The 56392-nt window shown below is 68.4% G+C and carries 56 protein-coding genes and 1 pseudogene (1 of these 57 cut by a window edge); 39 read left to right on the forward strand and 18 right to left on the reverse strand.

Translation table 11 applies throughout. From position 1 onward, the window contains the following. Positions 1–479: 479 nt before the first annotated feature. Positions 480–869: a heavy metal-responsive transcriptional regulator gene (locus BC102111_RS14645; RefSeq protein WP_009378277.1), complete on the reverse strand. Its 390-nt coding sequence runs from the start codon at positions 867–869 to the stop codon at positions 480–482. Between the two features lie 103 nt (positions 870–972). Between BC102111_RS14645 and merA the strand changes: the two genes are divergently transcribed. The 6 genes from merA (at position 973) to BC102111_RS18065 (ending at position 5598) form a co-directional block, all read left to right on the forward strand. Further along, positions 973–2394 (forward strand): mercury(II) reductase, encoded by a 1422-nt coding sequence (gene merA / locus BC102111_RS14650; RefSeq protein ID WP_009378282.1) that lies wholly within the window; start codon positions 973–975, stop codon positions 2392–2394. A 50-nt stretch (positions 2395–2444) separates the two neighbouring features. After that, the gene (merB, locus tag BC102111_RS14655; protein ID WP_009378283.1) at positions 2445–3113 is read left to right on the forward strand and encodes an organomercurial lyase MerB; all 669 of its coding nucleotides are present in this window, start codon (positions 2445–2447) and stop codon (positions 3111–3113) included. Between the two features lie 28 nt (positions 3114–3141). After that, positions 3142–3435, forward strand: a complete 294-nt coding sequence (merT, locus tag BC102111_RS14660) for a mercuric ion transporter MerT (protein WP_009378284.1) — start codon at positions 3142–3144, stop codon at positions 3433–3435. A gap of 45 nt (positions 3436–3480) precedes the next feature. Beyond that, entirely contained in the window at positions 3481–3960 is a 480-nt protein-coding gene (locus BC102111_RS14665; RefSeq protein WP_009378285.1) for a TlpA family protein disulfide reductase, read from the forward strand. A gap of 3 nt (positions 3961–3963) precedes the next feature. Continuing rightward, positions 3964–4881, forward strand: a complete 918-nt coding sequence (locus BC102111_RS14670) for a cytochrome c biogenesis CcdA family protein (protein ID WP_009378292.1) — start codon at positions 3964–3966, stop codon at positions 4879–4881. Between the two features lie 591 nt (positions 4882–5472). Next, positions 5473–5598, forward strand: a complete 126-nt coding sequence (locus tag BC102111_RS18065) for a zinc finger domain-containing protein (protein ID WP_223289965.1) — start codon at positions 5473–5475, stop codon at positions 5596–5598. Between the two features lie 195 nt (positions 5599–5793). Here the strand turns inward: BC102111_RS18065 and lspA are convergent, their stop codons facing one another. From lspA to BC102111_RS14700, 4 genes are read right to left on the reverse strand one after another with little or no spacing between them, the layout of a single operon-like run. After that, on the reverse strand, positions 5794–6357 hold the full coding sequence (gene lspA / locus BC102111_RS14685; protein ID WP_009378298.1) for a signal peptidase II: 564 nt from the start codon (positions 6355–6357) through the stop codon (positions 5794–5796). Beyond that, a complete protein-coding gene (locus BC102111_RS14690; RefSeq protein ID WP_180960663.1) occupies positions 6354–8264 on the reverse strand; it encodes a heavy metal translocating P-type ATPase in 1911 nt (636 codons plus the stop codon). The genes lspA and BC102111_RS14690 overlap by 4 nt, the downstream gene beginning before the upstream one ends. Further along, positions 8261–8620 (reverse strand): Cd(II)/Pb(II)-sensing metalloregulatory transcriptional regulator CmtR, encoded by a 360-nt coding sequence (gene cmtR / locus BC102111_RS14695; RefSeq protein ID WP_007633539.1) that lies wholly within the window; start codon positions 8618–8620, stop codon positions 8261–8263. Before cmtR ends, BC102111_RS14690 begins: the two co-directional genes overlap by 4 nt. Positions 8621–8657: 37 nt before the next feature. Further along, complete coding sequence (locus tag BC102111_RS14700) at positions 8658–9083, reverse strand: MerR family transcriptional regulator (RefSeq protein WP_009378303.1); 426 nt, start codon at positions 9081–9083, stop codon at positions 8658–8660. Between the two features lie 105 nt (positions 9084–9188). Here BC102111_RS14700 and BC102111_RS14705 point away from each other — a divergent pair, with 105 nt between their 5' ends. Both BC102111_RS14705 and mutM read left to right on the forward strand, forming a co-directional pair. Continuing rightward, the gene (locus tag BC102111_RS14705) at positions 9189–10187 is read left to right on the forward strand and encodes an arsenic resistance protein (protein ID WP_009378305.1); all 999 of its coding nucleotides are present in this window, start codon (positions 9189–9191) and stop codon (positions 10185–10187) included. Positions 10188–10766: 579 nt separating this feature from the next. Further along, the gene (gene mutM / locus BC102111_RS14710) at positions 10767–11621 is read left to right on the forward strand and encodes a bifunctional DNA-formamidopyrimidine glycosylase/DNA-(apurinic or apyrimidinic site) lyase (protein WP_040341758.1); all 855 of its coding nucleotides are present in this window, start codon (positions 10767–10769) and stop codon (positions 11619–11621) included. Between the two features lie 95 nt (positions 11622–11716). Here the strand turns inward: mutM and chrA are convergent, their stop codons facing one another. From chrA to trxB, 8 genes and pseudogenes are all read right to left on the reverse strand, one after another. Next, entirely contained in the window at positions 11717–12937 is a 1221-nt protein-coding gene (chrA, locus tag BC102111_RS14715; RefSeq protein WP_009378308.1) for a chromate efflux transporter, read from the reverse strand. Beyond that, a complete protein-coding gene (locus BC102111_RS14720) occupies positions 12930–13280 on the reverse strand; it encodes a PadR family transcriptional regulator (protein ID WP_009378310.1) in 351 nt (116 codons plus the stop codon). The genes chrA and BC102111_RS14720 overlap by 8 nt, the downstream gene beginning before the upstream one ends. A 163-nt stretch (positions 13281–13443) precedes the next feature. Continuing rightward, a complete protein-coding gene (locus tag BC102111_RS18070) occupies positions 13444–13848 on the reverse strand; it encodes an arsenate-mycothiol transferase ArsC (RefSeq protein ID WP_223289987.1) in 405 nt (134 codons plus the stop codon). A gap of 42 nt (positions 13849–13890) precedes the next feature. Beyond that, positions 13891–14289 (reverse strand): annotated as a pseudogene (locus BC102111_RS18075) (arsenate reductase ArsC); the annotation flags it as partial. Between the two features lie 15 nt (positions 14290–14304). After that, positions 14305–15297, reverse strand: coding sequence for a metalloregulator ArsR/SmtB family transcription factor (locus BC102111_RS14730; RefSeq protein WP_101624748.1), 993 nt, complete (start codon positions 15295–15297; stop codon positions 14305–14307). Beyond that, positions 15297–16403, reverse strand: coding sequence for an ACR3 family arsenite efflux transporter (gene arsB, locus BC102111_RS14735; protein ID WP_009378318.1), 1107 nt, complete (start codon positions 16401–16403; stop codon positions 15297–15299). Before arsB ends, BC102111_RS14730 begins: the two co-directional genes overlap by 1 nt. Further along, positions 16400–16726 (reverse strand): thioredoxin, encoded by a 327-nt coding sequence (gene trxA / locus BC102111_RS14740; RefSeq protein WP_063249033.1) that lies wholly within the window; start codon positions 16724–16726, stop codon positions 16400–16402. Before trxA ends, arsB begins: the two co-directional genes overlap by 4 nt. Continuing rightward, on the reverse strand, positions 16723–17697 hold the full coding sequence (trxB, locus tag BC102111_RS14745) for a thioredoxin-disulfide reductase (RefSeq protein WP_040341762.1): 975 nt from the start codon (positions 17695–17697) through the stop codon (positions 16723–16725). Before trxB ends, trxA begins: the two co-directional genes overlap by 4 nt. Positions 17698–18298: 601 nt before the next feature. Here trxB and BC102111_RS14750 point away from each other — a divergent pair. After that, positions 18299–18445 (forward strand): zinc finger domain-containing protein, encoded by a 147-nt coding sequence (locus BC102111_RS14750; RefSeq protein WP_009378324.1) that lies wholly within the window; start codon positions 18299–18301, stop codon positions 18443–18445. Between the two features lie 34 nt (positions 18446–18479). Here the strand turns inward: BC102111_RS14750 and BC102111_RS14755 are convergent, their stop codons facing one another. Beyond that, positions 18480–20414 carry a BCCT family transporter gene (locus tag BC102111_RS14755; protein WP_009378326.1) on the reverse strand — a complete coding sequence of 645 codons (1935 nt, stop codon included), beginning with the start codon at positions 20412–20414 and terminating at the stop codon, positions 18480–18482. 177 nt (positions 20415–20591) lie between these two features. Between BC102111_RS14755 and smc the strand changes: the two genes are divergently transcribed. From smc to BC102111_RS18080, 18 genes are all read left to right on the forward strand, one after another. After that, positions 20592–24185, forward strand: coding sequence for a chromosome segregation protein SMC (gene smc, locus BC102111_RS14760; RefSeq protein WP_009378328.1), 3594 nt, complete (start codon positions 20592–20594; stop codon positions 24183–24185). Between the two features lie 192 nt (positions 24186–24377). After that, entirely contained in the window at positions 24378–24779 is a 402-nt protein-coding gene (locus tag BC102111_RS14765; protein ID WP_009378330.1) for a hypothetical protein, read from the forward strand. Positions 24780–24904: 125 nt separating this feature from the next. Then, positions 24905–26047, forward strand: a complete 1143-nt coding sequence (gene ftsY, locus BC102111_RS14770; protein WP_009378332.1) for a signal recognition particle-docking protein FtsY — start codon at positions 24905–24907, stop codon at positions 26045–26047. A gap of 233 nt (positions 26048–26280) precedes the next feature. Further along, complete coding sequence (locus BC102111_RS14775) at positions 26281–27501, forward strand: ammonium transporter (RefSeq protein ID WP_009378335.1); 1221 nt, start codon at positions 26281–26283, stop codon at positions 27499–27501. 212 nt (positions 27502–27713) lie between these two features. Continuing rightward, positions 27714–29318, forward strand: coding sequence for a signal recognition particle protein (gene ffh / locus BC102111_RS14780; protein WP_009378336.1), 1605 nt, complete (start codon positions 27714–27716; stop codon positions 29316–29318). 155 nt (positions 29319–29473) lie between these two features. Continuing rightward, positions 29474–29947 carry a 30S ribosomal protein S16 gene (gene rpsP, locus BC102111_RS14785; protein ID WP_009378337.1) on the forward strand — a complete coding sequence of 158 codons (474 nt, stop codon included), beginning with the start codon at positions 29474–29476 and terminating at the stop codon, positions 29945–29947. A 1-nt stretch (position 29948) separates the two neighbouring features. Beyond that, positions 29949–30179 carry an RNA-binding protein gene (locus BC102111_RS14790; RefSeq protein ID WP_009378338.1) on the forward strand — a complete coding sequence of 77 codons (231 nt, stop codon included), beginning with the start codon at positions 29949–29951 and terminating at the stop codon, positions 30177–30179. A gap of 230 nt (positions 30180–30409) precedes the next feature. Continuing rightward, a complete protein-coding gene (gene rimM / locus BC102111_RS14795) occupies positions 30410–30910 on the forward strand; it encodes a ribosome maturation factor RimM (protein WP_009378339.1) in 501 nt (166 codons plus the stop codon). An 8-nt stretch (positions 30911–30918) separates the two neighbouring features. Continuing rightward, positions 30919–31689, forward strand: a complete 771-nt coding sequence (gene trmD / locus BC102111_RS14800) for a tRNA (guanosine(37)-N1)-methyltransferase TrmD (protein WP_009378340.1) — start codon at positions 30919–30921, stop codon at positions 31687–31689. Between the two features lie 171 nt (positions 31690–31860). Beyond that, a complete protein-coding gene (gene rplS / locus BC102111_RS14805; protein WP_009378341.1) occupies positions 31861–32202 on the forward strand; it encodes a 50S ribosomal protein L19 in 342 nt (113 codons plus the stop codon). An 87-nt stretch (positions 32203–32289) separates the two neighbouring features. Continuing rightward, a complete protein-coding gene (gene lepB / locus BC102111_RS14810) occupies positions 32290–32916 on the forward strand; it encodes a signal peptidase I (protein ID WP_040341818.1) in 627 nt (208 codons plus the stop codon). Positions 32917–32970: 54 nt separating this feature from the next. Continuing rightward, positions 32971–33672: a signal peptidase I gene (lepB, locus tag BC102111_RS14815; protein ID WP_009378343.1), complete on the forward strand. Its 702-nt coding sequence runs from the start codon at positions 32971–32973 to the stop codon at positions 33670–33672. Beyond that, positions 33672–34412, forward strand: a complete 741-nt coding sequence (rnhB, locus tag BC102111_RS14820) for a ribonuclease HII (RefSeq protein WP_009378344.1) — start codon at positions 33672–33674, stop codon at positions 34410–34412. The genes lepB (BC102111_RS14815) and rnhB overlap by 1 nt, the downstream gene beginning before the upstream one ends. Next, the gene (locus BC102111_RS14825; RefSeq protein WP_009378345.1) at positions 34409–34726 is read left to right on the forward strand and encodes a DUF2469 domain-containing protein; all 318 of its coding nucleotides are present in this window, start codon (positions 34409–34411) and stop codon (positions 34724–34726) included. Before rnhB ends, BC102111_RS14825 begins: the two co-directional genes overlap by 4 nt. A gap of 174 nt (positions 34727–34900) precedes the next feature. Then, positions 34901–35317 (forward strand): YraN family protein, encoded by a 417-nt coding sequence (locus tag BC102111_RS14830; protein ID WP_009378346.1) that lies wholly within the window; start codon positions 34901–34903, stop codon positions 35315–35317. Beyond that, positions 35314–36978, forward strand: coding sequence for a YifB family Mg chelatase-like AAA ATPase (locus tag BC102111_RS14835; protein ID WP_009378347.1), 1665 nt, complete (start codon positions 35314–35316; stop codon positions 36976–36978). Before BC102111_RS14830 ends, BC102111_RS14835 begins: the two co-directional genes overlap by 4 nt. Continuing rightward, positions 36978–38204: a DNA-processing protein DprA gene (gene dprA, locus BC102111_RS14840; protein ID WP_009378348.1), complete on the forward strand. Its 1227-nt coding sequence runs from the start codon at positions 36978–36980 to the stop codon at positions 38202–38204. Before BC102111_RS14835 ends, dprA begins: the two co-directional genes overlap by 1 nt. Positions 38205–38221: 17 nt before the next feature. Continuing rightward, positions 38222–39346: a tyrosine recombinase XerC gene (locus BC102111_RS18080; RefSeq protein ID WP_009378349.1), complete on the forward strand. Its 1125-nt coding sequence runs from the start codon at positions 38222–38224 to the stop codon at positions 39344–39346. Positions 39347–39372: 26 nt separating this feature from the next. Here BC102111_RS18080 and BC102111_RS14855 read toward each other — a convergent pair whose 3' ends face one another. Continuing rightward, positions 39373–40473, reverse strand: a complete 1101-nt coding sequence (locus BC102111_RS14855; RefSeq protein ID WP_232252601.1) for a peptidoglycan DD-metalloendopeptidase family protein — start codon at positions 40471–40473, stop codon at positions 39373–39375. 602 nt (positions 40474–41075) lie between these two features. Between BC102111_RS14855 and rpsB the strand changes: the two genes are divergently transcribed. From rpsB to BC102111_RS14895, 8 genes are all read left to right on the forward strand, one after another. Beyond that, complete coding sequence (gene rpsB / locus BC102111_RS14860) at positions 41076–42059, forward strand: 30S ribosomal protein S2 (RefSeq protein ID WP_101624749.1); 984 nt, start codon at positions 41076–41078, stop codon at positions 42057–42059. A 33-nt stretch (positions 42060–42092) separates the two neighbouring features. Next, positions 42093–42920, forward strand: coding sequence for a translation elongation factor Ts (tsf, locus tag BC102111_RS14865; RefSeq protein ID WP_101624750.1), 828 nt, complete (start codon positions 42093–42095; stop codon positions 42918–42920). Positions 42921–43079: 159 nt separating this feature from the next. Then, on the forward strand, positions 43080–43832 hold the full coding sequence (pyrH, locus tag BC102111_RS14870; RefSeq protein WP_040341769.1) for a UMP kinase: 753 nt from the start codon (positions 43080–43082) through the stop codon (positions 43830–43832). Positions 43833–43920: 88 nt separating this feature from the next. Next, entirely contained in the window at positions 43921–44478 is a 558-nt protein-coding gene (gene frr / locus BC102111_RS14875; protein WP_009378354.1) for a ribosome recycling factor, read from the forward strand. Continuing rightward, the gene (locus tag BC102111_RS14880; protein ID WP_009378355.1) at positions 44478–45485 is read left to right on the forward strand and encodes a phosphatidate cytidylyltransferase; all 1008 of its coding nucleotides are present in this window, start codon (positions 44478–44480) and stop codon (positions 45483–45485) included. The genes frr and BC102111_RS14880 overlap by 1 nt, the downstream gene beginning before the upstream one ends. Positions 45486–45666: 181 nt before the next feature. Beyond that, positions 45667–46893 carry a 23S rRNA (adenine(2503)-C(2))-methyltransferase RlmN gene (gene rlmN / locus BC102111_RS14885; RefSeq protein ID WP_095376479.1) on the forward strand — a complete coding sequence of 409 codons (1227 nt, stop codon included), beginning with the start codon at positions 45667–45669 and terminating at the stop codon, positions 46891–46893. 129 nt (positions 46894–47022) lie between these two features. Then, the gene (locus BC102111_RS14890) at positions 47023–47583 is read left to right on the forward strand and encodes a DivIVA domain-containing protein (RefSeq protein ID WP_009378357.1); all 561 of its coding nucleotides are present in this window, start codon (positions 47023–47025) and stop codon (positions 47581–47583) included. Continuing rightward, the gene (locus BC102111_RS14895) at positions 47576–48244 is read left to right on the forward strand and encodes a hypothetical protein (RefSeq protein WP_101624751.1); all 669 of its coding nucleotides are present in this window, start codon (positions 47576–47578) and stop codon (positions 48242–48244) included. The genes BC102111_RS14890 and BC102111_RS14895 overlap by 8 nt, the downstream gene beginning before the upstream one ends. A 109-nt stretch (positions 48245–48353) precedes the next feature. Here the strand turns inward: BC102111_RS14895 and BC102111_RS14900 are convergent, their stop codons facing one another. Beyond that, entirely contained in the window at positions 48354–49553 is a 1200-nt protein-coding gene (locus BC102111_RS14900) for an acyl-CoA dehydrogenase family protein (RefSeq protein ID WP_101624752.1), read from the reverse strand. Between the two features lie 96 nt (positions 49554–49649). Here BC102111_RS14900 and dxr point away from each other — a divergent pair, with 96 nt between their 5' ends. Beyond that, the gene (gene dxr, locus BC102111_RS14905) at positions 49650–50924 is read left to right on the forward strand and encodes a 1-deoxy-D-xylulose-5-phosphate reductoisomerase (RefSeq protein WP_101624753.1); all 1275 of its coding nucleotides are present in this window, start codon (positions 49650–49652) and stop codon (positions 50922–50924) included. Continuing rightward, positions 50921–52441, forward strand: coding sequence for a M50 family metallopeptidase (locus BC102111_RS14910; protein ID WP_101624754.1), 1521 nt, complete (start codon positions 50921–50923; stop codon positions 52439–52441). Before dxr ends, BC102111_RS14910 begins: the two co-directional genes overlap by 4 nt. Before the next feature lie 88 nt (positions 52442–52529). On the opposite strand, the gene BC102111_RS14915 is transcribed toward BC102111_RS14910, so the two are convergent. Continuing rightward, positions 52530–54005, reverse strand: coding sequence for a serine hydrolase domain-containing protein (locus tag BC102111_RS14915; RefSeq protein WP_101624755.1), 1476 nt, complete (start codon positions 54003–54005; stop codon positions 52530–52532). A gap of 211 nt (positions 54006–54216) precedes the next feature. On the opposite strand from BC102111_RS14915, the gene ispG reads away from it, so the two are divergent. Both ispG and BC102111_RS14925 read left to right on the forward strand, forming a co-directional pair. Next, complete coding sequence (ispG, locus tag BC102111_RS14920; RefSeq protein ID WP_009378363.1) at positions 54217–55365, forward strand: flavodoxin-dependent (E)-4-hydroxy-3-methylbut-2-enyl-diphosphate synthase; 1149 nt, start codon at positions 54217–54219, stop codon at positions 55363–55365. 11 nt (positions 55366–55376) lie between these two features. Continuing rightward, a complete protein-coding gene (locus tag BC102111_RS14925) occupies positions 55377–56255 on the forward strand; it encodes a GNAT family N-acetyltransferase (RefSeq protein WP_100227458.1) in 879 nt (292 codons plus the stop codon). Positions 56256–56282: 27 nt separating this feature from the next. Here BC102111_RS14925 and BC102111_RS14930 read toward each other — a convergent pair whose 3' ends face one another. Beyond that, on the reverse strand, positions 56283–56392 hold the 3' portion of the coding sequence (locus BC102111_RS14930; protein ID WP_009378365.1) for an RNA-binding S4 domain-containing protein. 283 nt of this gene lie beyond the right edge of the window; 110 of the gene's 393 nt are visible here — the last part of the coding sequence; the start codon falls outside the window, past its right edge — the gene reads right to left on this strand; it ends in the stop codon at positions 56283–56285.

Raw genomic sequence — 56392 nt, forward strand, 5'->3', positions numbered from 1 at the left:
GCCGAGTCCAGCGCTCAAGCTGCTCCCGCTCCTCATCCGTCAGGATCAGTTCGGCCTTGGGTCGTCCAGTTCGCGCCATACTCCAATCCTACAACTTACAGACCGAATTTAAGGCGCAGGACACTAGTCGAGAGGTCGTCTCTCGAGTTGCAGGCGGACCGCGGTCGCAGTGGGGTTCGGCTCGATCCGCTGTACATAGATATATAGCGAGTCTCATCGCCGTGGATGGTGGACCGCGGTCAGCTCTGCTAGCTCGGCGAGTCCCGAGTGAACAGATCCGGCCCTTCTGAACCGGTCTGTCCTCGTGTCCTGACGTGGTGCTCGCCAATCGACCAAACCGAGATGTCGATGCCAGAACGGCTCCTCTGGCCATCGTCCCTGCCGCCATCCCTGAAGGGGGCAGCATCGTTGCGCCACTGCGCATCGTCGTGCGCCCTGGAACAGCGGTCTGTCGGATTCGCCGGTCGCGGCTCTCTTGTCTATACGTACCGGCAGACCTGGTCCGCGCTGCAGGTCTCGGGCTCGGGGTGCGCCGCGTCGTCCCGGAGGTTGGCGATGGTGTCGCGCAAGGCGGTGAGCTGGGCGATCTGCTGCTCGATGTCGCGCAGGCGCGCGTCGAGCAGGTCTCGGACGTGGGCGCACGGGGCGTGGCCGGCGTCGCGGATGTCCACAATCTGGCGGATCTGGGCGAGCGTGAGGCCGGCAGCCTGGCCGCGGTGGACGAAGTCGACGCGCGCGATTGCGTCCGGCGGGTAGTCGCGGTACCCCGACGACGTCCTGTCGGGCGGGGGGAGCAGCCCCTGCTCTTCGTAGAACCTCAGCGTCTTCGCCGTGGTGCCGGCCGCCTCGGCGAATTCCCCGATCCTCATGGCCTCCTCCATCCGTGTCGCGGCCGCGCTTGACCTTCCCCTGTACTGGAAGGTCCAGTATGGCTGAGACGGAGCAGAAATCCAAGGACTGACAGGAGCAGCGATGCCTACCAAGTACGACCTCGCCATCATCGGATCCGGAGGCGGCGCGTTCGCCGCCGCCATCCGCGCGACCACGCTCGGCAAGTCGGTGGCGATGATCGAGCGCGGGACCTTCGGCGGCACGTGCGTGAACACCGGCTGCGTGCCGTCGAAGGCGCTCATCGCCGCCGCTGATGCCCGGCATGTTGCCGTAGACGCCTCGCAGCGGTTCCCCGGCATCGCCACGGCCGCGGGACCGGTGGACATGCCGACGCTGATTGGCGGGAAGCAGGACCTCGTCGAGGGCTTGCGGGGTGAGAAGTACGTGGACGTCGCCAAGTCGTACGGCTGGCACGTACGGCAGGGCGAAGCCGCGTTCGCCGGCACCCCTGAAGCTCCGGTCCTCGAGGTCAGGTCTGCCGAGGGCGCTGTCGAGACGATCGAGGCCGCCCAGTACCTGGTCGCCACAGGCTCACATCCCTGGGCCCCGCCGATCGACGGGCTGGAGGAGGCCGGGTACCTGACCTCCACGACGGCGATGGAGCTGACCGAGGTCCCCGAGTCGCTGCTGGTGCTCGGCGGCGGATACGTGGCGCTGGAGCAGGCCCAGCTGTTCGCCCGCCTCGGATCGAATGTCACCCTCCTGGTGCGCTCCCGGCTGGCCTCGAAGGAGGAGCCGGAGGTGTCCAAGGCGCTGGCCGAGGTCTTCGCCGACGAGGGCATCCGGGTGGTCCGCCGAGCGGTCCCGACCAGCGTCGCTCGCAGCGCCGACGGGAAGGTCATCGTGGCCGCCGACGTGTCCGGCGGTTCGCAGGAGTTCCGCGCCGACCAGCTCCTGGTCGCGCTCGGCCGCCGGCCCGTGACCGATGCCTTGAACCCTGAGGCGGTGGAGGTCAAGACCGGCGAATCCGGGCAGATCGTGGTCTCCGACCAGCTGCAGTCCTCGAACCCCCGGATCTGGGCCGCCGGCGACGTGACCGGGCACCCCGAATTCGTCTACGTCGCCGCCCACCACGGCACTCTGGTCGCCGAGAACGCCTTCGCCGACGCCGAGAGGTCGGTGGACTATGCCCGGTTGCCGCGTGTGACGTTCACCGGGCCTGCCATCGGCGCGGTCGGCATGACCGAGAAGCAGGTCCTCGACGCAGGCATCCGCTGCGACTGCCGGGTGCTGCCGCTGGAGTACGTGCCCCGCGCGCTGGTGAACCGGGACACCCGCGGGTTCATCAAGATGGTCGCCGACGCGGACACCGGAGAGATCCTCGGCCTCACCGCCGTTGCCAAGGACGCCGGAGAGCTCGCCGCTGCCGGAGTCCACGTGCTCGGCAAGAGCGTCGCGGAGGTCGCCGACGCCTGGGCCCCGTACCTGACCATGGCCGAGGGCATCCGGATCGCCGCCAAGGCCTTCACCGCCGACGTCTCGAAGCTGTCCTGCTGCGCCTGACCCGACCCGGAAGCAGCACCTGCCCGAACTCAGAAATGGAGGAAACCGAAATGTCCGACCTCAGCACGCAACTGCCCGATCGGCTCAACAGGCCCGAGGAGACCGGCCTCGACCCCGGCCTGCTGGTCCCGCTGCTGCGGCTGCTCGTCGACGGCGACCCCGTCACGATCGAGCAGCTCGCCACCGCCGCCGGCCGCACCCCTGAGCAGGCCTGCAACGGACTGGCCGCCGTGCCCGACACTGAGTACGACGACCAGGGCCGCATCGTCGGCCAGGGCCTCACCCTGCGCCCGACCCCGCACCGATTCGCCGTGGCCGATCAGGAGCTCTACACCTGGTGCGCCTTGGACACCCTGGTCTTCCCTGGCCTCCTCGACCGGGCGGCCCGCGTGGAGTCTGTCTCCCCGGCCAGCGGCGAGAGGATCGTCGTCGCCGTCAACGTCGACCCTGCCACCGGCGTCACCCGCGTCGAACCCGCGAGCGCCGTCGTGTCCCTGGTGAACCCGGAGCAGATCACCTCGATCCGCTCCTCGTTCTGCGACCAGGTGCACTACTTTACATCTGCAGACGACGCCGCCGGATGGCTCGCTGAGCACCCAGGGGCTCAAGCGGTGCCGGTGATCGAAGCCCATCGGATCGGCATCGAACTCGCTTCCCACCTGCTCGACCGGCTCCGGGCCGACGCCCAGACTGCCGACCGCTGCCACCGCTGCTGCTAGCCGGGCCCCGAATGAAACGAGAACACCGATGACGACCAGACGCGACGACCGACCCGGCGGCGGCCTGGTGCTCGGGGCAGGGGTCGTGCTCCTCATGGCACTGTGCTGCGGTCTGCCGCTGCTCATCGCCGGCGGCGTGCTCGCCGGCCTCGGCGGGATCCTCGCCAACCCCTGTGTGGTAGGCACCGGCATGGCGCTCGTGGTGCTCGTCGTACTCGCCGCCGCCCACCGCCGGACCCGCAGCGACCGCACCGGCCACGACTGCTGCCCGACCATTGATTCCGATCATGCCACCGACACGAAGGAAGACCAGAACCTATGACCACCCCCCCTCACCCGCCGCGCGGCGCTCTCGTTCGCAGGCCTCATGGTCGCAGGACCGCTGGTCCTGACCGCCTGCGGCAAATCTGACGACGCCGCGCCCACAGCCGATGTCGGCTCGCCCGCGGCCGTGACCAGCATCGACGGCAGGCAGGTCAGCCTGCCCGCCGCGGGGAAGCCCACCGCGGTGTTCTTCTTCTCTGTCGGCTGCGGCGAATGCGTCGGCGGGGTCCGATCCCTCGGCGAGGCCGCCGCCAGCGCGGAAGCGAACGGCACCGGTGCCGGATTCCTCGCCGTCGACATGGATCCGCGCGAAACCAAGGAGACTATCGAAGGCTTCATGAAATACGTCGAGGCTGAACGCGTCCCCGCCGCCATCGACCAGGGCGCAACCCTGTCCCAGCGATTCGACGTCGCCGCGCTATCCACGCTCATCATCGTCGATTCCGACGGCCGGGTGACTTTCCGCGCCACCGACCCCGACGCTGAGACGATCATCGGCGAGCTCGAAAAGGCCGGGGCCTGAGCCATGGGTGGACTCCTTGCCCTCGCCTTCGCTGCCGGAATGATCGCCCCGGTCAACCCCTGCGGTCTTGCACTGCTTCCGGCATGGATCACCCACGCGCTGGGCGACGCCGCATCCTCCCCGGCCCCGGTGCGCCTCCTGCGATCGCTGCGGGCAGGCCTCGCCGTGACAATCGGGTTCGCAGGCACGCTGGCGCTGGCGGGTATCGCTGTGAGTGCCGGAGCGCGGAGCCTGATCCAGGCCGCTCCAGCACTGGGGCTCGCCGTCGGCGTCGTGCTCGTCCTGTTCGGCGCGGCGATGCTGGCCGGTCGCTCGTTCTCGCTCCGGCTGCCCGGCATCCCCAGCCGGGTCACGGCGCGTCCGCCGAGCACCGCACGCATGGTCGTCTTCGGGGTCGGCTACGCCGCGGCGTCGCTGTCGTGCACCTTCGGAGTGTTCCTCGCCGTCGTCGCGCAGGCGCAGGCCACAGCCAGCTTCGCCGGCCTGCTCCTCGTCTTCGCCGTCTACGCCGCGGGATCCGCGAGCGTCCTGCTGCTCGTCGCCGTCACCGCTGCCGCTGCCGGTACGGCGCTCTCGCGACGCATTGCCTCACTGGCACGCTATGGCCCCAGGGTCACCGCCGCCGTGCTCATCCTCACCGGGGCCTACCTGGCCTGGTACTGGTACCCGGCCGTCACCGGTGACGCTTCAGCGTTCGGCCGCACCAATGCCGTCGCCGCGGTCGCAACTTCGGTGTCTGACTGGGTCCAGGGGCACGTCGGCGTCGTGACCGGAGTGTCCGTCGCGGCCGTGTTCGTCGCGCTGCTGCTCGGAACCCTCGCCGGACGCCGTCCTATGTCCATCTGGAAGGCCAATGGAGACTGCTGCGACGCCGAGCAAGCGCACTCTGCCGACGACCGGCCGAGCGCGACGACGGAGTGAGCACGACTCTGCCGGAATCTGAGGACGATTGACTCGACGTCGTAACTACCGCCGAGCGCCAAAACTACAGCGCCAAGATCATCTGGCGGCGAATATGGCGGGGAAGACTTCCGGCCCGTACCGAGAAGGTGAGTGGACGCGACGGACGCCCGCTCATCAGGACAATGATCCGAGTCTCGGTCTTGGACTAGGCGCTCGGCTCGGTCGTGCACGACGTGCACGTCCAGAAGATCGGCAAAGCTGCGCTGCGGCTGACGCGCGAACAGGCGAGGACATCACCCGGATCTTCGCTGACCACCTGCTCGAATGTGATGGCAAACGAAAATGAGGTGTCGAAGCTGGGTCTTCGCAGCAGGGATGTAATGTCCATCCGTCGATGGCAGAGGTTTCCTGGACCGTAGATCGCTTGTGGCCGGCTCTTTCCTCGACTGCGCCCGTTCCTCTCAGGCTGAAGTCCTGAGGCTCCGTTCTCGTAACATAGGCACTGTACGTCACCACGCCCGCCGGCGTGAATCCGCCGGTGAACAGTTCAGACCCCTTCGTCACACCTCCCGTAATTCATTGCTCCTATTGTGTGACGCAGGCTACGGGGTGCACCTTCTGGCTGGCTATGGGATCGCTCGACACCCGTGCGAGCGCTGCGGAACGCAGATAGTACGGAAGAAGATCATGAACCGATCGAGCCACCTCTGCCCGGTTTGCCAGCTGGAACGATAGAGGCCCTGCTTCACGCGATGAGTGTTGCTTCGACGCGCCTTGATCAATGCACGTAGGCCCCAGCATCGATCGAATACGCCCCGCCGGATGCAAGAACTCGGTGAAGTAGAACTGAACCGGACTCCGAAGACCGAGGTCGCACTTTCGTGACGAAACATCTCCTGTGGGTGGCGATGTTCAGCTGTTCCAGTTTCATCACGGCTGGGCATTTCGTACGCGATGATTTTCGCCCGGCCTCGGCGAGGCGAGGTTCAGGCAGACCAGGCCGACACCGGCGACCACGAAGACGTCCGCGATGTTCCCGACGAAGAGGCTCCCGTAGGCGAGGAAGTCCGTGACGTGCCCTTGACCGATCGCGGGCGGGTTACCGAGCCGGTCGACGAGGTTGCCGACCGCACCGCCGAGGACCATGCCCAGGGCAAGGCCCCACCGCAAGCCCCGAAGCCGCGCGGCGAACACGACCACCGCCACCGAAGCGAGGACGCCGACGGCCGTGAAGATCCACGTCGATCCCGCGCCGAGCGAGAACGCGGCCCCGGGGTTGTAGACCAGGGACAGGCCGAACAAGTCGCCGAGCAGCGGGACCCGTTCGCCCGGCGTCAGCCGCGCGGCCGCGAGGGCCTTCGTCCCCTGGTCCAGAGCGAGGCCGAGCGCGCCGACGGCGAGAGCTGCGCCGACCGCCCGCCGGGTGGGAGGAGGCGGGGCCTTCTCGTCCGCGACGCCGGCGTCAGCCGTCTCGACGGCATCCGGCACGTTCACGAGGCGGTCTTCCTCGTCCTGGCGGCGCGGAGCCCGTTGAGGATCACTATCACCTCGGCGATCTCGTGCACCAGCACCACCGCTGCGAGGCCGAGCACGCCGAACAGCGCCAGCGGCAGCAGCGCGGTGATGATCAGCAGGGACAGGATGATGTTCTGGTTGATGATGTGCCTGCCGCGGCGGGCGTGGTCGAACGCGCGCGGGAGGAGTCGCAGGTCGTGGCCGGTGAAGGCGACGTCGGCGGACTCGATCGCGGCGTCGGAGCCGGTCGCGCCCATCGCGATGCCGATGTCCGCGGCGGCCAGGGCGGGGGCGTCGTTGATGCCGTCGCCGATCATCGCGACCGAGCCGTGCCTGCCCAGCTCGCTGATCGCGGCGGCCTTGTCCTCGGGACGCAGCTCGGCGCGGACGTCCTCGATCCCGGCCTGCGCGGCCAGCGCCCGGGCGGTGCGGGCGTTGTCGCCGGTGAGCATCGTCACCCCGACGCCCTGGGCGGCGAGGGTGCGGACCACCTCGGGGACCTCGGGGCGCAGCTCGTCGCGGACCCCGATCGCGGCGACCGGGACGTCGTCGCGGTGCACGATCACGACGGTCATGCCCTGCTCCTCCAAGCCCGCGACCTGGTCCTTGAGCGTCCCGGCGTCCAGCCAGCGGGGGCTGCCGACGGTGACCCGGGCCCCGTCGAGGGTGCCCTCGATGCCGTGCCCGGCCTGCTCGGTCACGTCCAGGGCGGCGGGGGCTCCGGGCGAGGCGGCGGTGATCGCGGCGGCCAGCGGGTGGGTGCTGTGCTGCTCCAGGGACGCCGCCCACGCCAATGCCCGCGCCTCGTCCACTCCGTCGGCGGTGAGGACGGCGGTAACGGCGGGCTCGTTGCGGGTGAGGGTGTCGGTCTTGTCGACGGCGACGTGGCGGATCACGCCGAACCGCTCGAACACGGCACCGGATTTGATGATCACGCCGAATCTGCTCGCCGAGCCGATCGCGGCGACGACGGTCAGCGGGACGGAGATCGCCAGCGCGCACGGCGACGCGGCGACGAGCACCACGAGGGCGCGGGTGATCCACAGCTCCGGGTCGCCCAGCAGCGAGCCGATGACCGCGACGAGAGCGGCGAGGATCAGCACGCCAGGCACGAGCGGCCGGGCGATGCGGTCGGCCAGGCGGGCACGGTCCCCCTTCTCGGCCTGCGCCTGCTCCACCAGCTCCACGATCGTGGTCAGCGAGTTGTCGGTACCCGCCGCGGTCGTCTCGACCTCCAGGGCACCGGCAGTGTTGATCGCCCCGGCCGACACCGCGTCGCCGGGCTCGACCTCCACCGGGATCGACTCCCCGGTGATCGCCGAGGTGTCCAGGCTCGACCGGCCCGTGCGGACGATCCCGTCGGTCGCGATCCGCTCACCCGGACGCACGAGCATCAGCTGACCAACGGCCAGATCCTTCGCGGCGACCTCCACGGACGCGCCATCCCGCCGGATGGTCGCGGTCTCCGGGACCAGCTTGAGCAGCGCCCGCAGCCCGCCGCGGGCGCGGTCCATCGCCTTGTCCTCCAGCGCCTCGGCGATCGAGTACAAGAACGCCAGCGCCGCGGCCTCCTCGACGTAGCCGAGGATGACCGCGCCCACCGCGCTGATCGTCATCAGCAGCCCGATGCCCAGCTTGCCCTTGAACAGCTTGCGGACCGCGCCCGGGGTGAACGTCGACGCACCCAGCAGCAGGCCGATCCAGAACGCCACCAGCGACGGGATCTCCGCCCCCGTCCATTCCAGGACCAGGCCCGTGCCGAAGGCGACGCCGGAGAGCACCGGGACCATGATCCCGCGGTCACGCCACCACGGGCGCTCCCGCTCCTCCTCGGCCTCCTCGCCGACCCGGGTCTCCGGCTCGTCGCACCCGCACGCCGCGCTCACGCGCCCGCTCCAGTCCCGCAGCAGCCCGGCACCGTGCACTCGGCGTCCACGCACGGCGCGTGCTCGTCCACGGCCAGCGTCACGTCCACCAGCGCCGTGAGCGCCGCCGCGAGGTGCGGGTCGGCGATCTCGTAGCGCGTCTGCCGCCCCTCGGGCTCGGCGACCACGATCCCGCAGTCACGAAGACAGGTCAGGTGGTTCGACACGTTCGAGCGCGTCAGCTCCAGCTCGCGCGAGAGCACGGCCGGGTAGCTCGGCCCGTCCAACAGGGTCATCAGGATCCGGGAGCGCGTCGGGTCCGCCATGGCCCGGCCCAGCCGGTTCATGACGTCGAGGCGAGAAGCAATAGTCAGCATGCACTGAACTATACAGCAATGGCTGACCTATTGGCTATTACTGATGGGGCACCGGCGCGGTCCGTGCGAAGGCCCGGAACGCGCACTCGGACCGGCACTGCTCGTCGCTGTCCGGGCAGTCGTCGACGTGGGCCTGCGCCGCGCTCAGTTGTTCCTGGAGTACGGTCAGGATGCTGATCTGCCGTTCGACGGCGGCGATCTGCTCGGCCAGCAGCGGCTGCAGCGCGACCTTGACGCCGGTGCAGGTGCCCGTGTCGGCGAGCTCCAAGAGGCGGCGGATCTCGGGCAGTTCGAGTCCGAGCCGCTTGGCTGAAGCGATGAAGTCGAGCCGCTCGAGGTGGCCCTCGTCGAAGTCCCGGTATCCGTTCGGGCTCCGGCGCGCCGCGAGGAAGCCGAGGCGCTCGTAGTAGCGCAGCGTGCTCGCCGGCACTCCGCTGCGCTCGGCGACCTCGGAGATCTTCATGCTTCGAGCCTATGCTTCGCTAGCTTGACCTTCAACCCGGGTTCAAGGTCTAACGTTTTTCTGTAGGCGGGATTGCCCGCCCTTGCACGTGATGAGGGAGAACAGATGCAGATGAGCGTGGAATGGATGGAGCGGCACCAGGTCGCGCTCTATGTCGCGGGGCTGGCGATCGGGGCCGTCGTCGGGCTGGCCTGGCCCGTGGTCGCCTACCCGGCCGAGCTGGCGATCCACCCAGTGCTCGCGCTGCTGCTCTACGCCACGTTCCTCGGCATCCCGTTCGGCAGAATCGGGCACGCCTTCCGCGACTGGCGCTTCCTCGCCGCGATCCTCGTCGTGAACTTCGTGCTGGTGCCCGCCGTCGTCTGGCTGCTGTCGGGGATCGTGGCCCACGACCAGGTGCTCCTCGTCGGCGTGCTGTTCGTGCTGCTGACCCCGTGCATCGACTATGTGATCGTCTTCGCCGGGCTTGCCGGCGGCGACGAGGAGAAGCTCTTGGCAGCCGCCCCGCTGCTGATGCTCACCCAAATGCTCCTGCTGCCGCTGTACCTATGGCTGTTCGTCGGAGCGGAGTTCGTGGGGTCCGTGGAGTTCGCGCCGTTCGTCGAGGCCTTCGTGCTCATCATCGCCCTGCCCCTCGTGGGCGCGGCGCTGACCCAGCTGTCCGCGGCCAGATCGCGCGCCGCGCGCAGGGTCGAACAGGCGGTCATGGGCGCGATGGTGCCGCTCATGGTCGCCACGCTCGCGGTCGTCGTCGCCTCGCAGATCGCTGGCGTGAGCGCGCGGCTCGGCTCTCTGCTCCTCGCGGTGCCGGTCTACGTCCTCTTCGCCGCCGTGATGGTGCCGGTCGGGATGCTGGCGGGCAGAGTCGCGGGCCTCGACGTGCCGGGCAGACGGGCGATCGTGTTCAGCGGCGCGACCCGGAACTCACTCGTCGTGCTGCCGCTGGTGCTCGCGCTGCCCGCGGCGTTCGACCTCGCGCCCCTCGTGGTCGTCACGCAGACCCTGGTCGAGCTGGTCGTCATGGTGGTTTTCGTGCGACTGATCCCGTGGATCATCCGCGTGGCTCACGATCCTGAGATAGGACCGGCGAAGTCCGTGTCGTAGAAGCCTCGTGCAACGGGGGTGCCGGGATCCCTCAATCAGAGAAGTGCCGAAGGCGGGCCTCGGCTCTCGTCAGGGCGGCCGGCGGGCGTCGCTCAGGTCCCCACTACCACCTGATCGAACAGAAGGCCAAGAGAAGGAGAAGTGGAGGCCGGGACTGCTTCGATGGCGAAGGCGTCCTGTGCGCACGGGTCGCGGATGCCCGATCCTTCCTTCGATCGGGCAGTTGGTAGGTTGACGTCGTGAGGCCGTACTCTGGTGTGGAGGCAGCACACATCATACGCACGTCACTTAGCGGTGAAGTAGCCTCTGACCAGCGAAAACGCCATCGTCTTACTCTCCCAGTTTTTCAATGTATCTATCGTGGGAAGTAGGGCTACTTAAACATTGCATTAAAGCGGGTCGAAGGAGGCCGTTCACTCCAATGTCGCGATTGGCAGTGCCGGTCAGCGGGCCGGCGTCAACGAATCATACCCCGGTCTGACTTGGCACGACAGGCTCTGACCAAGCGCCTCGATAGCCCGACCTGTTCAGTAGCGCACCGCCGTAGCCCTGGGTCCCGGACACTGCGAGGTGCTACCCGTGCCTGAACTTCCTGAGGTCGAGGTCGTGCGCCGTGGACTCGACGATCATGTCCGTGGCCGGACGATCGCCTCGGCCACTATTCTGCATCCGCGTGCGGCCCGCCGTCATGTGCGCGGTACGGAGGATTTGGCCGCACGGATGGTCGGGGCGACGATCACGGGGACTGCCCGCCGCGGTAAGTACCTGTGGCTGATCCTGGACGGCGAGGACGCACTACTGGCTCACCTGGGGATGAGCGGGCAGATGCTCATCACGTCGCCTGATGCTGCCGTCGCTGCGCACGAGCGGGCGCGGATCACCTTCACCGACGGCGGCCACGATCTGCGGTTCGATGACCAGCGCACGTTCGGGCATCTGATGTACGACGAAGGCGGAGCGGTGCTACCCTCGCCGATCGCCCACATCGCGCGGGATCCGTTCGATCCGCTGTTCGACCAGCCGGCAGCAGTTGCGTTGATCAAGGCCAAAAAAACCGGCATCAAGCGCGTGCTGCTGGACCAGACGGTAGTGTCCGGCATCGGGAACATCTACGCCGACGAAGCACTCTGGGCTGCCAAGGTGCACGGGGAGACGGCGGCATCGTCCTTGAGCAAGCCAAGGATCTCAACGCTGATCGATGCTGCGCGCGACGTCATGGCCGCCGCGCTAAACCAAGGCGGAACCTCGTTCGATTCCCTCTATGTCGACGTGGCCGGCAGCAGCGGTTATTTTGCCCGCAGCCTGAATGCCTACGGTCGTACCGGCCAGCCTTGCACGCGCTGCGGGACGCCGATCGTGCGGGAACAATTCATGAACCGCTCGAGCCACTCGTGTCCGATCTGCCAGCGAAAATCGACAACGACCCTAGCGTGATGAGGAGTTTGCCTGAGGAGGCCAGGTCACGGACGTTGAGCAGACAGATGTGGAGAAAGTGCTCAGGGCTCCCGCGGACGACACAAGCTGTCCGTTCAGGGCACGAGCGAGAGCAGCACTCCTCCAGCAGCGCCGACGATCACGACGACCCACGGCGGCAGCTTCCACGCGATCAGGAGCACGAAGCAGACCAGCGCGAGAGCGAACGGGCCGGGGCCAGTGATCGCGGTGGAGAACACCGGGGAGTACAGGGCTGCGGCGAGGATACCGACGACCGCGGCGTTGGCTCCGCGCATCACGGCCTGGGCCCAGGGGCGCTGGCGCAGCGAGTTCCAGAACGGCAGCACGCCGACCAGGAGCAGGAATCCGGGCAGGAAGACGGCGACAAGGGCGATCGCCGCTCCGAGGACTCCGCCGGGCCCAGTGGTCGATGCCGTGCCCAGGAACGCGGCGAAGGTGAACAGCGGCCCGGGCACCGCCTGCGCAGCACCGTAGCCGGCCAGGAACTGCTGGTCGCCCACCCACCCGGTCTCGACGACTCCGGACTGGAGCAGCGGCAGGACGACATGCCCGCCGCCGAAGACCAGGGAGCCCGCGCGGTAAAAGGCGTCGAAGAGCGCTAGACCTCCTGAGCCCGTCGCGATCACTGCCACTGGCAGGCCGAGCAGCAGGATCCCGAACAGGACCAGGCTCGCTGCGCCGACGCCGCGCCGGACGGGGAAGTGCAGCGCCCCGCCGGTCGCCATGCTCGCAGCACGGCAGAAGAAGTACCCGGCGACCGCGCCGAGCGCGATCGCGATGACCTGCCCTGACGATCCGGCCAGCAGCAGGGCCGCGGCCGCGGCGACGGCTGCGATCGACGCGCGCTGCCTGTCGGGAGCCAGGCTCTTCGCCATCCCCAGGACCGCCTGGGCGACGATGGCGACCGCGACTATCTTCAGCCCGATGAGCAGTCCCTCGGCGACGGGGCCGGTGAACAGCGACGCCCCGTAGGCGAACGCGACCATCAGCGCCGCCGATGGCAACGTAAAGGCGAGGAACGCCGCCAGCGCGCCGAGGGCCCCGGCGCGGTGCATGCCGATCGCGAACCCGACCTGGCTCGACGCGGGGCCCGGCAGGAACTGGCAGAGCGCGACGAGGTCGGCGTACTCCCTGTCGTCCAGCCACTTCCGGCGCTCGACGGCCTCGGTGCGGAAGTAGCCCAGGTGCGCGATCGGTCCGCCGAAGGAGGTGACGCCGAGCCTGAGGAAGACGCGGAACACCTCCCAGGCGGAGCCTCCCACGGCTCTCGTCGGTGCGGACACGGCATCAGTCATGTTCGGGTTCCTCTCGGGTGAAGATCTGGACGCGCTCCCGCGCTTGGGCGAGCCCTTCGCGTCCCTTGTCGGTGACGGAGTAGTACTTGCGCACCGTGCGTCCGTCGCGCTCGGAGCGCATGGTCAGATATCCGTCGGCGACCATCCGGCGCAGCATCGGGTATAGCGTCCCGGGCGAAAGCCGGTAGCCATGGCCTGCGAGCTCCTCGATCATCCACGCCCCGTAGATCTCCTCCTGCGCTGCGTGGTGCAGGACGTGCATGCGCACGAGCCCGGACAATAGGTCGTGGTGCTCGAACTCCGTCGAAGCGTCGTCGTTGGACTCCATGTCAGCAACGTGCATCGATATCGACTACAGATAGTGAGTCAAGGACTCGGAGTCGCCTGTCTCGATGATTCAACGAACAGCTGAAGTGTCACGAGACGGCGGGGGCTTCTGCTCCGGTGCGAGAAAGTTCGATCCCCAGCAGCGCGAGCGAACGCCTTTCGTTCTTGCAGAGGTTCGCTCAGTCTTCAGATGCGAGCTCCGTGGCGAGCTCGCGGACCTTCCCGAAGATCTCATCACGGATCAGGCGCATCCGATCCTCGCCCTCGATGCCCCGCGTCGACGGCTCGTCGATCACCCAGGTCTCGAGGACCCCGGCCATTCCCGGCACGGGCTCGACCACGGCTTCCTCGCCGACGACGACGACGCGGTCCACGGAAAGCAGGAGGCCCGGGTCGATCGGCTTCGGGTGCTCGCCGTCCATGCTCGCCCCGACCTCGGAGACGGACGCGGCGGACATGGCGTTGAGCTCGGACCCCGGGGCCGTGCCCGCGGAGTGGACTTGGACGGCGTCGCCGGCGAGCTTGCGCATGAGCGCGGCGGCCATCTGGGACTTCCCGCCGTTCTTCTTGCAGACGAACAGCACCGAAGGCTGGCGCTCGTCCTGCTGCTGCGGGGCGGCCGGGGGGAGCAGTTCCTCGATGAGCGCTTCGATGCGCGAGCGGATCTCGTCGCGGATGGGCCGGACCGCCTCGATGCCCTGCCCTGCCGGGTCCTCGAGCTTCCAGTCCTCGTAGCGCTTGCCGGGGAAGAACGGGCAGGCGTCGCCGCAGCCCATGGTGATCACGACGTCGGAGTCCTGCACGGCCTCGGTCGTGAGGACCTTGGGCTGCTCGGCGGTGATGTCGATGCCCTCTTCGCGCATGGCCTCGACCGCGATCGGGTTGATCTGGTCGGCGGGCATCGATCCTGCGGAGCGGACCTCGATGCGGTGGCCGGCGAGGTCGCGGAGGTAGCCGGCGGCCATCTGGGAGCGTCCGGCGTTGTGGACGCAGACGAACAGGACGGAGGGCTTCTGGTCGGTCATGAGGTTCCTTCGGTTTCAGTCGGTGAGGAGCGTGTCGAGCAGCTTGCGGACACGGGATTCGATGTCGTCGCGGATGGCCGCGACGCCCTCGGGCGAGGCGAGGGCCGGGTCTCCCACGGCCCAGTCCTCGTAGCGGACTCCGGGGATGACCGGGCACACATCGCCGCATCCCATGGTCACGACCACGTCGGCGGCGCGCACGGCGTCGTCGGTGAGCGGCTTCGGGAAGCGCTGAGATGCGTCGTCTCCCTCTATCTCCGCGAGCAGGGACCTGACGTGCGGGTGCACGTCCGCGGCCGGGGTAGATCCGGCCGAGCGGGCGATCACCCGTCCGCCGGAGAGCCGGCTGACCAGGGCGGCGGCGAGCTGGGAGCGGCCGGCGTTCGCGACGCAGACGAACAGCACCTGGGGTGCGGCGCTCTCGCGGTCTCGGGTGAGGTCGGCCAGGCGCTGCCTCGCGAACCGTTCGGTCAGCGGCACGATGTAGCGGGTGATCTTCGCGCTGCGGGCCAGTGCGGCGTAGGACTCCCGCACGATGCCAGTCACGGTCTCGGGCGGCAGGGCCGGGGTCGCGGCCGCGAGGTCCGCGGCGAGATGGGCGATCTGCGCGTCCGTGTCCGCAGGGTCCTCGTCAGGCAGTGCCTCGGGCGCTGCCTCGGCGATGGCCGCCGGCGCGAAGGCGTCCAGCAGTGCGGTCACCGCCGAACGGCGTGCCGGGTTGATGCGGTACCAGACCCAGGTGCCGCGGCGTTCGGCGTCCAACAGGCCCACGTTCTTGAGGACCTTCAGGTGGTGGGAGACCGTGGGCTGGGAGACCTCGGCGAGCTCGGCGAGGTCGCACACGCAGGACTCTCCGCGCGGGTCTGCCGCGATCGCCGAGAGCATCCGCAGCCGGAAGGGGTCGCCCAGCGCCTTCAACGCGCTCGCGACCGTGGCCGCGACCTCAGTGCTGATCGCGTGCGACGCTGTCGGCGCGCACGGCTCGGGCAGCAGGATGTCCTCGCTCATCATGTCCTCGATTCAGTGATGGTTTCAGCGGCGTACGGGTCTGTGCGGAACCATGCGCGGGCGGCCCAGAGCGAGACGTAGACGAGCCCCACCAGGACAGGGACCTCGATGAGGGGCCCGACGACGCCTGCCAGCGCCTGGCCGGACGCCGCCCCGAAGGTGCCGATCGCGACGGCGATCGCGAGCTCGAAGTTGTTGCCCGCCGCGGTGAAGGCCAGGGTCGTCGACCGCGCGTAGCCGAGGCCGATGCCCTTGCCGAGCAGGAGCCCGACGAACCACATCAGGCCGAAGTACACCAGCAGCGGCAGCGCGATCCGTGCGACGTCCAGCGGCTTGCCCAGCACCGCGTCTCCCTGCAGGGCGAACAGCAGCACGATGGTGAAAAGCAGGCCGTAGAGGGCCCAGGGACCGACCTTCGGGATGAACTTCTCCTCGTACCAATCCCGTCCGCGCCGCTTCTCGCCGATCCATCGCGAGGCGAAGCCCGCGACGAGCGGCACGCCGAGGAACACCAGCACGTTCAGCGCGATCTGCCAGACCGAGACCTCCAGCCCCTGAGCATCCAGGCCCAGCCAGCCGGGCAGCACCGTCAGGTAGAACCAGCCGAGCACGGAGAACATCACGACCTGGAACACCGAGTTGATCGCCACGAGCACCGCGGTCGCCTCGCGGTCGCCGCAGGCGAGGTCGTTCCAGATCACGACCATGGCGATGCAGCGCGCGAGGCCCACGATGATGAGGCCGGTGCGGTACTCGGGCAGGTCTGGCAGGAAGATCCACGCGAGGGCGAACATCACGGCGGGGCCGACCAGCCAGTTCAGCACAAGCGAGGAGGCCAGCAGCTTCTTGTCGCCGGTGACGGCGGCGACCTTGTCGTAGCGGACCTTCGCGAGCACCGGGTACATCATCACCAGCAGCCCGAGCCCGATCGGGACCGAGATCCCGCCGACCTCCAGATGGCTCAGCAGGTCTGACAGTGCAGGGAGGAATCGGCCTAGAAGGAGTCCCGCGACCATGGCGAGGCCGATCCACAGCGGCAGCCACTTGTCGAGCGTGGAGAGCCGTTTCGGCGCGATGCGGGCAGTAGCAGTGGATGCGGCGGTCATGCGAGCAGCTCCTCGAGCTTCGCGGCGATGGCAGGCTTCGGATGCGCGCCGATCAGCACATCGACCCGTTCTCCGCCCTTGTAGAAGGCGAGGGTCGGGATGGATGTCACCCCGGCTGCTGTCACGGTCTCCGGGTTCTGGTCGGCGTCCACCTTGACGATCCGGGCACGACCGTCGTACTCCTCGGCGAGCTGGTCCAGGATCGGAGCGATCGCCTTGCACGGCCCGCACCAGGTGGCCCAGATGTCGACGATGACAGGTAGTTCCGACTCAGTCACCTCGGCTTGGAAAGTGGAGTCGGTGACGTGGGCAATGGTGCTCATGCGGAGACCTCCAGGACGGGCTCCGCGTGGGTAGCAGGAGCAAGATTCGACAGGTAGTGCTGGGCGTCCTGCGCGGCGGCGCAGCCGGTGCCGGCGGCGGTGATCGCCTGCCGGTACGTGTGATCCACCAGATCGCCGGCCGCGAAGACGCCCGGCAGGCTAGTCCGCGTCGACGGGTGGGCCACCTGTACATAGCCGTCGGAATCGATGCCGACCTGACCGGCCACGAGTTCGGAGCGCGGATCGTGCCCGATCGCGACGAATACCCCGGTGACGTCGAGAGCGCGCTCGGCCCCGCTGGTGGTGTCGCGCAGCCGCAACCCGGTCACTCGCTCGTCGCCGAGGATCTCGGCGACCTCGCTGTTCCATGCCACCTCGACCTTCGGGTGCTCCATGACGCGCTGGGCCATGATCTTCGACGCCCGGAACTCGTCACGCCGGTGGACCACGGTCACCTTCGAAGCGAACCGGGCGAGGAACAAGGCCTCCTCCATCGCGGAGTCTCCGCCGCCGACCACAGCGATCTGCTGATCTCGGAAGAAGAAGCCGTCGCAGGTGGCGCACCAGGAGACGCCGTGCCCGGACAAACGATCCTCCTCGGGGAGGCCGAGCTTCCGGTAGGCCGAGCCCATCGTCAGGATCACCGCGCGGGCTCGATACGTCACGCCATTCCCGGTCTCGACCATCTTCACGCCGTCGTCGAGGCTGAGGCGGATCGCATCGTCATAGACGATCTCGGCACCGAAGCGCTCGGCCTGCGCACGCATCGCCTCCATCAGCTCCGGTCCCTGGACGCCGTCCACGAAGCCGGGGAAGTTCTCCACCTCGGTCGTCGTCATCAGCGCGCCGCCGGCCGTGACCGAACCGGCGATCAACACTGGGGCGAGGCCTGCTCGCGCCGCGTAGACCGCGGCAGTGTATCCGGCAGGGCCCGATCCGACGATGACCAACTCAGTATCTTGATTCGACATGTTTCTATATTGAAGGATGTCGAATCAATGGGTCAAGCTGGCACATGAGGGTTCACTCGATGTTCACCTTGGATGTCGCCGCACCACGCACCCGCCAGGGTTGGAGCGGCCGCATGGCGGCGTGCATTGGATGCGCCTACGCCCTCAAATCCGGATGACGCACCGCGTTCCTGCACCAGGTGGCCGCATGGCGCAGCCCACGCACAGATCGGACCTTTCCCTTGAACTCAGTGGAGCGAGGGGAGTGGGCCAATGTCCGGACCGCGCCGCCTCTGACGCGGGAGCGGACGACGTCCATCGCCAAGGTCTTCACGGACCACTAGCTCGAACAGGACGCCAAAAGAAGAAGCAAGGGTGACCGGGAGTGCGTCATAGGTGACGCAGTGCCCATCCTCGATGGCGGAGGAGTCCTGTGCGCACGGTCGCGGATGCCCGGTTATACATTCGACCGCGCCGTTGGCATGTTGAAGTCTTGAGGCCGTACTCTGGTGTGTAGGCAACGCACGTCGTCCGTACGTCACTTCGTAGTGAAGTAGCCTCTGACCAGCGGATACGTCACCTTTGGAGACCCCCAGTCTTTCAATGTATCTATCGTGGGAAGTTGGGATACTTCGATCGGGCGCTGCTCGTCTACGGTCGCGGCGGCCAGGAGTGCGTGCGCTGCGGCGGCGAGATCGTCAAGCTCACCGTCGGCGGACGCGGCACCCACTTCTGCCCGCAGTGCCAGAAGGCGCCGCGGTACCGGTGAGCTGACGTGCGCTCACCTCACGGCCGGGGTCGTCTCACGTCCGACGACCGTCCGCCTCGGCGTCGGGATCATCGGGCTCGTGCCCGATCGGCGGGGGAGCGTCCCCGCCCTTCCCGACCCCGGTCCGGGCCCGGCCGGCCCCCACACGGTCCGAACCGTCTGAGCCGTCCGGCCCGTCCCCGTCGGTCGGGACCTGACTGAGCTCCGAGGTCGCCAGACCGAAGGCCTGACCGTCGTACTCGTTGACGCCGGTGGCCACGGACTGGTCGAGCAGGTGGGTCGCGAGCTCCCGTTGGATGACCAGCGGATCCTGGCAGAGGTCCTTCCACAGCGCGACGCAGAGGAGGAGCATGACGATGACGAACGGCAGCGCGGAGACGATCGTGATGTTCTTCAGCCCGTTGAGCGCCTCGGCGGGGTCACTGCCCCCGGCGAGAAGCATGACGGCGGCCACCGCACCGGTCGCGACACCCCAGAAGATGACGAGCCGCCGGCCCGGTTCGAGGGCACCGTTGGCCGAGAGCGTGCCCATGACGATCGACGCGGAGTCGGCACCGGTGACGAAGAAGATCGCGATGAGGATGACGGTGACGATCATGAGGATGATCGCGATGAGATTGGGCAGGGGAAGCGCGCCGAGGAGGTCGAAGAGGATCGTGTCCATCTTGATGTCCGGTTCACCGTCGACGATGCTTGCGAGCGCCCTGACCGTGCCCTCACCGCGTTCCGCGCGCTCCTGGATGCCGATGGCGCCGCCGCCGAAGATCGCGAACCAGATCGTCGAGACGACCGAGGGGACGATGAGGACGCCGGTGACGAACTGGCGCACCGTCCGACCGCGGGAGATACGGGCGATGAAGAGGCCGACGAAGGGCGACCACGAGATCCACCATGCCCAATAGAAGACCGTCCACGACGAGAGCCATTCGTTGACGCCGACTCCGTTCGCTGCCGTCCGTGAGGCCATCTGCGGCAGATCCTCGATGAACGACCCGACGGCGGAGGGGACGACGTTGAGGATGAACAGGGTCGGCCCGCCGATGAAGACGATGAGGGCGACGATGACGGCGAGGACCATGTTGATGTTCGACAGCCACTGGATGCCCTTCTCCACCCCGGAGACCGCCGAGGCGACGAACGCCGCGGTGAGGATCGCGATGATGACGACGAGGATGGGGGAGGAGACGTCGGAGAGGATGCCCGCGGTCTCGATGCCGCCGCCGATCTGGATCGCGCCGAGCCCGAGCGAGCACGCTGAACCGAAGAGGGTGGCGAGGATCGCGAGGATGTTGATGAACTTCCCGCCGATGCCGTTGACGACGCGCTCGCCGAAGAGCGAGGTGAACATCGAGGAGAAGAGCTGCGAGCGCCCGAGCCGGAACGACCCGTAGGCGACGCCGAGGCCGACGATCGCGTACATCGCCCACGGGTAGAGCGTCCAGTGGAAGAGCGTCGTGCCCATGGCTGTGCCCATCGCCTCGGCGGTCGAACCGTCGACGGTCGCCGGTGGGGGAGACATGTAGAAGAAGAGGGGCTCGCCCACACCGGAGAAGACGAGACCGATGCCCATGCCGGTGGCGAACATCATCGCGATCCACGAGGAGGTCCGGAACTCCGGGGTCTCGCCGTCCTTGCCGAGCGGGATCCGGCCGAAGCGGCTGACGGCGACGACGATGACGAAGATCGTGAACACGGTGGCGGCGATGACGAAGAGCCACCCGAAGTTGTCCATCACCCCGGTCAGCGCGGCACCGGCGACGACGCCGAGGCTCTCAGGAGAGATGAACCCCCAGACGACGAAGGCGACGGCGATGAAGCCGGCGGTGAAGAAGACGGTCTTGTCGAGTCCGATCCGGCGCAGATAGCGCTTCTTCGTCGGCGGGTTCTGCAGATGGGTGATGAGTTCGCGGGTCCTGTCGAAGCCGTTCGTCGCTGAGGTGGTCGTGGACTCGTCGGGGGAATCGCTCATGGGTTCGGTTGCCGCGACTGCGCCTCTGTGCGGCGATCCTTCCTTGGTCTCGACGGCGGTGGAGCTTATGCAGGCGGCACCGGATAGGCGACGTGAGAGGCAGACTACCAAAATGTGTGACGTGGGCAACAGGGTGAGCGGGGCGATGCCCGCAATCCCGCTATGCTTAAGGGCACGATGCATCTCAAAAGCCTGACCCTGCGCGGATTCAAATCCTTCGCCTCGGCCACGACCCTGAAGTTCGAGCCGGGCATCACCTGCGTCGTCGGACCCAACGGATCAGGCAAGTCCAACGTCGTCGACGCGCTGTCCTGGGTGATGGGCGAACAAGGCGCGAAGAACCTGCGCGGCGGGAAGATGGACGACGTCATCTTCGCCGGCACCTCGAAGCGCCAGGCCCTCGGCCGCGCCGAGGTGACCCTGACCATCGACAACTCCGACGGAGCCATCCCCGTCGACTACACCGAGGTGACGATCTCCCGCACCCTCTTCCGCACCGGTGGCAGTGAATACGCCGTCAACGGGGCACCCGCCCGCCTCCTCGACATCCAGGAGCTCCTCAACGACTCCGGCCTCGGCAAGGAGATGCACGTCATCGTCGGCCAGGGCCGCCTCGACGCGATCCTCCATGCCGACCCCATCGAGCGCCGCAGCTTCATCGAGGAGGCCGCCGGCGTCCTCAAGCACCGCCGCCGCAAGGACAAGGCCGTCCGCAAGCTCACCGGCCTGCAGACGAACCTCGACCGCCTCGGCGATCTGCGCACCGAACTCAACCGGCAGCTCGGACCGCTCGGACGCCAAGCCCAGGCCGCCGCCCGGGCCGCCACCGTCCAGGCCACCCTTCGCGATTCCACCGCCCGGCTGCTGGCCGACGATGCCGTGCGCCTCCAGGCCTCCCTCTTCGCCGCCTCCGACGGGGGTGGCGACCACACCGAGCGGATCGCCGACCTCGAAGCCCGCCGCACGCAGACGGAATCCCGGCTGAACGAGATCGAGACCCGCCTGACCACCGTCGAGGGCGACCTCGAAGCGATGCGAACCGCGGAGTCCCGCACCCAGACCCAGGCCGTGCGCGCCAGCGGCCTGGCCAGCCGCGCCGGAGACAAGCGCGCCCACCTCCTCTCCGAGGTCACGAGCCTCGGCCGCCGGGAGGGACGCTCACCCGCCGAGCTGCGCAGCCAGGCCGACGGCATCAGGGACGAACTCGGCGCCGCCGAGGAGGCCGTCACCGAATCGACGACCGCTCTCGAGGCCGCGAACACCCGCAAGGAGGAGCTCACCGCGGCCCTGCGGGAGGCCGAGGCCGAGGTGAAGTCCGCGCAGATCGCCATCACCGAGGCGGTGAAGAACCGCTCGACCCTCCACTCCCGCCAGGAGCAGGCACAGGCCCGCATCACCGACCTCGAATCCCGGATCGAAGCCGGGCGCACCGAGATCACGACGATCGAAGCCCGCCTCGCCGACCGCCGTGAGGCCCTCACCGTGGCCGAAGACGCGGTCGAGAACGTCGAAGAGGGCGAGAGCACCCTCGATGAGACCTACGAGACGGCGAAGGCCGCCCAGACCGCGCTCGAAGACGCACTCGCCGAGCAGAAGGCCAGGCGCGCCGACGCGAGCTCGGAGCTCGCCTCTGCCCGGGCCCGAGCGGAGGCGCTCGCCCTGGGCACCGCGCTCGAGGCCGACCTCGACGACATCGTCTCCTCCGGACTGCCCGGCGTACGGACCGCCGTGACCGAGCGGCTGACCGTGACCACCGGCTATGAGATGGCCGTGGCCGCCGCCCTGTCGACGACGGTCAGCGGCGTCATCGTCGACTCCCCGCAGGCCGCGCTCACGGTGCTCGACCACCTCGGCGAAGACACGAACGTGTCCCTGACGATCCCGACGGGACCCCGCCCCGAACCCGACGGTGCTCCGGGGCTCGCTGAGGCGACCGCCTCGGCGGGGGGATCCGGCAAGGGTGGAGACCAAGCACCGGAGGCGACGCGCCTCGCCGACGTCGTCGGTGCCGACGATCCCGACCTCGAGGGGCTCGTCAAGTCCGCCCTCTCCTCCGTCGTCTGCACTCCGGATGCGGCCGCCGCGCTCGCCGTCGTCGACGCGCACCCGCAGCTCACCGCAGTCACCGTCCACGGCGAGGTCATCACCTCGACCAGGGTGAGCCGGACCCGCACCGCCTCGGGCACGAGGCTCGCCTCCCAGACGGCGCTCGCCGAGACCGAGGAGACGATCGCCGGCCTCGAGGCGACCGTGGCCGGACTCGACGCGGAGATCACCGCCACCGAAGCCGAACTCGCCGAGGCGAAGCCCGTCACCGCCGCAGCGCTCGAGGCCCTCCACTCCTCGGACGCGCAGATCATGGCCGCCGCCGAGGAGGTCTCCCGCATCGCTGGGGAGATCAGCGCCGACGAGACCCGGCTGGCCCGGGCCGCCGACAACGACGCAGAACTCCACCGCCGACTCGCCGCCTCCCGGCAGGAGGCCGACGCCGCCGAGGCGGCACTGGCCGGAGCCGAGGACGTCGACGAGGTCGTCGACACCACCCGCCGCGACGACCTCAGCCGGCAGGTCTCCCAGACCTCTGAGGACGTCATCGAGACCCGCATCGCGCACAAGTCCGCGACCGACCGGGCGCGGTTCCTCCGCGACCGCGTCGACTCCCTGCTGCGCCAGGCCACCGCCGAGGAGGCGGCCCGCGAACAGGCCCAGCGGACGATCGCCCGCAAGACCACCGCAGCCGCCTCGGCGCAGGCGATCGCCGAAGTCGCCGAGGAGGCGGCGGCGCTGGCGACCGCCACGGTGGCCGAGCTCGGGGAGTCCATCGAGGTCCTCGTCACCGAGCGCGCGGGCCTGCGGGAGGAGAAGGGCCGCCTCGGCGAGGAGCTGAGCACGACGCGGAAGGAACTCGGCAGGCTCAAGGACGCCGCCGCCGAAGCCGAACTCGCGAAGGAGAGGTACAGGCTCAAGCTCGAGGAGATCGAGCACCGCGCCGAACAGGAGACGGGGCTCTCGATCGAGCGCCTCATCGAGGCCTACGGCCCCGACACCCCCGTTCCCGGGTTCGAAGACGGCGAGGAGGAGCGGCCCTACGTCCGCGCCGAGGTCGAGAAGCGGCACAAGGAGGCGACGAAGCAGCTCAACCGGATCGGCACAGTCAACCCGCTCGCGCTCGAGGAGTACGAAGCGCTCAAGGAGCGCCACCAGTTCCTCGAGAAGCAGATCGCCGACATCGAATCCTCCCGCAAGGACCTCATGCAGCTTGTCGAGGAGGTCGACCGTCACGTCGAACGCGTCTTCGCCGAGGCCTACGCCGACACCGCGCGCGAATTCGAGGACATCTTCTCCCGTCTCTTCCCCGGCGGTGAGGGACGATTGAGCCTTACCGACCCCGACGACATGCTCACCACCGGCGTCGACGTCCACGCCCGGCCCGCGGGGAAGAAGGTCAAGCGGCTGTCGCTGCTCTCCGGCGGGGAGCGCTCGCTCGTGGCCGTGGCCATGCTCGTCGCGATCTTCAAGGCCCGGCCGAGTCCGTTCTACGTCATGGACGAGGTCGAGGCCGCCCTCGACGACCTCAACCTCTCCCGCCTGCTCACGGTGTTCCGGGAGCTGCAGGACTCGAGCCAGCTCATCGTCATCACCCACCAGAAGCGGACGATGGAGATCGCCGACGCCCTCTACGGGGTGACGATGCACGGCGACGGGGTCTCGAAGGTGATCTCCCAGCGGATCCCCTCCCAGTCCGAGCAGTCCGCGCCAGCAGGTCACTGATGCCTCGTCGGAGGCTCCGAACCGGAGATGCTCAGGGGAGTCCCAGGGAATTCTCCAGCAGCCACACGACCCCGGATCGCTCATGCCCTGTGCAGGGACTATAGACTTGTCGGACGAAGGAGCACTGTCGGAGAACATGAGGAGCGGGACGTCCATGGCCGAGTCGGCTGAACCACGGGGTGACTGCCCGGCATGAATGCAGTTCTCGTCGTCATCGTCGGCCTCGCCATCTCCTTCGCCCTCGCCCTCGTCGTCGTCCTCCTCGTCGCCCTCCCCGGGCTGCGGGCGGAAGGCCGCCTGAAGTACTCCTCTGACGTGCAGCGGTTCCGTCTGCCGGGCCAGTGGACCGGCTACGACGACGAAGTCCACGAGTTCTTCGGTCACGACGACGGCACCTCCCACCTCGCCACGCGCGAGCAGGCGGCCGTCACCGCGATCCGCGACCACTCCTATGTGCTCCGGCCCCAGCCGCGCCGCCATGCGGCCCCGTCGCTGCTCACGGTCAGGCCGCGCACCCGCCACTGGAAGATCCCCGAATCGGGCACCGGCTGGCGCACCACCGCCGGTCTGCTCTTCAGCTCCCGCGGCACCTGAGACCACACCTCACCGCCGTGGGCACTGTCCTGCCCTCGCGCGGTCCAGCCCGTGGCACAGTCACGGGGCCCAGACCGTAACGCGTTACGGTGCACAAGACAGCAGACCAAGGAGGACGTCCCGCAATGGACCAGCCGATCATCCTGCTCATCGTCGCAGCCATCGTCTTCATCCTCGTCGTGGCGCTGGGCATCAGCCTGCGCATCAACGCCCGACGCAAGGGGCTCGGCGAGGACCGGTCGATCGACGCCGACTTCACCGGCGAGCTCTCGATCGATGAGATCTCCGAGACCGTCACGAAGGAGAGGGAGAAAGCCGCCGGCTCCGAGGTTCCCACCGAACCGGCGAGCCGCCTCGTCCGGCTGCGCGAGAGGCTCGCGAAGTCGAACTCCGGCCTCGGCCGTGGTCTGCTCAACCTCCTCTCCCGCGACACCCTCGACGAGGCGACGTGGGAGGAGATCGAGGACACCCTCATCCTCGCCGACGTCGGCGTCGAACCGACCGCCGAACTCGTCGACACCCTGCGCGAGCGGGTCAAGGTGCTCGGCACCCGCGACCCCGAGGAGGTCAGGGGACTGCTGCGCGAGGAGCTCGTCAAGCTCGTCGACCCGACGATGGACCGCGAGCTCGCGACTGCGCACACCGCCGGCGACCCGGCCGTCATGCTCGTCGTCGGCGTCAACGGCGCCGGGAAGACGACGACCGTGGGCAAGATCGCCCGCGTCCTCGTCGCCGAGGACAAGTCCGTCCTCCTCGGTGCCGCCGACACGTTCCGTGCGGCCGCCGCCGAGCAGCTGACGACGTGGGGCTCGCGTGTCGGCGTCGAGACCGTCCGCGGCGAGGAGGGTGCCGACCCCGCCTCGGTCGCCTACGCCGCCGTCGAGCAGGGCAAGGCCGAGGACGCCGACGTCGTCCTCATCGACACCGCCGGGCGTCTGCAGAACAAGGTCGGGCTCATGGACGAGCTGCGCAAGGTCAAGCGCGTGGCCACCCGTCCCCTCGGGGAGGGCCACGACATCGACGAGGTCCTCCTCGTCCTCGATGCGACGACCGGTCAGAACGGGATGCAGCAGGCGAAGGTCTTCGCCGAGGCGGTCGACATCACCGGCATCGTGCTCACGAAGCTCGACGGCACCGCGAAGGGCGGCATCGTCATCGCAGTCCAGCGGGAGCTCGGAGTCCCGGTCAAGCTCATCGGCCTCGGCGAGGGAGCCGACGACCTCGCCCCGTTCACGGCCGAGGGCTTCGTCGACGCCCTCCTCGACTGAGGGCCGCGGGCACCCTCGACTGAGGCGGCGACTCTGCCTCTGTCCAGCCGCTGAGACGGCTTTCAGAACGAGTTCGCGACTGCATTCACCACATCTGACCTGGGATTCCACCTCTCCTGAGGTCCGTGTCACATACTCGAAACATAAGCGAATCATTCCTGTGACGTCGCCAGTCGAGACTGGTCTCGTTCGGTTCGAACCGGAGCCGACTGAGACGAATGAGAGACGACGACATGGAACTCGATGCAGTGAATGTGTGGATGATGGTCGCCGCAGGGCTCGTGCTGCTGATGACCCCCGGTGTGGCCTTCTTCTACGGAGGGATGACTCGGATCAGCTCGAGCATCAACATGATGATGATGGTCTTCTCGGCGATGGCCGTCGGGGCGCTGGTCTGGGTGCTCTACGGGTACGGGCTGAGCTCGGGCGAGTCGATCGGCGGCATCGTCGGCAACCCGCTCAGCCAGATCGGCCTCTCCGGCGCGGTGGCGGGTGAACCTGAGACGCTCATCTCGATCGGCTTCGGTGCGACCTTCGCAATGATCGCGATCGCCCTCATCGCCGGAGCCGTGGCCGACCGGGCGAAGTTCTCCACCTGGCTCGTCTTCGCCGCCCTCTGGGTCACCTTCGTCTACTGCCCGCTCGCCTTCATGGTCTGGGGTGATGGGATACTCACCGCCGACGGCGCGATCGGCAGCGTCTTCGGTGCCGCGATCGACTTCGCCGGAGGCACCGTCGTCCACATCAACGCCGGCATCTCCGCCCTCGTCCTCGTCGTCGTCATGGGCCGCCGGGTCCGCTACTCGACGCCGCACAAGCCGCACAACATCCCCATCACCGTCCTCGGCGCAGCACTGCTGTGGTTCGGCTGGTTCGGGTTCAACGGCGGCGCCGCCTCGACGATCGAGCAGGCCGGGCTCATCTGGGTCAACACCCTCGTCGCTCCTGCCGCCGGCATGATCACGTGGATCACCATCGAACGTCTGCGCGCCTCGCGTCCGAGCAGCATCGGCAGCGTCTCGGGCCTCATCGCCGGTCTCGTCGCGATCACCCCGGCCTGCGCCGACGTCGAACCCTACGCCGCGATCCTCATCGGCGTCGCCGCCGGCGCCGGAGCCTACTTTGCGGTCGTCGCGAAGAACCGCCTGCGCTACGACGACGCGCTCGACGTCGTCGCCGTCCACCTCGTCGCCGGCATCATCGGCACGGTGATGATCGGGTTCTTCGCGATCCCCACCGAGGAGACCGCGGCCGGACTCTTCTACGGCGGGGGCTTCGGACTCCTCGTCGCCCAGATCGTCGCCTGCCTCGTCGCCCTCGTCTACGCCGGAGCCGTCACCCTCGTCATCTCGCTCGTGCTGCGGAAGACCATGGGACTGCGGATCGATCCGCGCGACGAACTCGACGGCATCGACACCATCGAACACGCGGAGCGGGCCTACTCCTTCCGCTGACCCGAGACTCCCGTCAGGGGGCCGGTCGGTCTCGCCGGCCGCCTCGACGGGGGAGTACGCCGGAGTGCTCACAGACCACCCCACCCGAGGTCCCAGCAGACGACTCGGGTGGGGTGCTCTGGCGTCGGGGAAGGGGGCCGCGGGATTCGGAGCCTCCCAGGCGGAGTTGTTAGTCTAGAGAGTCGACCATTGCATACGAAGAAGGCTTGCACGTGTTCAACTCCCTCTCCGACAGGCTCACCGCGACGTTCAAGAATCTCCGCGGCAAGGGCAGGCTCTCGGAAGCCGATGTCGATGCCACTATCCGCGAGATCCGCCGCGCGCTCCTCGACGCCGACGTGGCGCTGCCCGTCGTCCGCGCGTTCACGGGGCGGATCCGCGAACGGGCGCTGTCGGAAGAGGTCTCGGGTGCCCTCAACCCGGGTCAGCAGGTCGTCAAGATCGTCAATGAGGAACTCGTCGGCATCCTCGGCGGACAGACGCGGCGGCTGACCTTCGCCAAGCGCCCGCCGACGGTGATCATGCTCGCCGGCCTCCAGGGTGCCGGCAAGACGACGCTCGCGGGCAAGCTCGCTCACTGGCTCAAGTCCGAGGGCCACCGCCCGATGCTCGTCGCCGCCGACCTCCAGCGGCCCAATGCGGTGGGCCAGCTCCAGATCGTCGGTGAGCGTGCCGGTGCCGTCGTCTACGCGCCCGAACCGGGCAACGGCGTCGGCGACCCGGTCAAGGTCGCCACCGACGCCATCGACGTCGCAAAGTCGAAGCTCCACGATGTCGTCATCGTCGACACCGCAGGCCGCCTCGGCATCGACGAGGAGCTCATGCAGCAGGCCGCGGACATCCGCGCGGCGGTCAACCCCGACGAGGTCCTCTTCGTCATCGACGCGATGATCGGTCAGGACGCCGTGACGACCGCCGAGGCGTTCCTTCAGGGCGTCGACTTCACCGGTGTCGTGCTCTCGAAGCTCGACGGCGACTCCCGCGGTGGTGCCGCGCTCTCGGTCGCCGAGGTGACCGGCAAGCCGATCATGTTCGCCTCGACCGGTGAGTCGATGACCGACTTCGAGCCGTTCCACCCCGACCGGATGGCCGACCGCATCCTCGACATGGGCGACATCCTCACCCTCATCGAGCAGGCCGAGAAGAACTTCGACGAGAAGGAGACCGCGAAGCTCCAGAAGAAGTTCGAGTCCGGCGAGGACTTCGACCTCAACGACTTCCTCACCCAGATGGCCGGTCTGCGGAAGATGGGCTCGATGAAGAAGATGCTCGGCATGATGCCGGGCATGAGCCAGTACAAGGACCAGATCGAGAACTTCGACGAGCGCGAGGTCGACCGGGTCGAGGCGATCGTGAGATCGATGACACCGTACGAGCGCAGCAACCCGAAGGTCCTCAACGGATCACGTCGCGCCCGCATCGCCAAGGGCGCCGGCACCACGGTGACCGCGGTCAACCAGCTCATGGAGCGCTTCACGCAGGCGCAGAAGCTCATGCGCGGCATGGGCCGCGGCGGCGGTATGCCGGGGATGCCCGGGATGGGCGGCATGCCCGGAATGGGCGGACTGCCCGGTGGGGGAGGCCCCAACCGGAAGAAGAAGGCCGCGGGGAAGAAGAAGGGCCGCAAGGCCGGCCAGTCGGGCAACCCGGCCAAGCGCGCCGAGCAGGCCCAGGCCGCCCAGGACCGGAAGGCGGGGAAGACGAAGGACCCGGTCGGTTCCGCGTTCGGCGGCGTCGACCTCGGCGGGGATGAGGACTTCGATCTCGCGAAGCTGCCGAAGGGATTCGGCGGCATGTTCCCAGGTGGAAAGAAGTAGCCCTTTCTGGCACAATGATCTCTTGTACTTTCGCCTCGGCGCGGGCCCTCTCTTCTGCCTCGAGTCGATAGTCCAGGTCGCAGACTCCGCCACGTCAACCCCACGACTGTGCGGTGCCTCTGTGCAAACAGAACACAAAAGGAGACACCACTACAGTGGCAGTCAAGATTCGTCTGACCCGCATCGGCAAGGTCCATGCACCCTTCTACCGTGTCGTCGTCGCCGACTCGCGCACCCGTCGCGACGGTCGCGCGATCGAGGAGATCGGCATCTACCAGCCGCTCAGCGACCCCTCGGTCATCAAGATCGACTCGGAGCGCGCGCAGTACTGGCTCTCCGTCGGCGCCCAGCCGACCGACCAGGTCCGCAACCTCCTCAAGCTGACCGGCGACTGGCAGAAGTTCACCGGTGAGGGCGAAGCCGTCAACACCGTCAAGCCGCAGCCGGAGAAGGAAGCCTACGTCGCTCCCAACGCCGACTCGGTGATCAAGGAAGCCATCACCCAGAAGGGCTCCGGCAAGGCCGACGCCGCTGAGGTCGAGGCTGAGGACACCGCTGCCGACGACGTCGCCAAGGCCGTCGAGGCCGAGGACGCCGCTCAGGCCGAAGCCGCTGAGGACAACGCCTGACATGTTGGCTGATTCGCTCGAACACCTGGTCCGCGGCATCGTCGATCATCCCGACGACGTCGCAGTTCGGTCCCGGTCGTCCCAGCGTGGGACGACGCTCGAGGTCCGGGTTCACCCCGACGACCTCGGACGTGTCATCGGCCGCGCGGGTCGCACCGCGAAGGCCCTGCGCACCGTGATCAACTCCCTCGCCGGCCGTGAGTCGGTGCGGGTGGACCTCATCGAGGCGTAGACCAACCACCGCGAAGGGGACGTCGGCCGCGTGCCGGACGTCCCCTTCGTGCATTCACCGCCGAGGCGGGGCTCGGGTCGGTGCCGACGCAACCGCTCGGTCTGAGTCCGCATGGTACGGATCGATCCATGCCATGCGGATCGGAACCGAGCGGGTGCAGCCGCAGAGGGTCCCGGCCGGAGAACTACACTGAGTGCTGAACGAGCACTCGCACACGACAAGGAGCACGCATGGACTTGGTGGTCGCCCGGCTGGGCAAACCGCACGGCATCAGAGGCGAATTCACCGTCGAGGTCCGCACCGACCGGCCCGACGAGCGGCTCGTGCCCGGGATGACCTATGCGACCGACCCGGACATCGGCGAACTCACGCTCACGTCCGCCCGCTGGCACCGCGACCGCCTGCTGCTCGCCTTCGACGAGGTCCCCGACCGGACACGCGCCGAGGAGATCCGCAACACGCTGCTCCTCGCCGAGCAGGACGACGAAGCCGACGACGAAGAGGCGTGGCTGCTCGACGACCTCATCGGACTCAAGGCGTTCGTCGGCGATGAGCAGGTCGGCGAGATCGTCGACGTCACCAACGGCACCGCCCAGGACCTCCTCCACCTCAGGCACACCGACGGCCACGAGGTCCTCATCCCGTTCGTTACCGAGATCGTCCCCGAGGTCGACACCGACGCCGGACGCATCGCGCTCACCCCGCCGGCCGGCCTCCTCGACGCCGAGTGAGCCCGGGCATGCGCATCGACGTCGTCTCGATCTTCCCCGCCTATCTCGAGGGGCTCAAGCTCTCCCTCATCGGCAAGGCCATCGAGCAGGGACTCCTCGACCTCACCGTCCACGACCTCCGCGACTTCACGTTCGACCGCCACCGCACCGTCGACGACTCGCCCTACGGGGGCGGGGCAGGCATGGTGATGAAGGCCGAGCCGTGGGCACTCGCGCTCGAGCACATCCTCGGCGAGGGGACGGGGGAGGCGACGAAGCCGATCCTCATCGTCCCGAGTCCCGCAGGTGAGGTCTTCGATCAGCGGATCGCGGAGGAGCTCGCGCACACCGAGCACCTCACGTTCGCGTGCGGACGCTACGAGGGCATCGACCAGCGCGTCCTCGACTGGGCGGGGCAGTCCTTCGAGGTGCGGCCGATGAGCATCGGCGACTACGTCCTCAACGGCGGCGAGGTCGCCTCGATGGTGATGATCGAAGCGGTCAGCCGGCTCATCCCCGGCGTCATCGGCAACCCCGAGTCCCTGACCGAAGAGAGCCACGAGGACGGCCTCCTCGAATACCCGATCTTCACCAAGCCCGCCACTTGGCGCGGCCACGACGTCCCGGAGATCCTGCTCAGCGGCAACCATGCCGCGATCGCCCGGTGGCGACGTGACCGACGTCTCGAACGCACCGCCGAGGTCAGGCCGGACCTGCTCACGGGCCTCGGTGACCTCGACGCCCGGGACCGGGAGGTCCTCGATCGGTTTGAGTCCGGGGACGGAACCGTGACAGAATAGATCGTCGCGTTTGTTGGCATCCACCTGCTTCAGGGGGATGGGTGCCCGAATCGCCCGCCGGATGGACTCCGGCGGCCAGGGGAGCGATCCCGGCAGACGAATCCGATCACCGGTCAGACCGGTCCGATATGCGTGTCCTCGACCTGAAGCAGAGGCCACAGGAGAAGCACTATGCAGAAGCTCGATGTTGTCGATGCAGCCTCGCTGAAGTCCGACGTCCCCGATTTCCGCCCCGGTGACACCCTCAACGTCCACGTCCGCGTGGTCGAGGGCAGCCGTTCGCGTATCCAGGTCTTCAAGGGCGTCGTCATCCGTCGCCAGGGCGACGGCGTTCGCGAGACGTTCACCGTTCGCAAGATCAGCTTCGGCGTCGGAGTCGAGCGCACCCTCCCGGTGCACTCGCCGATCGTCGAGCAGATCGAGGTCCTCTCCCGCGGCGACGTCCGCCGCGCGAAGCTCTACTACCTCCGCAACCTCCGCGGCAAGGCTGCTCGCATCCGCGAAAAGGCCTGATGACCGTCCGGCTCAGCGCCGCACGGACACGACATGCCGCAGCATGACGAGAACGCGACCTCCGGGTCGCGTTTTCGCATTTCCGGGATGGGGCGAGGAGGCGCGCGCGAAGGCGGCGCGTCCTCGTCCCGCCGCCTCTCGCCCACGGTGTGGAAGGTCCTCGCCGCCATCGCCGTCGTCATCGTCGTCCTCGGCGCCTCGGCGCGCGGCTTCGTCATCCAGCGCTTCACCATCCCCAGTGAGTCGATGCAGCCGACCCTCATGGCCGGCGACACGATCTCCGTGTGGCGCCCCGATGCGCTGGGCGGTCGGATCGACCGCGGCGACATCGTCGTCTTCGACGGACGCGGCTCCTTCGTCGACGACGCCCTGCCCACCCCGCTGCAGAAGATCGGCTCGTGGGTCGGCGTCGGTCCCCGCGACGTCTACTTCGTCAAACGCGTCATCGCCCTCGGCGGGGACACCGTCGAATGCTGCGATGCGCAGGGCCGACTGCTCCTCAACGGCGAACCCCTGAACGAGGAGTACGCGCCGCTGCCCGCCTCGGCGACCGAATTCTCCACCCGGATCCCCCAAGGCACCATGTGGGTGATGGGCGACAACCGGAACGACTCCGCCGATTCCCGGGCGCTGCTCGGGCGCCCCGGCGGCGGCTTCATCCCCGTCGACCGCGTCATCGGCCCGGTCATCGGTCACGGCTCCAGCATCGACTGATACGCTCGTTCCAGCCACCCCGCGCCGGTCGCGGACCCATGCGAAAGCGAACGAATGACCACCGAACCTCAGCCCTCCCCGCCCAAGTCGAAGAAGCTCCTGCGCGGCCTTGCCGAGACCGTGGTCATCATCATCATCGCCCTCCTCATCTCCACCGCGCTGAAGACCTGGGTGGTCCGATCGTTCTACATTCCCTCCGGCTCGATGATGGACACCCTGCAGATCGACGACCGGGTCCTCGTCAACCAGCTCGCCCCCAAGTTCGGCCCGGCCAACCGCGGTGACATCATCGTCTTCGACGATCCCGACGACTGGCTCACCGACGCCGAGGTGTCCGCCTACCAGCCCAACCCCGTCCTCGAATTCCTCGGCCTCGCCCCCTCCGACGCGGGCAACCAGCTCGTCAAACGCGTCATCGGGGTCGGCGGGGACACCGTCGAATGCTGCGACGCCCAGGGGAGGATCCTCGTCAACGGCACCCCCATCGAGGAGACGTATCTGCCGCCGGACACTGCGCCCTCCGAGATGGAGTTCTCCGTCACCGTGCCCGAAGGCTCCTACTGGGTGATGGGCGACAACCGGAGCAACTCCGCCGATTCGCGCTACCACCAGGACACCCAGCCGTTCGTTCCCGCCGAGAACGTCGTCGGCACCGTGTTCTTCGTCAACTGGCCGCTCAGCCACGTCCGGTGGGTCTCCACCCCCAAGGACGTCTTCGCAGACGTGCCCGATCCGCAGGGAATCACTGTCAGCTGATGACCGGACGAGGACTGCACGACCTCGGCGTCGAACGCGCACTCGCCGCCGAGGGGTATGAGATCGTCATCGGCGTCGACGAGGTGGGACGCGGAGCGCTCGCCGGACCGGTGAGCGTCGGCGTCGCCGTCTTCGAACTCGGCCCCCTGTGCGCCGCCGACGTGCCCGAGGGCATCCACGACTCCAAACAGCTCGACGGTCCCTCTCGGTCGGCGGCGACCGCTCGCGTCCAGGCATGGGCGCACGCCTCGGCCGTCGGATCGACCCTGCCTGCCGAGATCGACGCCCTCGGGATGACCATGGCCCTCAACCTCGCGGCTCGGCGGGCACTCGAGGGTGCGCTCGGCACAGCGTCCGGCGGCCCGGGTGCGGGTGCGTCGTCGCGACCGACGATGATCCTCCTCGACGGCAAGCACGACTGGCTCTCGGCTCCACTCACGCTCGACTGCCTGGGGATATTCGGGCCCGCCGCCGACATGGAGCTGCCGCCCGTGCGCACCGTGATCAAGGGCGACGGCAGCGTTCCCGTCATCGCGGCGGCGAGTATCGTGGCGAAAGTGCACCGCGACGAAACGATGATCAGCCTCGCCGAGGCGCACCCGCAGTATGGTTGGGAGTCGAACGTCGGATACGGAACCGTTCACCACCGGCAGGCCATCGCCGAGCACGGACCGAGCCTCCACCACCGGATGAGCTTCCGGCTGCACCCCGAGAACGACGCGAAGAGAGGAACGACGTGAGCACAGACGATCTCGACGACTACGAGGCCCAGCTCGAACTCCAGCTCTACAAGGAGTACCGCGATGTCGTCGGTCTCTTCGCCTACGTCGTCGAGACCGAACGCCGCTTCTACCTCGCCAACCACGTCGACCTCAAAGCGCACAACGACGCCGGCGACGTCTACTTCGAGCTCACCCTGCGCGATGCCTGGGTGTGGGACAGCTACCGGTCGGCCAGGTTCATCAAGATGGTCCACGTGCTCACGTTCAAGGACGTCAACATTGAGGAGATCGCCAAGTCCGACCTCGAGCCGCCGACCTCGATCGGGCGCTGAGCCGCCGCTGAACGGAATGCCGTCGGCGCCGAGGCTGACAGCCCTGACTCGTGCGTGATCCGGGTGTGGAGCGTCGCGCACTCATGTGCTCACGGCCTGTGGAGGCTCAACCGCTGTCCACAGGCCGTTCTCTGATGCTTCCAGACGACCACGTGCTGTGGTGGCCTGGACGGCATGGCACGGACGACGAAGACAGGACGGACTGCGCGGCCGACGGACACCCCGACCCGCGGTGACCGTCAGCTCGCCCTGGGCCGGACGGGTGAGGACCTCGCCGTCGCCCGCCTCGAGGCCGAGGGCATGGTCGTCCTCGACCGCAATGTCAGGTGCCGTGAGGGAGAGATCGACATCATCGCCCGCGACGGAGCGACCATCGTCTTCGTCGAGGTCAAGACCCGCCGCACGATGCGGCAGGGCTCACCGCTCGAAGCGATCACGCCGGTGAAGCTGCGTCGGATCAGGATGCTCTCGGGACTGTGGCTGCGCGAGCAGGCCGAGTTCTACCCTGCGACCCGCATCGACGCGATCGGCATCGTCATGTCACCGCGCCCGACCGTCACCCATGTGCGCAATGTGCAGGTCGACGCATGAGCGAACAGCTGCACATCGTCGATGACCCAGGGGATGACTGCGATGCTGTCGACGCCGACTGGAGCCCCGACGGCGACGAACCATTGGGAGTCGAGGACGCGAGGAGTGGCGAGACGACACCGGAGAAGACCGTCGTCGGACGGGCCGCCGCCGTCGCCCTCTGGGGGCTGGCCGGAAAGATCGTCTCGATCGAAGCCGTCGTCAGCGCAGGTCTTCCCGGCATCGACATCGTCGGCCTTCCCGACGCCTCGGTGAGCGAATCGCGCAAGCGGCTGCGTGCGGCGCTCGCCTTCCTCGGCATCCCGGTCGCCACCCAGCATCTGACGATCAACCTCACCCCGGGCAGTGTGCCGAAGATCGGCACCGGCTTCGATCTCGGCATCGCCGTCGCCGTGCTCAAGGCCCGCGGGATCATCAGCTCCGCCGAGACCGAGGCGGTCATCCACTGTGGGGAACTCGGCCTCGACGGCCGCATCCGACCGGTGAGCGGCGTGCTGCCGAGCCTCCATTGCGGCCTGCTCGCCGGCTTCGACCGATTCGTCGTTCCCGCCGGCAACCGGGCGGAGGCCGCGCTCATCGGAGACGTCGATGTCCTCGCGGTGTCCTCGCTGGCCGAACTCGTCAACGCCTACGGCGGCAGCCTCGCCGTTCCCGCCCTGCCACCGGTCGTCGAGGCTCCCGGACCGGGAGCGCATCCGACCGAACTCCACGACCTCGCCGAGGTGCAGGGGCAGGATGAGGCTCGGTTCGGGCTCGAGGTCGCCGCTGCGGGCGGTCACAACCTCCTCATGCGCGGCACCCCGGGCGCGGGGAAGACCCTGCTCGCTCAGTGCCTGCCCGGGATCCTCCCACCGCTCGACGACGCCCAGGCCCTCGAAGTCGCCGCGGTGCGCTCTCTGCGCGGGGAACTCGTGCCCGGTGAGGAGCTCGATCACCGGCCGCCGTTCGAGGCACCCCATCACCGGAGCACCGCCTCGGCGCTCGTGGGAGGCAGGAAGCCCGGCACGGTCGGCATCCTCAGCAAAGCCCATCGGGGTGTCCTCTTCATGGACGAGGCGCCGGAGTTCTCCCGGGACGTGCTCGAAGCGCTGCGGCAGCCGCTCGAGGCCCGTCAGGTCCACATCCACCGGGCCTGGGGGTCGATGGTGTTGCCGGCATCGTTCCAGCTCGTCATGGCCGCGAACCCGTGCCCGTGCGGGGCGGGCATGCAGGCGGGCGCGAACACGGTGTGCAACTGCACGCCGATGGACAGACGCCGGTACGGCAATCGCCTCTCCGGGCCTCTCCTCGATCGTGTCGACCTCCAGCTCGAGCTCTACCCCGTCACTCCGGCCGACCTGCGTCTCGGCGGGGAGCAGGAGTCGAGCGCAGGTGTGGCCGCACGAGTCGAGCACGCGAGGCGCGCGCAGGCGGATCGGTATGCGAACTGCGACTGGTCGCTCAATGCGATGGCACCGGGGCCGTGGCTGCGCGACCACTTCGGGATGCGACCGGCAGCTCTGCGCAGCCTCGACCGCGCGCTCGAGACGGGGAGGATCACGATGCGCGGCTACGACCGAGTGCTCCGGGTCGCCACGACCCTGACCGACCTCGCCGGGGCGGAGGCTCCCGACGCCGACCGGATCGCTGCGGCCCTCGCGCTGCGGACCCAGGAGACATGATGGACGTGACCCCGCAGCGCATCGCCGTCGCAGCACTCCTGCGGATCGGCGAACCCGGTGACGGCCTGCTCAAGGCCCTCGTCGATGCCGCGGGCCCTGTGACCGCGGTCGAACTCATCCGGGCGATCTCCTCCGGGGCGGTCGCGGTCGACGAGGTCGTCGGACGGCTCTCCGCCGAGCTCGGGGACATCACCGGTCAGGGGAGACTCCCCGAGGCGCTCGCCCGGTGGGCAGTGCGCGCCGCCGACGCCGACGGCGAACACGACCTTGAAGGCATGGCCCGCCTCGGCGGACGTCTCGTCATCCCCACCGACGACGAATGGCCGACCGCCATCGACGAACTCGGTCCCGCAGCGCCCTTGGGGCTGTGGGTGCGCGGGTCGGCGACCCTGCGCGAGGCGCTTGCGCAGGCGGTCGCCGTCGTCGGGGCGCGGGCGGCGAGCGGCTATGGGACGAAGTGCGCCTCCGACCTTGCCTGGGATCTCGCCGCCGACGGGTACACCGTCGTCTCCGGGGGAGCCTTCGGCATCGACGCGGCCGCTCACCGTGCGGCGCTCGCCCGGGAGGGCACGACGGTCGCATTCATGGCCGGGGGAGTCGACCGGTTCTATCCCGCGGCGAACTCGGACCTCTTCGCACAGGTGCTCGAGCACGGTCTCCTCGTCTCCGAGACCGCACCCGGGATGACTCCGATGCGCCACCGGTTCCTCCTACGCAACCGCCTCATCGCCGCCTCGGCGCTTGCCACGGTCGTCGTCGAGGCCGGGTGGCGCAGCGGGGCGCTCAACACCGCCAGGCACGCGCTCGAACTCTCCCGCGTCGTCGCCGCCTACCCCGGGTCGGTGTACTCGGCGTCATCGGCCGGAACGAACCGGCTCATCCGTCTGAGGGAAGCCGACCTCGTCACCGGCGCCCCCGACGTCCTCGACCTCGTCCGGCCCGAGGAGCTGCCGTTGGGCGACCTCGGCGGCAGTGCAGCCGGGGATTCCTCTCGAGCTGGTGGGGGTTCTGGAGCGGGCGGCCGCGATGACCGGGTCGACGACCTCGGCGAACGGGAGCGGATCTGCCTCAACGCGCTCTCGGCGACGAAAGCCCTCGATGTCGGCACGCTTGCGGCCAGAGCGGGCCTGACGGTGGCCGATGCGCTCTCGGCGCTCGCCCTCCTCGAGATCGAGGGACTGAGCGAACGCGACGGGCCCGGGTGGAAGAAGCTGCGCCGGCGCTGAACGAGTACGCTTGAAGCGTGACCTCATCGCCTCGCTTCCCCGAGGTGGTCGACGACTACGCCGACCACCTGCGCGCGCGTGACGTCTCCGCCCATACCCGCCGCGCCTACGTCGGTGATGTCGGCGACTTCTTCGCGCACGCCGCCCATCTGCCGGGGCGACGCGCAACCCGGACCCCCGAACAGTCACGGGAGACCGACCGGTCACGGAAGACCGACGATTCGGGTGGCGCTGGGTCAGTGGGGTCCGGACGTGGGATCGCCGTGTCCGACATCAGCCTCGACGATCTGCGGTCGTGGCTCATCGCCCTCGACGATGCGGGAGCGGCGAAGTCGACGGTGGCGCGCAAGATCGCGGCGATCAAATCGTTCTTCTCCTACTGCGTGAGCACCCACGGACTGCCGTCCAACCCGGCCGCGCGTCTGCGCACCCCGAAGAAGGACTCACGGCTGCCCACCGTGCTCAAACCCCAGCAGGCGGCCGCCCTCGTCTCGGCAGGACGCAGTGGTGACGGAGGCAATCGGCGGGGAGGAGCCGGGTCGGACCGCGCGCGTGAGGGGGCCGGAGCGACAGCGAGCAGGGGAGCGGGGGCGGACTCCCAACAGGATGAGGCCGCAGAGTCTGACGATGACGCTCAGGCGCTGCTCGCCCGGGACGCCGCCATCCTCGAGATGCTCTATGCGACGGCCGTGCGCGTATCCGAACTCTGCGGCCTCGACCGCAGCGACGTCGACCACCAGCGGTCGATGATCACCGTGCTCGGCAAGGGCGACAAGGAGCGCCGGGTGCCCTTCGGCGGCCCGGCACGCGATGCCCTCGCGATCTGGCTGAGACTGCGGGAGCGCTTCGCCACCGACAGGAGCGGTGACGCGCTCTTCCTCGGCCTGCGTGGAGGCCGAATCGGCGCCCGCCAGGTCCGCGAGCTCGTCCACCGCTACGGCGCGAACAACCCCGACGCCCCCGACATCGGACCGCACGGTCTCCGCCACTCGGCTGCCACGCACATGCTCGACAACGGTGCCGATCTGCGCCAGATCCAGGAGCTGCTCGGGCATTCGACGCTGAGCAGCACGCAGATCTACACCCATGTGTCGATGCAGCGCCTGCAGGAGACCTACCGGCAGGCCCACCCGCGGGCCTGAGCGACTCGCTCACGTCCGGCACGCGCTCACTTCCTGAACTCCCAGTGCCATGCCTCGGGCAGGGACCCTCCCTGCCGTGCCCACGACGGATGCACCCATCCGAACGTCGGAGCGTTCGCCCGCATCCACTGATGCTCGGCACTGCCGAATGAGTTGATGCCGCCCCCGAGGTCCATCGCGAGCGCCCACCCGTGGTTCGACGTCCCCGGCGTCGCCGCGAGCTTTCCCTTGCGCCGTTTGAGGATGACCTGGGTGTCGTAGTCCCGGTAGGAGTCGGTGACCGAGATCGGCCTGCCGAACCGCGCGGAGTACGCGTGGGAGAGGCGGTCGAATGCGGCCTGCGCATCGCATCGGAGCATGTGCCCGGGGGCGGTGGTGAGCGGGCACAGCGCCGAGGCGGGAATGCGCCCATTCCGGTGTCCGCCCCACCCGCCCGCACCCGAATCCGTGTCATCGCCGGCCGGCTCTTCGGCCGGCTTGCGTGCGAGCGGCAGCAGGAGGGACGCATCCTGACCGAAGAACGGCGCCGGATCGACATACGCCCGGTCGCTGTCCTTAGGCCAGACGCCGATGTGGAGGCAGGACTCCTGGCAGTGCGCGCCCGTCGAGACCGTGCCGATCTGCTCACCAGCTGCGAAGCGGTCGCCGACGGAGGCATCCGAACGCGCCGGTTGGAAGGAGACGACGTGACCGGACTCCGTCGTGATGCTCATCGTCTCGGTGCCCGCCACCGAGCCGCGGAAGCGAATGGTGCCCGCGGTCGGGGCGCGCACGGGTTCGTCGGGTACGGCCCGGACGTCGATGCCTCTGTGCCCGGCCAGCCATGTCTCCCGCGGCGGATCGAAGGCGGTGACGATCTCCATCGCCGGTACCGGCGTGACCCAGGTGGTGCCCGCGGCTCGGGAAGCCTGCGGGGAGGCGTCAGCTGCGCCCACGCCGCCGAGGGCGACGAGAACCGCGGTGACGAGGACGCTGATCCACAGCAGCGGCCTGCTCGGCAGGGGACCGGCTTTGCGTCGCCGAGGCGGACGCGCAGACGGACGCCGAGTCGGACGGGCCGACAGTCGCCGTCGCGGAAGAGGGGCAGCGCTGCGGTGGGGCGGACGAGTCGATTCGGGAACGGCCATAACGCCCATGGAAATCGATGCCGCCGGTGCTGTCAGCAGAGGATTCTCCGCCTGTGGACGACCATCGGGCGTCCACAGGCCGCGCGCACACGAGTCGGTGCCGCATGCACAGGAGAGAGCACACGAGTGGGACCACCGGACCCCCGATGGGCCGGGCTCCGCTCACCCTCGCCGGTGCCCCACACCGCGGGGAGGCATGCTGAGCGCAATGCGCGTCCACAGCCGAATGCGCACGAGTCGCGGAAGCGGGGAGCCCGCCCGAGAGCGCAGAGGCGACGCGAACCCGACGGCAGCCTCGGCGGGAGGTGGCGCAGCCGCCCGGGCACGGGACAGGCACACCCGGCGGCCGCCTCGGCGAGGGACATCCTCCGATTGGCGCAGGCTTGGCCACCCGCGATAGACTGCCCTCAGCAGAAGCGTGTCTTCTGACTACGCGTATCCGATCTCTTCTCCATCCCATGGTGCATGCGTACGCGCATGTGGGTTGGGCGAACCGGGTACCAGGAATCAACCGAAACCGCCATCGTCGCCGCCAGCCCCGTGTTGGCCGCGAACCATGGCACAACGCACCCGCAGGGTGCACGAGAAAGGAGGGCGTCGGCATGGCCGTCGTCACCATCCGCCAGCTGCTCGACAGCGGCGTTCACTTCGGACACCAGACCCGTCGTTGGAACCCGAAGATGAAGCGCTTCATCTTCACCGAGCGCAACGGCATCTACATCATCGACCTGCAGAAGTCGCTGGGCTACATCGACACCGCGTTCGAGTTCGTCAAGGAGACCGTCTCCCACGGCGGCTCCATCCTCTTCGTCGGCACGAAGAAGCAGGCCCAGGAATCGATCGCCGAGCAGGCCAAGCGCGTCGGCCAGCCGTATGTCAACCAGCGTTGGCTCGGCGGCATGCTCACGAACTTCCAGACCATCTCCCTGCGTCTGCGCCGGCTGAAGGAACTCGAAGAGATCGACTTCGACGACGTTGCGGGCTCCTCGCACACGAAGAAGGAACTCCTCATCCTCCGTCGCGAGAAGGACAAGCTCGAGAAGACCCTCGGCGGCATCCGCGACATGCAGCGCACCCCGTCCGCTGTGTGGATCGTCGACACGAAGAAGGAGCACCTCGCCGTCGACGAGGCGAAGAAGCTGGGCATCCCGGTCATCGCGATCCTCGACACCAACTGCGACCCCGACGACGTCACCTACCCGATCCCGGGCAACGACGACGCCATCCGCTCGGTCTCGCTGCTCACCCGCGTGATCGCCGACGCCGTGGCCGAGGGCCTCATCGCCCGCCACTCCGGCGACGACGAGTCCGGTGAGAAGAACGTCTCCGCCGTCGAGCCGATGCCCGAGTGGGAGCGCGAACTCCTCGAGGGCAACGCCGCCGAAGCGAACGCCGACGCCGCTGACGCCTCGACCGAAGCCTCCGCCGCTGCCACCGCAGCCGAGGCCCAGTCCGAGGAGACCACCGCCACCGACGCGACGGACGCCGCCGCCGAAGGTGCCGTCGCCGACGCCGATGCGAAGGCAGCGGACGCCGAGGGCAAGGCCGCAGCCGCCGACGCTGCCGCTGACTCCACCGAGTCCTGATCTCACTCACCTCCACCACCACTAGGAGAAAGAATGGCAAACTACACTGCCGCTGACATCAAGGAACTGCGCGAGAAGACCGGCGCCGGAATGATGGACGTCAAGAAGGCCCTCGATGAGGCCGACGGCGACCAGGCGAAGGCCATCGAGCTCCTCCGTGTGAAGGGCCTCAAGGGCGCCACGAAGCGCGAAGGCCGTGCCACCTCCGACGGTCTCGTCGCCACCTCCGTCGACGGCGGCGTCGGCACCATGATCGAGCTCGACTCGGAGACCGACTTCGTCGCGAAGTCGCAGCGCTTCATCGACCTCGCCGACGAAGTCCTCGCACTCGCCGTGTCGAACAAGTCCGAGTCGGCCGAGTCGCTGCTCTCGGTCGAGGCCGACGGCAAGACCGTCGCCCAGTTCATCACCGAGTCCGGTGCCGCCCTGGGCGAGAAAGTCGACCTGCGTCGCGTCGGTCGTCTCGAAGGCCAGAAGGTGGAGTCCTACCTCCACCGCACGAACAAGGACCTGCCCCCGCAGGTCGGCGTTCTCTTCGCCTACGAAGGCGATGACCAGGCCGTCGCGCACGACGTCGCCGTGCACATCGCCGCCCTCGCGCCGAAGTACTTCTCGCGTGAGGATGTCCCGGCCGAGCTCGTCGAGAACGAGCGCCGCATCGCCGAGGACACCGCGAAGAACGAAGGCAAGCCGGAACAGGCTCTGCCGAAGATCATCGAAGGCCGCGTCAACGGCTTCTTCAAGGAGAACTGCCTGCTCGACCAGGGATTCGCCAAGGATCCCAAGCAGACCGTGGGCAAGGTCCTCGAGGCCGCCGGCCTCAAGGCGACCGGTTTCCTCCGCTACCGCGTGGGAGCCTGATCCGCTTGTGATCGCTGTGGGGGTCCGTGAGGACCCCCACAGGATCCGATGACGGGGTCGGACCGATGGGTCCGGCCCCGTTTTCGCTAGACTGACCCAGACGAACCACCCGGATCGGCGCTGCCTGCGGCGGCGCCGAACGCATGGAAGAAGGACCTCATGACATCCACCCCGGTACACGAATCGAGCCACGCCAGCCGACCGGTGCGCACGCATCGTCGCCGCGTGCTCCTCAAGCTCTCCGGCGAGGTCTTCGGCGGAGGCAGCATCGGCGTCGACCCCGACGTCGTCGCTGCCGTCGCCCGGGAAGTCGCCCCCACCGTCGAGGACGTCGAAGTGAGCATCGTCGTCGGCGGCGGCAATTTCTTCCGCGGCGCCGAGCTCTCCCAGCGCGGCATGGACCGCACGCGCGCCGACTACATGGGAATGCTCGGAACCGTGATGAACTGTCTCGCTCTGCAGGACTTCCTCGAACAGCTCGGCGTCGACACCCGCGTGCAGACCGCGATCCCGATGTCCCAGGTCGCCGAGTCCTACATCCCGCGCCGGGCGATGCGCCACATGGAGAAGAACCGCGTCGTCATCTTCGGCGCCGGCGCCGGTCTGCCCTACTTCTCCACAGACACCGTCGCGGCCCAGCGCGCGCTCGAGATCCACGCCGATGAGGTCCTCATCGCCAAGAACGGCGTCGACGGCGTCTACACCGCCGACCCGAAGCTCGACCCGACGGCTGCGAAGATCGACGAGATCACCTACCAGGAGGCTCTCCAGAAGGGTCTCAAGGTCGTCGACGCCACCGCGTTCTCCCTCTGCATGGACAACCGGCTTCCCATGCACGTCTTCGGCATGCAGGGTGAGGGCAACCTGCGCAAGGCCATCGCCGGTGAGAAGATCGGCACACTGGTCAAGTAGCCCACACCGCACCGGTCCGGGTCAGCAGAAAACCACCTCGGACCCATAGAATGTTCACACAGCTCCAATCGACTGAAAAGAGTGTCTCGTGATTGAAGAAACACTGGCAGAGGCCAGGGAGAAGATGGACAAGGCCGTGGAATTCACGCAAGAGGACTTTGCGTCGATCCGCACCGGCCGGGCCAACCCCGCGCTCTTCGCGAACATCGAGATCGACTACTACGGCGCTCCCACGCCGCTCCAGCAGCTCGCGTCGTTCCAGACGCCCGAGGCCCGCACGATCCTCGTCACTCCCTACGACCGCGGGACCCTGGGCGACATCGAGAACGCCCTGCGCAACTCCGACATCGGCGCCAACCCCGCCAACGACGGCAACGTCATCCGCGTCGTCCTCCCCGAACTCACCGAGGAGCGCCGCAAGGAGTACGTGAAGATCGTCAAGGGCAAGGCCGAGGACGGCAAGGTCTCGATCCGCAACATCCGCCGCCACGCGAAGGACACCCTCGAGCGGATCAAGAAGGACGGCGAAGCCGGCGAGGACGAGGTCACCCGCTCGATCTCCGAACTCGACGACATCACGAAGAAGAAGGTCGACGCCATCGACAAGCTGCTCGGCCAGAAGGAAGCCGAGCTCCTCGAGGTCTGATGATCGCGTTGACCGGGCCCGACCGTCCCACCTCCGATCCGACCCCTGACGAGGGGTCGGATCGGGAGACCGCGGCGACCCCAGAGCCGACACCGTTCCCGAAGCGGCGCGACCTCCGCGGCACCGACACGGTCTTCACGCAGGAGACCGCGGCGGTCGAGGTCGAGGTCGAGACGGCGCCTGCACCCAAGGACTACGGCCGGGCCGGCCGCAACCTCCCGGCGGCGATCGGGATCGGCCTCCTCATCGGCGGGATCGTGCTCGCCTCGCTGATCCTCCTTCCCGAAACCTTCCTCTTCATCATCCTCATCGCGATCGTCGCCGCGATGTGGGAGCTCGCCAACGCGCTCTCCCGGTCCGGATCGCTCGTCTCCCGCATCCCGACGATGATCTCCGCGGCCTGCATGGTCGTCGCCACGTACTTCGGCGGCCGGGAGGCCCTGTGGGTGACGTTCGCCGCAAGCGCCGGGGCCGTCATGCTCTTCACGATGGTCGAGCGGCGCAAGAACGCGGTCAAGGACGTCTCCCTCTCCCTCTTCGCGCTCACGTACGTCGGCCTCATGGCGTGCTTCGTCGTCTATCTCCTCACCCTGCCCAACGGCAACTTCTACGTCATCATCTTCCTTGCCAGCGTCGTCGCCTCCGACATCGGCGGCTACGTCTTCGGCGTACTCTGGGGCAGGCATCCCATCGCCCCGCGGATCTCGCCGAAGAAGTCCTGGGAGGGCTACCTGGGATCCGTCGTCTTCACCACGGCCGTCGCCACGACGCTGGCGATCACCCTCTTCGACGCCCCGTTCTGGACCGGGCTCGTCATCGGCGTCGTCATCCCCGCGTTCGCCACCCTCGGCGACTTCAGCGAATCGATGATCAAACGCGACCTCCACCTCAAGGACATGGGCACCCTGCTGCCCGGTCACGGCGGCGTCATGGACCGCCTCGACTCGATCCTCCCGACCGCGCCCGTCGCCCTCGTCCTCTTCTCCTTCCTCCCCGGCTTCATGTGAGGCTGGGACGGCCGCCCGGTCGTCGCATCCCCTCGCCGAGGCGATCGCGGGCTCCCGTGTCCCCGACCACACAGCGTCGCCGGGACCGGCATGAGACAATGGGGGAGTGATACCTCCAGCCGGAAGCAGACAGGTCAGGCCCGTCGTCGAACACGCCGACGGGACGACGTCGACGACCCCGATGCGCGACGGTCGCCCGCTGCTCAACTTCAAGTCCCCCCGCGTCGCCCAACCTCAGCAGCACCTCGCGGACATGACGATGGACGAGCGCATCGAAGCCGTCACCGAGATGGGTCTTCCCGCCTTCCGCGCCAAGCAGCTCTCCACCCACTACTTCACGCGCTACCACACCGACGTCGAGTCGATGACCGACCTGCCCAAGGATCTGCGCGCACCCCTTGCAGAGCGCTTCTTCCCTCCGCTGCTCACCGAGGTCAGGCGCCTGACGACAGGCAACGGCGACACGATCAAATTCCTCTGGCGTCTCTTCGACGGTGCGCTCGTCGAATCCGTCCTCATGCGCTACCGCAACCGCATCACACTGTGCGTCTCGAGCCAGTGCGGCTGCGGGATGAACTGCCCGTTCTGCGCCACCGGCCAGCAGGGTCTGACCCGGAACATGTCGACGGCCGAGATCGTCGAACAGGTCATCCGCGCCAACCAGGCCATCGCCGCCGGTGAACTCGCACCGTCCAAGCCGAGCGCCGACGCCGACGACGAGGTCGCCCTCGGTGCGGAAGCCGACGAGGAGCAGGGCGAGACCCCCGGCGAGTCCGCGACCGACCCGGCAGCCGCCTCGGCGGGAGGACCGGAGCGGGTGACGAACATCGTCTTCATGGGCATGGGCGAACCCCTGGCCAACTACAAGCGGGTGATGAACGCGGTCCGCCGCTTCGTCGCCCCCGCGCCCGAGGGCCTGGGCATGTCGGCGCGGCGGATCACCGTCTCGACCGTGGGGCTCGTCCCCGGCATCAACAAGCTCGCCGCCGAGGACATCCCCGTGACCTTCGCGCTCAGCCTCCACGCCCCCGACGACGAGCTGCGCGACGAGATGATCCCGGTCAACACCCGGTGGAAGGCCGACGAGGCGATCGACGCGGCCTTCAACTACTACAAGGTCACCGGCCGCCGGGTGAGCATCGAGTACGCGCTCATCAAGGACATGAACGACCACGCATGGCGGGCGGACCTGCTCGCGAAGAAGCTCAACGCCCGCGGCCGCGGCTGGGTGCACGTCAACCCGATCCCACTCAACCCGACCCCGGGATCCGTGTGGACGGCCTCGGACCCTGCTGTCGCCGACGAGTTCGTCCGCCGGCTCGTCGACGCCGGCGTGCCGACGACGATCCGCGACACCCGCGGCTCCGACATCGACGGCGCCTGCGGACAGCTCGCCGCCGCCGACTGACGCCTGACCCGGCCGAGGCCGGACCCGACCCGGGCCCGAGCCACCGACACTTCGCGCCGCAGCGACTGCGGCGGACCACCGATGCTCGAACTATCATGGTGGAAACGACACACTCTGTACGGAGGAATCATGGCGGACACGACGTTCCCCCGCATGTCCGGTTGGAAGAACGGCTACGACCCGAAGCAGGTCGACAGCTTCTTCAAGAGGGCACGCGAGTCATTCGAACGACCCACGCCGCAGCCCGGCGACCTCGACTCCCGTGCCGTGCGCACGGTCGGCTTCGACCTTGTCCGCAAGGGCTACCACGTCGCCGTCGTCGACGCCGCCCTCGACCGCCTCGAGGACGCCTTCGCCAAGCAGGCCCGCGACCGTCTCATCGCCCAGTCCGGACAGGACGCCTGGGTGCAGGAGCTCACCCGCGTCGCCGCGTCCCTGCGGGGACGCCTCGTCCGTGAGGCGGGGGAGCGCTTCGACAGCCCGCCCGCCGGTGTCATCGGCTACGACATCGCCCAGGTCGACGACATGTGCGAGAAGGTCAACGCCTACTTCACGCAGGGCGTGGCGATGAGCGTCGACCAGGTCCGCAGGGTCCTGTTCAAGACCGCGAAGGGCAACAAGGCCTACGACGAGGATCAGGTCGATGCCTTCATCGACCGCGTCGTCGAGGTGATGGCCTCCGTTGACTGACTTCCACTGGTTCACCAAGCCCGGTGACGGGACTCCCGGCACCCTCAATCCGGTCTTCGAGATCCTCGACTACCTGATCGTCCTCGGTCGGGCCGACGACACCGTCATCACCGGGGACGTCCCGGACACGCCCCTCATCGACGGGCGCGAGGTCACCGATCCGCGCCTGCTCAAGGCACTCGCCGTGCCCGTCGAACTCGACCGCGCCGAGGCGCTCGACCGCAGCGCGAAGCTCGCCGGAATCCTCCGGACGATGGGAGTCGACACCGGGACGAGCAGGGTGCGCGTCGACGCCGATGTCCCTGCTGTCGCCCGGGCGCTCAGTGTGCTTGCTGCGATGCGCCTCGGTGTCGTCGTCGACGCCCGCACAGATGGTTCGGAGACCGACCCCGCCGAGGTGCGCATCGTCGCGATCGACGCCGACCCGATCGAACCCGGACGGGCCTCGGTCAAGGTCGTGCGTTCGCGCTTCGAGGGCGTCGGTGTGAGCATCGCGGGGGAGACCGCGAACCTCGACCAGGCGATGCGGGACTCCCGCGTCGAATCCGCCGAGGTCGCCCCGCTCGACCCGTCTCAGACCCTTGTTCTCACCGACGACGGTCCCCTCAGCGCGGCTGAGAGCCTGCCCTGGCTCGAGGAGTTCCTCCGCGAACAGAGGTGAATGCCGACCGCCCCGCACCTCGGCGCCGATGGCGGCGCACAAGGGCGGGGCGGATGCGACCGGTCGGATGACCAGGTGCGCCGGTCGGGGACGCCGACCGGCGCCGACCTCAGTTCGCGAAGGCGTTGATCCCGGTCAGGGCCCGGCCGAGCGTGAGCTGGTGGACCTCATGGGTTCCTTCGTAGGTGAGCACGGTCTCGAGGTTGACCGCGTGGCGCAGCGGCGGGTACTCGCTCGTGATTCCCGAACCGCCGAAGAGCGCACGCAGGTCGCGGCAGACGTTCATCGCCGTGTCGACGTTGACCATCTTGCCGAGGCTGATCTGTTCGGGGCGCACACCCTTCTCGGAGTCCTTGAGCTCACCGAGGTGCGCGGCGAGCAGCGTGATCTGCGAGTACTGGCCGAAGGCCTTCGCGAGCTTCTGCTGCGTGATCTGGAATGAGGAGATCGGGCGGTCGAACTGGATCCGGGTGCCGGTGTACTCGATCGCCGAGAGCAGGGCGTCGCGGGCGGCACCGGTGACTCCGAAGACGATGCCGAAGCGCGCCTCCGACAGGCACGAGAGCGGAGCCTTGAGGCCCTTGGCCTCGGGCAGCATCGCATCCTCGGGCAGGCGGACGTTGTCGAGGACGATCTCACCGGTGATCGAGGCCCGCAGGGAGATCTTGCGGTGGATCTCCGGGGTCTGCACGCCCTCGGTGTCCGACGGCACGACGAAGCCGCGGATGACCGGACGGCCCTTGTCGTCGGTCTCCTCCGTCTTCGCCCACACGACCATGACGTCGGAGACGGGTGAGTTCGTGATCCACATCTTCGAACCGTTGAGGATCCAGTCGGAACCGTCCCTGCGGGCGGTCGTCTTCATGCCCGAGGGGTCGGAGCCGACGTCGGGTTCGGTGAGTCCGAAGCAGCCGAGTGCCTTGCCGGCGGCCATCTTCGGCAGCCACTCCTCCTTCTGCGCCTCCGAACCGTAGCGGTGGATGGCGAACATCGCGAGCGACCCCTGGACGGAGACGAGGGAGCGCAGACCCGCGTCGATGGCCTCGAGCTCACGGCAGGCGAGACCGTACTGGGTGGCGGTCGACCCGCCGCAGCCGTAGCCCTCGAGGTGCATGCCGAGGACGCCGAGCTCCCCGAGGCCCTCAGCGAGTTCACGGGCGGGAATCGTCGCATCGAGGAAGTAGTCGCCGATCTTCTCGCGGACGTTCTCGTCGAGCCACTTGCGGACGACGTGCGCGAACTCGAGGTCATCGGCGTCGAAGACCGAATCCAGTCCCAGGATCTCGTCGGGGCTCATCGTTGCACTCATCTATACCTCTCTCGCCTTTGATCTGGTGTGCTCCGCCCACGCCGAGAAGTCCCTTGTCGAGTCATTTCCCAGAGAACTTTGGCATCATCGGTAGGCGTGAGCGAACGTAATGTCATTGTAGTCGGGTCGACCGGGTCGGTCGGCACTCAGGCCCTCGACGTACTGGCCGAGAACGCAACGGATTTCGCAGTCGTCGGCCTTGCCGCAGGGTCCCAGGTCGACCTTCTGCTCACCCAGGCGCTCGACTTCTCCGTCCCCGTCATCGGGCTGACCTCTCCTCCCGCCGGCGGTGAGGACGACGTGCGGAAACGGTTGTCCGAACTCGCCGCAGACCGCGGAATCGATGATCCCGTTCGTGAGATTCATCTGGGGGAGACCGCCGCCGAGGCGGTCGCGAGCCGGTCGGCCGACATCGTCCTCAATGCCGTGACCGGAGCCGCCGGACTCGGCGCGACGCTCGCGGCGCTCGAGGCCGGCACCGACGTCGCCCTGGCGAACAAGGAGTCGCTCATCATCGGCGGCTCCCTCGTCCTCGACGCCGCCGAGCGCACCGGCGCCCGCCTCATCCCCGTCGACAGCGAGCACTCGGCGATCGCGCAGGCCCTGCGCTCTGGCACGCACGGCGAAGTCGCCAGGCTCGTCATCACCGCCTCGGGCGGACCCTTCCGCGGCATGACCCGGGAAGCGCTGCGCCGCGTCACCCCGGCCCAGGCGCTCAAGCATCCGACGTGGTCGATGGGATCGATGATCACGATCAACTCGGCGACGCTCGTCAACAAGGGGCTCGAGGTCATCGAAGCCCATCTGCTCTTCGGCATCGACTTCGACGACATCGAGGTCGTCGTCCACCCGCAGAGCCAGATCCACTCGATGGTCGAGTTCACCGATGCCTCGACGATCGCCCAGATCTCCCCTCCGGACATGCGGCTGCCCATCGCCTACGCCCTGGGCACCCAGGATGACGGCACCACCCGCCGGATCCCCTCGGGTGCCGTGCCGAACAACTGGGGTCAGCCCATGCACTGGTCGTTCGAACCGGTCAACCATGTCGCGTTCCCCGCGCTCAGCCTCGCGATCGAGGCGGGGAAGCGGGCCCGGAGCTACCCTGCGGTGTTCAACGCCGCCAACGAGGTCCTCGTCGAGGCATTCATCGCCGGCGACATTCCGTTCACCGGCATCGACTCGGGTCTCGAACGGGCCCTGGCCGCCCACGAGCCGGCCTCTGAACACAGCGTGGAGACCGTGCTCGCCGCCGACGCGTGGGCCCGTGGGTTCGCGCGCGATCACGTCGCCGCACAGACCGGTGACGCACAGCCCGACGCTCAGCCCGCGGTCGTCGCCGCCGGGCGGTCGAGCGAGGTGAGGCGATGACGGTCGTCCTCTTCATCCTCGGGATCGTCCTCTTCCTCATCGGCATCTCGATCTCGATCGCGCTCCACGAGCTCGGTCATCTCATCCCGGCGAAGCGGTTCGGGGTCAAGGTCACCCACTACATGGTCGGCTTCGGGCCGACCCTGTTCTCGTTCCGCCGCGGTGAGACCGAGTACGGGATCAAGGCCCTGCCGCTCGGCGGGTTCATCGCGATGCCCGGCATGTACCCGCCGCTCGAGGCGACGAAGCAGCGGGTGGGCGAGCCGGCCGTCGCCGGGCGGACCGACGGCGCCGCCGCACAGTCGGGCGACCGCCTCGGCGAGGGGGAGGAGTTCCCCCCGGACACGGTGCCGGATGATGGCCTGGTCACCGATGAGGACATGCTCGGCGATGCCGAGCGGCGCCCGAAGAAGCGGAAGGGCCGGCTGTTCGAGAACACGATGGCCGATGCCCGGGAGATGTCGAACGACGAGATCGCACCGGGGGAGGAGCATCGGACGTTCTACGCGCTCAGCGTGCCCAAGCGCCTCGTCGTCATGTTCGCCGGGCCCTTCGTCAACCTCGTCCTCGGGATCATCATCATGGCGATCTCGCTCATGGGCATCGGGGTGATGACGCCGACGACGACGGTCGCCACCGTCGTCGAGTGCGCGGTGCCCGCCTCGGAGGCGGCAGAGCGACCCGCATCACAGAAGAACTCATGCCAGCCCGGCGATCAGCTCACCCCCGCGTGGGAGGCCGGATTCGAACCCGGCGACGAGATCACCGCGGTGGCAGGTGTCCCGACCGAGAACTGGGATGAGCTCTCCTCGGTCATCAAGGACCACGCCGGCCAGCGCGTCGACGTCGACTTCGTCCGCGACGGGCAGGCGCAGACGGTGTCCGTGCCGATCATCGCCCACGAGCGTCCCCGCGTCGACGACCGGGGACGTCCGCTGACGAACCCCGACGGCAGCCCGCAGACCGTGACCGAGGGCTTCCTCGGCATCGGGCCGGTCCAGGAGCGTCAGCCCCTGCCGCTGGCGGAATTCCCGGGCGCCGTGTGGGATCAGGTCACCGGCGTGTTCAAGGCCATCGTCACCCTCCCGGTCAAGCTCGTCGACATCGCGCAGGTCGCCACCGGGGCGAAGGAGCGTGACGCCGAGGGTCTCGTCGGCATGGTCGGCGTCGGCCGCGTCGCCGGCGAGATCGTCTCCACCGATGAGCTCCAGGTCGTCGAGAAGGCCCAGCTCGGCCTCGGGGTCCTCGGCTCCCTCAACATCTTCCTCTTCGCGTTCAACATGATCCCCCTGCTGCCGCTCGACGGCGGGCACATCGCCGTCGCCCTCTACGAAGGGGCGAGGCGGCGGATCAACCGGTGGCGCGGACGCGGGAAGATCGGGCCCTTCGACACGGCGAAGCTGCTGCCGCTCACCTACGTCGTCATCAGCCTCATGCTCGCCATGACGGCACTGCTCGTCTACGTCGACCTCGTCAAGCCGATCACCCTCGACGCGATCTTCCGTTCGGCCGGGTAGGTCGGCCGGCGCTGCCCCAGCGGGCGCGCCGCCGGGCCGCAGTCCCAGCCGGTACGCCGCCCCAGCCGTTAGGCTTCCGGCCGCGGTCTCACTCGCTCAGGGTGATCGCCTGGACATCGCCGAGGTGGTCGAGTCGAACGGTGATTGCTGCCCCCTCTGCCACGGAGACGGTTCCGAGCAGTCGGGTCTCCATCGTCAGGTCGTCGACGGTGACCGGTCGGGTCGCATCGACCCGGTGCGACTCGAGCCAGGCTGCGGTGCGCTCCCTCCTCTCCTGTCGTGGCTCGTCGAGGTCCATGTTCACCGCGAAGTGCGCATCGGCGAACGCGTCATCCCAGTTCAGGGTCGCGGCCACGGCACCGAGGACGGTGCGTCCGGTGCGCGGACCAGGCGGCAGCGGGTGCGTCGGGGCAGGTGCGGTCTCACGCTCGAGCACGGGTGAGGCCCGTGTCACGGGTTCGTCCCGGCGGAGGCGCGGGATCTCCTCGGCGCGACCGATGGCGGTCAGCCACGCGGCGTCGACGGCGTCGCGGACGATGCGCTCGGCCGGATAATAGGTCGTGTTGCCGAGGACGACGATGCCGAAGCCGAGGTCGGGGAACCACCGCATGTGCGAGCCGTATCCGGGGTAGCCGCCGGAATGGCAGAGGACACGGCCGAAGCGGGAGTCCTGCCGGTGCATGAGGCCGTAGCCGTAGTGGACCTCCTCGGTGTGCAGCCGGCTCGTCTCGACGGCGATCGGACGGTGCGGCCGCTGGTTCGCGGCGAGCACGTGCGACCACGCACCCGGTGCCGTGTTCGCCTCGGCGTCGAGGGCGTCCATGTGGATGGTCATCCACTGGCAGATGTCGTGGGCTGTCGAGACCATGCCGCCGATCGCCGAGAAGGCGCCCGGCCGCGTCGGGGTCAGTCTGTGCGCTCTGCCGAGCCGGTCGATGCGCAGACCGGGGACGAGGTCGGGGAAGTCGGCGACATCGAAACCGGTGCGGGGCATCTGCAGGGGTCCGGTCACCTCGGTGGTCACCATCTCCGGGAACGTGCGGTCGGTCACCGACTCCGCGGCGAGACCGAGGAGCGCGTAGCCGAGGTTGCAGTACTCGAATCCGGTGCCGGGATGAGCGATGGGCACGAGCGGGCGCTGGAGGAAGGTGAGGAAGTCGAAGCGGCTCATCGACTCCATCCGGTCCGCCCACGGGTCGTCCCTGCCGAATCCCGTGCCCATGGTCAGGCACTCGCGGGCGGTGAGCTCGCCGACGGCGGTGCCCTTGAGGTCGGGGACCAGGAAGTACATCGGGTAGTCGTAGTTGAGCCCGCCGTTCTCGAGCGAGCCCATGACCGCTGCGGTGAACGACTTCGTCATCGAGGCGATCCGGAAGGGACGGTACGGGTTGGTCAGCTTCGCCTCGGCGTGACCGGGCCCGTTCCTCACGACGATGCCGAACGCCATCTCCCCGCCCACGGCCGAGAGCTCCCGCTCGGCACGGTGGAGCCGGTCGGCGATGACGTCGAGGTCCGGGCGCGCCGGGGCGATCGTCATGCTCTCCGCCTGCGCCTGTTCGTCCATGTGATCAGTGTCTCATCCGGCACTGACACGACGGGGTCGGGGCCGGTGCGGACCGCGCGGCGCTGACAGGCAACGCCCAGGTCGTGAGGGATCCCACCGGGGGCGACCGGTCGCGGACGCACCGATCGACCTACAATGAGAATGACTCGTACTATCGGGCCGAGGCGGCTGCGATCCAGCCGCCGACAGCCGAAATGAAGGGATCGTCTTCGTGACATCGGTCAACCTCGGAATGCCAGCGCCCCCGCCTCCCGTCCTCGCACCTCGGCGGAAGACCCGGCAGATCCACGTCGGGAAGGTGGGAGTCGGCTCCGACTACCCGATCAGCGTGCAGTCGATGACGACGACGCCGACGACGGACATCAACGCGACCCTCCAGCAGATCGCCGAGCTCACCGCCTCGGGCTGTGACATCGTCCGCGTCGCCTGCCCGTCAGCCGACGACGCCGCCGCTCTGCCCGCGATCGCCCAGAAGTCGCAGATCCCCGTCATCGCCGACATCCACTTCCAGCCGAAGTACGTCTACGCCGCGATCGACGCCGGCTGCGCGGCCGTGCGCGTCAACCCCGGCAACATCCGCAAGTTCGACGACCAGGTCAAGGAGATCGCGGCCGCGGCCAAGGACGCGGGCACCTCGATCCGCATCGGCGTCAACGCCGGATCGCTCGACAAGCGGATCATGGAGAAGTTCGGCAAGGCCACCCCGGAGGCGCTCGTCGAGTCCGCCGTGTGGGAGGCCTCGCTGTTCGAGGAGCACGACTTCCACGACTTCAAGATCTCCGTCAAGCACCACGACCCGGTGATCATGGTCCGGGCCTACGAGATGCTCGCCGAACGCGGCGACTGGCCCCTCCACCTCGGCGTCACCGAGGCCGGCCCCGCCTTCCAGGGCACGATCAAGTCGGCCACGGCCTTCGGCGCCCTGCTCTCGAAGGGCATCGGCGACACGATCCGGGTCTCGCTGTCCGCGCCCCCGGTCGAAGAGGTCAAGGTCGGCAACCAGATCCTCGAGAGCCTCAACCTCAAACCGCGCAAGCTCGAGATCGTCTCCTGCCCTTCGTGCGGTCGGGCCCAGGTCGACGTCTACACGCTCGCCGAGAAGGTCACCGCCGGACTCGAGGGCATGGAGGTGCCGCTGCGCGTGGCCGTCATGGGCTGCGTCGTCAACGGACCCGGCGAGGCCCGCGAGGCCGACCTCGGAGTCGCCTCCGGCAACGGGAAGGGACAGATCTTCGTCAAGGGCGAGGTCATCAAGACCGTGCCCGAGTCCCTCATCGTCGAAACGCTCATCGAAGAGGCCATGCGCATCGCTGAGGACTCCGACGTTCCCTCCGGTCCGCCGGAAGTCGTCGTCGGCTGAGAGATCCCGATGTGTTGAGAATCGCTCCACTCGGGCATCGGCACACCGCGTGGCTGAAGAGCCAGCTGACCCTCAATCCGTGCGAGAACGTCTACCTGCTCGCGCTCCTCAACGTCACCGGCACCGCGCAGACCGGGTCCCCGGCGGGAGCCCTCTACGGGGTCTTCGACGGTGACCGGCCGGTCGCCGCGTACTGGGTGGGCGGGAACATCATCCCGGTCGCAGCCACGCCGGCGACGAACGAGGTGCTCGCGCGCAAGCTCAACGCCGACGGCCGGTCGTCATGCTCCCTCATCGGCCGGCGCGAGGTCATCATGGACCTCGACTCCCGGCTGAAGTGGGGGAGGCCGCGCGGGGTGCGGGGACGCCAGCCCCTGCTCGCGATCAGCTCCGATCCGCTCGTCGACCCCGACCCGGACGTCCGCCTCGCGACCGTCGACCAGCTGCCGACGGTGTTCCCCGCCAGCGTCGACATGTTCACCAAGGAAGTCGGCTTCTCGCCCATCGAAGGCGGGGAGTCGAGCTATCTCGCGCGGGTGCGCGGCATCATCCGCGGCGGGAACTCGTTCGTGCGCATCTCCGATTCCCTGCCCTCCGGCCAGCCCGCGCCGAGGTGGCCGGCCACCGACCGTACCGAACAGGTCCTCTTCAAAGCCGACATCGGCATCCGCTCACCCCGGATCGTCCAGGTCCAAGGCGTGTGGGTCCACCCCGAGGCGCGCAACCAGGGACTCGGTGCCGCAGGCATGGCCGCCGTCGTCGTCCAGACCCGCGCTGCCGGGCACCCGACGGTGAGCCTCTATGCCAACGACTACAACGAGGCGGCGCTGCGGATGTACCGGCGCGTCGGCTTCGACCAGGTCGGCACCTTCGCGACCGTGATGTACTGACGCGCAGCGCCCGGAGGGTTGCTGAGATCAGCGCTCGGGGCGGCGGCCGCGGAGCCGGTCGAGGTCCCGGCGGTCCTTCTTCGTCGGCCGTCCCAGCCCCTTGTCGCGCTTGGGGACGAACCCGCGCAGCGCAGGGT

This window comes from Brevibacterium casei CIP 102111, from assembly GCF_900169275.1.
Classification (GTDB): domain Bacteria; phylum Actinomycetota; class Actinomycetes; order Actinomycetales; family Brevibacteriaceae; genus Brevibacterium; species Brevibacterium casei.

What these genes read in the sequence shown, in the direction of transcription:
- BC102111_RS14645 (WP_009378277.1), bottom strand. Translation starts at nt 869, where the DNA reads ATGAGGATCGGGGAATTCGCCGAGGCGGCCGGCACCACGGCGAAGACG.
- merA (WP_009378282.1), top strand. Translation starts at nt 973, where the DNA reads ATGCCTACCAAGTACGACCTCGCCATCATCGGATCCGGAGGCGGCGCG.
- merB (WP_009378283.1), top strand. Translation starts at nt 2,445, where the DNA reads ATGTCCGACCTCAGCACGCAACTGCCCGATCGGCTCAACAGGCCCGAG.
- merT (WP_009378284.1), top strand. Translation starts at nt 3,142, where the DNA reads ATGACGACCAGACGCGACGACCGACCCGGCGGCGGCCTGGTGCTCGGG.
- BC102111_RS14665 (WP_009378285.1), top strand. Translation starts at nt 3,481, where the DNA reads ATGGTCGCAGGACCGCTGGTCCTGACCGCCTGCGGCAAATCTGACGAC.
- BC102111_RS14670 (WP_009378292.1), top strand. Translation starts at nt 3,964, where the DNA reads ATGGGTGGACTCCTTGCCCTCGCCTTCGCTGCCGGAATGATCGCCCCG.
- cmtR (WP_007633539.1), bottom strand. Translation starts at nt 8,620, where the DNA reads ATGCTGACTATTGCTTCTCGCCTCGACGTCATGAACCGGCTGGGCCGG.
- BC102111_RS14700 (WP_009378303.1), bottom strand. Translation starts at nt 9,083, where the DNA reads ATGAAGATCTCCGAGGTCGCCGAGCGCAGCGGAGTGCCGGCGAGCACG.
- BC102111_RS14705 (WP_009378305.1), top strand. Translation starts at nt 9,189, where the DNA reads ATGCAGATGAGCGTGGAATGGATGGAGCGGCACCAGGTCGCGCTCTAT.
- chrA (WP_009378308.1), bottom strand. Translation starts at nt 12,937, where the DNA reads ATGACTGATGCCGTGTCCGCACCGACGAGAGCCGTGGGAGGCTCCGCC.
- BC102111_RS14720 (WP_009378310.1), bottom strand. Translation starts at nt 13,280, where the DNA reads ATGCACGTTGCTGACATGGAGTCCAACGACGACGCTTCGACGGAGTTC.
- BC102111_RS14730 (WP_101624748.1), bottom strand. Translation starts at nt 15,297, where the DNA reads ATGAGCGAGGACATCCTGCTGCCCGAGCCGTGCGCGCCGACAGCGTCG.
- arsB (WP_009378318.1), bottom strand. Translation starts at nt 16,403, where the DNA reads ATGACCGCCGCATCCACTGCTACTGCCCGCATCGCGCCGAAACGGCTC.
- trxA (WP_063249033.1), bottom strand. Translation starts at nt 16,726, where the DNA reads ATGAGCACCATTGCCCACGTCACCGACTCCACTTTCCAAGCCGAGGTG.
- trxB (WP_040341762.1), bottom strand. Translation starts at nt 17,697, where the DNA reads ATGTCGAATCAAGATACTGAGTTGGTCATCGTCGGATCGGGCCCTGCC.
- BC102111_RS14755 (WP_009378326.1), bottom strand. Translation starts at nt 20,414, where the DNA reads ATGAGCGATTCCCCCGACGAGTCCACGACCACCTCAGCGACGAACGGC.
- smc (WP_009378328.1), top strand. Translation starts at nt 20,592, where the DNA reads ATGCATCTCAAAAGCCTGACCCTGCGCGGATTCAAATCCTTCGCCTCG.
- BC102111_RS14765 (WP_009378330.1), top strand. Translation starts at nt 24,378, where the DNA reads ATGAATGCAGTTCTCGTCGTCATCGTCGGCCTCGCCATCTCCTTCGCC.
- ftsY (WP_009378332.1), top strand. Translation starts at nt 24,905, where the DNA reads ATGGACCAGCCGATCATCCTGCTCATCGTCGCAGCCATCGTCTTCATC.
- BC102111_RS14775 (WP_009378335.1), top strand. Translation starts at nt 26,281, where the DNA reads ATGGAACTCGATGCAGTGAATGTGTGGATGATGGTCGCCGCAGGGCTC.
- BC102111_RS14790 (WP_009378338.1), top strand. Translation starts at nt 29,949, where the DNA reads ATGTTGGCTGATTCGCTCGAACACCTGGTCCGCGGCATCGTCGATCAT.
- rimM (WP_009378339.1), top strand. Translation starts at nt 30,410, where the DNA reads ATGGACTTGGTGGTCGCCCGGCTGGGCAAACCGCACGGCATCAGAGGC.
- trmD (WP_009378340.1), top strand. Translation starts at nt 30,919, where the DNA reads ATGCGCATCGACGTCGTCTCGATCTTCCCCGCCTATCTCGAGGGGCTC.
- rplS (WP_009378341.1), top strand. Translation starts at nt 31,861, where the DNA reads ATGCAGAAGCTCGATGTTGTCGATGCAGCCTCGCTGAAGTCCGACGTC.
- lepB (WP_040341818.1), top strand. Translation starts at nt 32,290, where the DNA reads ATGGGGCGAGGAGGCGCGCGCGAAGGCGGCGCGTCCTCGTCCCGCCGC.
- lepB (WP_009378343.1), top strand. Translation starts at nt 32,971, where the DNA reads ATGACCACCGAACCTCAGCCCTCCCCGCCCAAGTCGAAGAAGCTCCTG.
- rnhB (WP_009378344.1), top strand. Translation starts at nt 33,672, where the DNA reads ATGACCGGACGAGGACTGCACGACCTCGGCGTCGAACGCGCACTCGCC.
- BC102111_RS14830 (WP_009378346.1), top strand. Translation starts at nt 34,901, where the DNA reads ATGGCACGGACGACGAAGACAGGACGGACTGCGCGGCCGACGGACACC.
- BC102111_RS14835 (WP_009378347.1), top strand. Translation starts at nt 35,314, where the DNA reads ATGAGCGAACAGCTGCACATCGTCGATGACCCAGGGGATGACTGCGAT.
- dprA (WP_009378348.1), top strand. Translation starts at nt 36,978, where the DNA reads ATGGACGTGACCCCGCAGCGCATCGCCGTCGCAGCACTCCTGCGGATC.
- BC102111_RS14855 (WP_232252601.1), bottom strand. Translation starts at nt 40,473, where the DNA reads ATGGCCGTTCCCGAATCGACTCGTCCGCCCCACCGCAGCGCTGCCCCT.
- rpsB (WP_101624749.1), top strand. Translation starts at nt 41,076, where the DNA reads ATGGCCGTCGTCACCATCCGCCAGCTGCTCGACAGCGGCGTTCACTTC.
- tsf (WP_101624750.1), top strand. Translation starts at nt 42,093, where the DNA reads ATGGCAAACTACACTGCCGCTGACATCAAGGAACTGCGCGAGAAGACC.
- pyrH (WP_040341769.1), top strand. Translation starts at nt 43,080, where the DNA reads ATGACATCCACCCCGGTACACGAATCGAGCCACGCCAGCCGACCGGTG.
- BC102111_RS14880 (WP_009378355.1), top strand. Translation starts at nt 44,478, where the DNA reads ATGATCGCGTTGACCGGGCCCGACCGTCCCACCTCCGATCCGACCCCT.
- rlmN (WP_095376479.1), top strand. Translation starts at nt 45,667, where the DNA reads ATGCGCGACGGTCGCCCGCTGCTCAACTTCAAGTCCCCCCGCGTCGCC.
- BC102111_RS14890 (WP_009378357.1), top strand. Translation starts at nt 47,023, where the DNA reads ATGGCGGACACGACGTTCCCCCGCATGTCCGGTTGGAAGAACGGCTAC.
- BC102111_RS14900 (WP_101624752.1), bottom strand. Translation starts at nt 49,553, where the DNA reads ATGAGTGCAACGATGAGCCCCGACGAGATCCTGGGACTGGATTCGGTC.
- BC102111_RS14910 (WP_101624754.1), top strand. Translation starts at nt 50,921, where the DNA reads ATGACGGTCGTCCTCTTCATCCTCGGGATCGTCCTCTTCCTCATCGGC.
- BC102111_RS14915 (WP_101624755.1), bottom strand. Translation starts at nt 54,005, where the DNA reads ATGGACGAACAGGCGCAGGCGGAGAGCATGACGATCGCCCCGGCGCGC.